Here is a 50,548-nt window from a genome sequence, read left to right as displayed (position 1 = left end):
CGGTCAAGGCGCTGTGGGACAGCTGGGAAGACGACGCCTTCATCCGCGACAAGCAGTCGGGTCGCTTCTACGACAAGGACAAGTTGCACGACATCGACCACAAGGGCGAGCATTTCAGCGTCAAGGGTCCGCTCAACGTGCCGCGCCCGGTGCAGGGACATCCGGTTGTCGTACAAGCCGGACAGTCCGAAGACGGACGCGGGCTGGCCGCGCACTCGGCCGAGGTCATCTTCACCGCCCATCAGAAGCTCGAGACGGCACAGGAATTCTACCGCGACATCAAGGCACGCGTGGCGCAAGTCGGTCGCGATCCCAATCAGGTGCTGATCATGCCGGGCGTCGCGCCCTTCGTCGGTCGCACCGAGGAAGAAGCCCGCGCCAAATACCGAGAGCTCAACGACCTCATCCTGCCCGAGGACGGTGTTGCGCTGCTCAACGGACTCGCCGGCCAGACGCTCGACATCAGGGGCTATCCGCTCGACGGCCCGCTGCCGGTAGCCAAGGAAACCGAAGGCATGAAGAGCCGCCAGGCATTGATCCGGCAGATTGCCGACGAGCACAACTTCACCATCCGCCAGCTCTACCAATGGGTGGCGACGGCGCGCGGCCACTACACCATTGTCGGCAGCGTCACGCAGGTCGCCGACCAGTTGGAAGAATGGTTCACCAGCGAGGCGGCCGACGGCTTCAACATCCTGCCGCCTTGGCTGCCCGGCGCGCTCGACGATTTCGTCGACCTGGTCATTCCCGAACTGCAACGGCGCGGCCTGTTCCGCACCGCCTATGAAGGCCGCACACTGCGCGAGAACCTCGGTCTCAGGCGCCCGGAAAACCCATGGACCGTCGCCCGCTCGACCGTCCTTGCCGCCGAATGATGCTCATAGCTGAAGGGATGACGCGATGACATTGCAGCACATCGATCGGCCGATCACCATCCGAGCCAGCCGCAGCGAAAGCGGGCTCGGCGACGACTTTCTGCGCCTCGGCGGCAAGGCAGCTGTCCGCTTCCTGTCGCGCTACGGCGTGCTCGTCGGTTTCCTGGCGCTCTGGCAGGTGGCGAGTAGCGCCGGATGGGTCAACGCGGCGGTGCTGCCGCCGCTCGATATGATCATCGCAGCACTCTGGAAAGGGCTTTTCGGCGGCAGCCTGCTTGGCGACATCGCCATAAGCCTGCAACGCGCCGGCATTGCCTTCGGCGCGGCGGTGGCTGTCGCCATCCCGCTCGGCCTGTTCATGGGCCAGGTGCGCCCGGTCGAAACCGCGCTCGATCCGATCCTGCAGGTGTTCCGGCAGACATCGGCGCTGGCGCTCTATCCAGTGTTCATCCTGTTGCTGGGGCTCGGCGAAACCTCGAAGATCTTCGTCATCTTCTGGGCCACCCTGTTTCCGCTGCTGCTCAACACCACCAGCGGCGTCAAGGAAGTCGATCCCAAGCTGCTCGAAATGGCCCGCGTCTACGGCGCGAGCCGGCTCACCGTGTTTCGCCAGGTCGTGCTGCCGGGCGCCGTGCCGTCGATCTTCGTCGGCCTGAGGCTGAGCGCCACCACCGCGCTGCTGCTCCTGATCGCGTCCGAGATGATCGGCGCGAACAAGGGCATCGGCTTCCAGGTGATGAACGCGCAGTACAATTTCCAGATCCCGCTGATGTTTGCTGCAATCGTCATCCTCGCCGGCCTCGGCCTGATCGCCAACCAGGCGCTGGTCGTCCTGCAGCGGCGGCTCTGCCGCTGGAGCAATCCTGTCAACTGAGCAGCCCACAACTCAACCCAGGCCTCCCTCAAACCCAGGAAAGACCGGATCCATGACAATCACCCGCCGTTCCCTGCTTGCCCGCGCACCGCTTGCCGTCGGTCTCATTGCTTCCGGCCTGCCCCGCTTCGCCTTCGCCGAAACAGCACCGGTGAAATTCCGCTATCTCGCCAGCCGGGGCAGCATCTCGCCGCATGAACTCGCCGCAGAGCTCGGCTACTACAAGGGGCTGGGCGTCGAGCTGGAGAATGTCGGCTATGCCTCGGGCGGACCGGAATCGCTTTTTGCGCTGTCCTCCGGCAGTGTCGACATCGGCTCGGCCGCCACCGCGGCGGTGATCAACTCGATCTCGGGCGGCAATGATTTTGTCGCCGCCTATCCGAGCAACGGCATCAACAAGGATGTGAAGAGCGTCTTCTACGTGCTGGAAGACAGCCCGATCAAATCGATCGCCGACATCGCCGGCAAGACCATCTCGGTGAACACGCTCGGCGCCCATCTCGACTATACGGTGCGCGAGGCCCTGCACAGCGTCGGCCTGCCGCCGGATGCCGCCAACCTCGTCGTCGTGCCTGGCCCGCAGCTGGAGCAGACCTTGCGCTCGCGCCAGGTCGACATAGCCGGCCTTGGCTACTGGCAGGCGACCTTCGCCGGTGCGCTGGTCGCCAATGGCGGTGTGCGCGGCGTGTTCGATGACACCCAGGTGCTGGGCGAACTTGCCGGCGGCTTCGTCGTGCTCAGGCGCGATTTCATTGCCGCCAATCCGGATGCGGCGCGCAATTTCGTCGAACAGTCGGCGCGCGCTTCGGACTGGTCGCGCCAGAACCCGGACGAAGCCCGCAAGGTGCTCGCCAACATCCTAAACAAGCGCGGCGAAAACGGCGATCTTGCCAAATACTGGACCGGCTTCGGCTTGCGCGAAGGTGCGCAGGCGACCGACCGCGATATCGACTTCTGGGTCGCGGTGCTGGAGCGCGACGGCCGTCTGGCCAAGGGCAAGCTGAAGGCCGCCGACATCCTGTACCGGCCCGGCGAAACCAAGACGAACTGAGCCCTAAAAATAGCTGAGAGATAAAATGACCGGTTCCAACCGTGGCGGAGAGGTCTCGATCCGCGACCTCTCCAAATCCTTCAGCCTCGGCGGGCGCCGGCTGGCCGTGCTGCGGACGCTCAACCTCGACATCCGTTCGGGGGAATGCCTTGTCATCGTCGGCGCCAGCGGCTCTGGCAAGACCACGCTGCTGCGCATTCTTGCCGGGCTGGAGGCTGCCGACAGCGGCGCTGTCGCCATCGACGGTCAGCCGGTGCATGGCGTCGGCGCCGAGCGCGCCGTGATCTTCCAGGAGCCACGCCTGCTGCCGTGGCTGAACGTGCTCGGCAATGTCGCCTTCGGCCTCGAAGTGCGCGGCGTTCCGAAGCAAGAAGCCGAGGAACGAGCCCGCTTCTACATCGCGCTGGTCGGCCTTGCCGAATTCGCCCATGCCTATCCGAGCCAGCTTTCAGGCGGCATGGCACAGCGCGTCGGCATCGCCCGAGCGCTTACTGTCCAGCCGGAGATCCTTCTGCTCGACGAGCCTCTTGGGGCGCTGGACGCCATGACCAAGATCGGCATGCAGGAGGAACTGGCGCGCATCTGGAGCGAGGAGAACGTCACCATGGTGATGGTCACCCACGATCTGGAAGAGGCGATCTATCTTGCCGACCGGGTGCTGATCCTGCCCAAGGAGAAAGGCGGCGCGGCGCGGTTGATCGACATCGACCTGCCACGCCCGCGCGAGCGCAGCAAAACCCGCTTCGTGCGCTATCGCGAAGAATTGCTGCGCGAATTCGGCCTGCATTGATCGAGGCCGGACCTCGGCCCAGCCATGGCCATTCTCGCGACTATTGCTTGGTGAACATGCCCGTATAGGTGCGGTCGGCAAGCCCATAGGTAACGGCCAGCGTTCCGTCCGCCTGCATGACCGCACTTACATCCCCGCCATTGGGAAGGCGTCGCAGTTTCAACGTGTTGCCGAAAATCTTGCCTTCGCCGTCGGCCACGCCCGGTTTGTTGTCGGCGATATCGCCCCAGGCGTAGGTGGCGGTGACATTGCCACCGCGCGAAATCGTCAGCACTGCGAGCTTGCCGTCATACATCCCGTCCAATTGCCCGCCCCATATGCCGGAAAATGCGACATATTTGGCCGGGATGCCCTCGCCGGGGGGCATGACCCTGACAGACGGATCGAGGACGGCTGCACCGTCCGGAGGAGAAACCATGGCCGGTGCAACGGGCTGAGGTTCAGGAGCCGGGGCTGGTTCAGGAGCCGACTGGCAGGCGACAAGCATGAATGCCACGAAACCGAGCGTCGGAAAGAGACTGTTTGGTGGAGCCAATCGGAATCGAACCGACGACCTCTTGAATGCCATTCAAGCGCTCTCCCAACTGAGCTATGGCCCCACTCCGGCAGTCAGCCGGCGCCGTTGCCGGCGTAGAGGTCCGGCGCGGTTTTCAACACCGCGCCGTTTAGTGCAGGCGGCTTCTAACCCCGCCTTCCCTGAATATCAAGCCTGCAAGAACCGCTTTTTCGTCACAGCTCAAGAAAGCCTGCGGGCACCGACGCCCGCGGCCGATCAGACCTCGTCGTCGTCGTCGCCGACGCCGATCATATCGGCGACGTCGTCGTCTTCTTCTTCTTCGTCGGCAAGGAACGTATCGTCCTCGTCGTCGCCGAGGTCGACATCGTCCTCGTCGTCGCCCAGATCGGGAAGATCGTCGCTTCCGCCCTTGGCATCGTCGTCGGCCTCTTCAAGCGAGACGACTTCAACGCCTTCTTCTTCCTCGGCGTCTACTTCCTTCTCGGCCACTTCCTCTTCCTCTTCGATGGCGGCAATCTTGCCTTCCTCGAAATAGGAACGCGGATAGGTCTTGCCCGTATAGGGCGAGACGATCGGGTCCTTGTTCAGGTCGTAAAATTTTCGACCCGTCTCAGGGTCGACACGCTTTGTGCCAAGTTCGTTTTTTGCCACGGCAAGCCTCGTCAATAAAAGAGTGGTCCCCATAACCAGAGTTTACCGCGCTGTCAAAGCGAAAAGCCGGCGTCACAAAACCAAGTCCTGAAAGGCCTCGCGCCAAGTGACGACCATGGGGATGACCATTTGTGCCCGCCGTGATACGAGACCGCCGCAACAAATGAAAAGCGCCGGTGCGCCGGCATTCCGTCCAGGGAAATTCCATGTCTCACGCCGCCGCTGCCAAGCCGGCCACCGCCTGCAAATCCCCAGCTCTTTCCGGCACCGCCCGCGTGCCCGGCGACAAGTCGATTTCACACCGCTCCATGATGTTCGGCGGCCTGGCCTCCGGCGAAACCCGTGTCACCGGCCTGCTGGAAGGCGAGGATGTAATGCGCACGGCCGCGGCCATGAAGGCGATGGGTGCGCATATCGAAAAGCGCGGCGCCGAATGGGTGATCCGCGGCACCGGCAACGGCGCACTGCTGCAACCGGAAGGCCCGCTCGACTTCGGCAATGCCGGCACCGGCTCGCGCCTCACCATGGGTCTTGTCGGCACTTACGACATGGAAACGACCTTCATCGGCGACGCTTCGCTGTCGGGACGGCCAATGGGCCGCGTGCTCGAACCCTTGCGCCAGATGGGCGTGCAGGTGCTGAAGGCAACGCCCGGTGACCGCATGCCGATCACGCTGCATGGGCCGAAGCACGCAGCACCCATCACCTACCGCGTGCCGATGGCCTCGGCGCAGGTCAAGTCGGCCGTGCTGCTCGCCGGCCTCAACACGCCGGGCATCACCACGGTGATCGAACCGGTGATGACGCGCGATCACACCGAAAAGATGCTGAAGGGTTTCGGCGCCAATCTGTCGGTCGAGACCGACGAGCGCGGCGTGCGCCACATCTTCATCGAGGGCCAGGGCAAGCTGACCGGACAGATCATCGCCGTGCCCGGCGACCCGTCCTCGGCCAGCTTCCCGCTGGTCGCGGCACTGATCGTGCCGGGCTCCGATATTGTCATAGAGAACGTGCTGATGAACCCGACCCGCACGGGCCTGCTTTTGACACTGCAGGAGATGGGCGGCCAGATCGACATCTTGAACCCGCGCAATGCTGGCGGCGAGGACGTCGCCGATCTGCGCGTGCGTTATTCCGACCTCAAGGGCGTCATCGTGCCGCCGGAGCGGGCGCCGTCGATGATCGACGAATATCCGGTGCTGGCTGTTGCCGCCAGCTTCGCCGAAGGCGAGACGCTGATGCAGGGGCTGGAAGAGCTGCGGGTCAAGGAATCCGACCGGCTGTCGGCGGTCGCCAACGGGCTGAAGATCAATGGCGTTGACTGCACCGAGGGTGAGGCAAGTTTGGCCGTACGCGGCAAGCCTGGCGGCAGGAGCCTAGGTGGCCATCCCAACGGCCAGGACACGACCGTGCAGACCCATCTCGACCACCGTATCGCCATGAGCTTTCTAGTGATGGGATTGGCGACGGAAAAGCCGGTGACAATCGACGACGCTGCGATGATTGCGACGAGCTTTCCGGAGTTCATGGGGCTGATGAAGGGACTGGGCGCGGAGATCGAATGATGTCAGGGGACTGGCTGGTCGTAGCGGCTTATCTAGGAGCTGCGCTGGTCCCGTATCTGATCGAACGCGTCGTCTTCAAAAAGCGGCTAGGTGTTTTTGCTTTTCTGTTCTGGATTTTCGCCCTTCAATTCACGATCATTTATTTGTCCGTCGGAACCTCCAGATTTCTAGAAAACAGCGGCTGGGTGTTTCTTGCAGGCCTTTTCAAAGCAATCGGGGCAATGGCCTTCATGACAATCGGCGTCATACCTTTCATCGTATTGCCGTTGTCGGTTTTGATCGCCGCGTCGGTACTGGCGTTCCAGTTCACTAGGAAAGTCAGATGAGTTCGACCTTCACCATCGCCATCGACGGTCCCGCCGGTGCCGGCAAAGGCACGCTCGCCCGCCGGCTGGCCGACCACTACCGCCTCAACCTGCTCGACACCGGCCTCACCTACCGCGCGGTGGCCCATGCGTTGATCCAGCACGCGCTGCCGCTCGACAACGTATCTGCCGCCGAAACCGCGGCGCGCCAGGTCGATCTGGCAAAGCTCGACCGGGCGGTTCTCTCGGCGCATGCGGTCGGCGAAGCGGCGTCGAAGATCGCGGTTTACCCGACCGTGCGGCGGATCCTGGTCGAAAAGCAGCGCGACTTCGCCAAAACGCCGCCAGGCGCCGTGCTTGACGGGCGCGACATCGGCACCGTCGTGTGCCCTGACGCCGACATCAAACTCTATGTGACGGCGAGTGCCGAGGTGCGCGCGCAGCGCCGGCTGGCGGAGATCGAAAGCATCGGCGGTACTGCCAATTTCATCGAAATCCTCGCCGATATCGTGCGCCGCGACGAGCGCGACATGGGCCGCGCCGACTCGCCGCTGAAGCCGGCGGTGGACGCGCACTTGCTTGATACCTCCGAAATGGCTATAGAGGCCGCGTTTCTGGCGGCCAAAACGATCATCGACGACGCCTTGGCCAAAAGAGATAAAGCCTGATTGAAGGTTTTCGTCGCGTTTTCCGTTGCCGGAAGCGAAGAAAATACCCATATCGGGCACGAACCAGCCTGCCAGCATTCTTCATGCGCCGGAATTGCCGCTTAGGCGGCCCAGGGCTTTTGTAGCCCGGAACGCCGGCAGGCCAACGCAACGCTAACCCACGGCGCCCGTCCTGCTTAAGATGCGGGGCACTCCAGGAGAAAATATGTCAGCTGCAAATCCCACTCGCGACGATTTCGCGAGCCTGCTCGAAGAATCATTTACCACCGGTCACTCCGGCGAAGGTCAGGTCGTCAAGGGCACGATCCTGGCGATCGAAAAAGACATGGCCATCATCGATGTCGGCCTCAAGGTCGAAGGCCGCGTGCCGCTGAAGGAATTCGGCGTCAAGGGCAAGGACTCGACGCTCAAGGTCGGCGACACCGTCGAGGTCATGGTCGAGCGCATCGAGAACGCATTGGGCGAAGCCGTCCTGTCGCGCGACAAGGCCCGCCGCGAAGAGAGCTGGGTCAAGCTCGAAGAGAAGTTCACCAAGGGTGAGCGCGTCGAAGGCGTCATCTTCAACCAGGTCAAGGGCGGCTTCACCGTCGACCTCGACGGCGCCGTGGCCTTCCTGCCGCGCAGCCAGGTCGATATCCGCCCGATCCGCGACGTCTCCCCGCTGATGCACAACCCGCAGCCCTTCGAGATCCTCAAGATGGATCGCCGCCGCGGCAACATCGTGGTGTCGCGTCGCACCGTGCTCGAGGAAAGCCGCGCCGAACAGCGTTCGGAAATCGTGCAGAACCTCGAAGAAGGCCAGGTTGTCGAAGGCGTCGTCAAGAACATCACCGACTACGGTGCGTTCGTCGACCTCGGCGGCATCGATGGCCTGCTGCATGTCACCGACATGGCATGGCGCCGCGTCAACCATCCGACCGAAATCCTCAACATCGGTCAGACGGTCAAGGTGCAGATCATCCGCATCAACCAGGAAACCCACCGCATCTCGCTCGGCATGAAGCAGCTCGAGTCGGATCCGTGGTCCGAGATCGGCACCAAGTTCCCGATCGGCAAGAAGATCAAGGGCACCGTCACCAACATCACCGACTACGGCGCGTTCGTCGAGCTGGAGCCGGGCATCGAAGGTCTCATCCACGTTTCGGAAATGTCGTGGACGAAGAAGAACGTGCATCCCGGCAAGATCCTGTCGACGACGCAGGAAGTCGATGTTGTGGTGCTCGAGGTCGATCCGGCCAAGCGCCGCATCTCGCTCGGCCTCAAGCAGACGCTCGAGAATCCGTGGCAGGCTTTCGCCTCGAGCCATCCGGTCGGCAGCCAGGTCGAGGGCGAGGTCAAGAACAAGACCGAGTTCGGCCTGTTCATCGGCCTCGAAGGCGACGTGGACGGCATGGTGCACCTGTCCGACCTCGACTGGACCCGCCCGGGCGAGCAGGTCATCGAAGAGTACAATCGCGGCGACATGGTCAAGGCGCAAGTGCTCGACGTCGACATCGACAAGGAGCGCATCTCGCTCGGCATCAAGCAGCTGGCCAAGGATACGGTCGGCGAAGCGGCGACTTCAGGCGAACTGCGCAAGAACGCGGTCGTCACCTGCGAAGTCATCGGCGTCAAGGATGGCGGTCTGGAAGTGCGGCTGGTCGACAGCGGCATCGAGACCTTCATCAAGCGTTCCGACCTCAGCCGTGACCGCGACGAGCAGCGCCCCGAGCGCTTCACCGTCGGCCAGAAGGTCGACGCTCGCGTCATCGCCTTCGACAAGAAGACCCGCAAGCTGCAGGTCTCGATCAAGGCGCTGGAAATCGCCGAAGAGAAGGAAGCAGTCGCTCAGTACGGCTCGACCGACTCCGGCGCTTCGCTGGGCGACATCCTGGGCGCCGCGCTGAAGAAGCAGGGCAGCTAAGTTTTGGCTGCCTGCCGCGCCTCGCGCGCGGCCTGAAACAAGAAACCCGCGGACCGCAAGGCTCGCGGGTTTTTCATTTCGCGGCACTGGCACAAGACAAGGACCGTGCAATCCCTTCAACTCCGCACTCCTGGCAATAGGGTCATGCGCATGAAGGTCGTCGAACTCCATCGTTATCCGGTCAAGAGCCTGCGCGGCCATGCCGTGCCGAGCGCTGACATCGAGACCATGGGCATGGAAGGCGACCGCCGCTGGATGGTCGTCGACAAGGACGGACAGTTCCTCACCATTCGCCAGATACCTGATATGACGACGATCGACGTCGAGCATCGCGGCGCGGGCATCCTGCTGAAACATGACAGGCATGGTTCGCACGCCATCGATGCTCCAGGCCCAGGTGCTGCACTCCGTCAGGTCAAGATCTGGAAGGATATTGTTGCCGCGCGGTCGTGTGATCCAGCCGCCGGCGCTTATCTCTCCACGATTCTTGGCCGGCCCGTCGATCTGGTCTATTTCGACGATCCGCAAAAACCGGCCGGTCGACCCTGAATTCGGCGAGCCTGGAGATTACGTCGGCTTTGCCGACGGTTTTCCGCTGCTGGTGGCCACGACGGGCTCGCTGGAGCATCTGAACAGCCATCTGGCCAGGCCCATCGAGATGGCGCGGTTTCGCCCCAACATCGTCATCGACGCGGAAGGCGCATGGCCCGAAGACAGCTGGAAGACGATCCGCATCGGCGCTGTCGAGCTGCGCATCGCAAAACCCTGCTCGCGCTGTGTCATCACCACCCGCGACCGGCACAGTGGCGAGCAGCCGGACCCGCGCGAGCCGTTGCAGACGCTTGGCAAACTCCACCGCTCCGCCAAGGGCGGCATCATCTTTGGTCAGAATGCGATACCGAACAACGCCGGTACAATCTCGATCGGCGACGCAGTCGAGGTCGTGGAGGCGGGAGTCTCGAACCTGACATAGTCGCAGGTATTCTGATGCTGTAGAGGCGTTGGCGGCGCCATGCTCGCCAGGTCGGCGAAGACCGCTGTTGGATGCCAGACGGTTCGGAGGCCCTATGACCCGCATCGGTTTTGTCGCAGTATTCCTGCTGGCCGGCACAGTGGCAGCGGTGGCGGCATTGCCGCCCTACTGGCAGCGCAAGGCCGAGATCGACGCCATCACCGACAGCGGTGATGTTGCCCGCAGGCTGGAAAGTCATGGCCCCATCGACGTGATCGAGCATATCGGAACCGACCACTACCGGGTGGGCGGCGGCGGTTGCACGCTCGATGTGTTTATCGTCGACGACGCGAGCGCGGAACAGATGCCGGGCCCGCGCAAGTTCAAGCTGCAGATAGGCAAGCTCGTCTGCAAATGAACCGCCCCGCGGCCGCCCCTCAGGCGCGGCCGTAAAGCGGCACCAGCGTGCCGCTCATCGCCAGATTGGCCGGCGATGCCAGATAGGCGATGGCTTCAGCGGCTGCTTCCAGGCTGACCCATTTGGTGACGTCGGCATCCGGCATGTCGGCACGGTTGGCGGGCGTATCGAGCGTCGAAGGAGCGACAGCATTGACCAGAATGCCCTTGTGCTTCAGCTCCTCCGCGATTGCCACCGTCATCGCCGCCACCGCCGCTTTGCTGGCGGCATAGGCGACCATGCCGGAACCGCGGCGCGGGTCGAGCCCGGCGCGCGCCGTGACATTGACGATGCGGCCGGCCGTAGCCGAGCCAAGCATCGAGCGCACCGCGGCGCGGCAGCACAGGAAGGTGGTGCGGGCGTTGGTGTCCATCATTTCGGCAAAGGATGCGGATTCGATCTTTTCCACAGGTGCCGCGGCAAAGCCGCCGGCCAGATGGATGGAGGCCCACAGATCCGGAACGCTGGCGTAGAAGGCATCGACCTTGGCGGGATCGGCAAGATCGACATTGTGCGCCAGCCGGACGCGATCGTCGGTCACAAAGGGAAAATGCGAGGGGGCCGACGCGTGAGCATTGGGCACATGGCAGATCGCGCCGTCGGCCAATAGTTTGCCGACGACCGCTGCGCCGAGTGCCCCGGTGCCGCCGGTCACCACGATATGCTTTCCCTGAAGTGTTTCCGTCATCCTCGACGCTCCTGTCGTTTTTTATGATTATGTCTGTCGTTATGCCGCGCCGACGCAGAGCGTCGCCTCTTTCGCGCGATCACTCAACCGCCATCTCGACATGGCAGTGTTGCGTCTTTGCATCGCTCGAAGCAGCCGACCGTCCCCTTTGACTCGCGCATGGACGTTCGGCGCGCGGTCAAGCCTCAGTCGATAGTGATTTCGATGACGTGAGGCAGGCCAGTTGCGCGGGCGCGTTTGAGCGCATCGGCGAGCTCAGCAGTACCGGCAAGCCGTTCGGCTGATATGCCGTAGGCCTCGGCCAGCTTGCAGAAATCCGGCGGCGCCGGCGACACGCCGACCGGTTCGACGCCGACATCGAGCATTGAGGTCTCGATCTCGCGATAGCCTCTGTTGTTCCAGACGACGAAGATGACCGGCGCCGGTGCATCGAGCGCAACCGCGATCTCCGGTAAGGTGAACTGGAAGCCACCGTCGCCGGTCAGGCAAACCACCGGCACGCCGGGCATGGCAAGCGCCGCGCCGATCGCCGCCGGCGGCCCGTAGCCGAGTGCGCCGAAGCCAGTGGCGGCGTTGAACCAGCCGCCCGCCCGGTCGTGGTCGTAATACAGATTGGCGGCGTAGATCGGCTGCGTGGAATCACCGACGATGATGGCGCCCGGCAAGGCGTCGCGGATCGCTTCCACCGCATGCACCTGCGCGGCATAGGCCGGGCTCAATTCCGCAAAAGCCGCCTTTCGCGCCGCGTCGGCACGCGTTTCGCCGCCCTTCGCCGTCGCATGATCGGGGCCGAGCGCGGCAAGCAGTGCATGCAGCGCCTCCGCACAATCGGCCTGGATGGCGACACTCACCGGGCGGCGGGCAAGCTGGTCGGCGCCGATATCGATGCGGATCAGGTTGGCCGGCAGCACGAAACCGCCATCACTGTAACCGTCATAGTCGGTCGGCCCGAACTCGGTACCGGCCGCGATGACCAGATCGGCGTCGGCCATCAGCGCACGCACCGCCTTCAGGCTGGGGCTTGCGGGTACGCAAAGCGGATGCGCGTGCAGCAGGCCGCGCGCATTGGCGGTCTGGACGACGGGCGCGCCGAGCCGCTCGGCCAGGCGCTGCAATGGCTCATCGGAGCGCTTGGCGCCGCCGCCAGCCAGGATCAGCGGCCGGCGCGCGGCGGCGATCAGCCTGGCGGCGTCGGCAACGGCCACGCCATCAGGCGCCGGCGGCGTCGCATTGGTGAGCATGGCAGCGATGCCGTCGGCCGGTTTGACCATGACATCGGTCGGGATTTCGATATGCACGGGCCCCGGCCGCGAGGACGAAAACAGCGCGAAGGCCTGCGCCAGCGCGCCTGGCAATTCGCTCGCCTCGGTAACGCGCTGCGAAAACAGTGCCACCTTCTCCATCATGCCGCGCTGGTCCGGCAGTTCGTGCAGGAAGCCCAGCCCCTTGCCCAGCGTCGGCATCGCATTGACGCCCGAAATCACCAGCATCGGCACGGAATCGGCGCGTGCCTGGCCCATGGCGGTGATGGTATTGGTCAGCCCCGGCCCGGTGATGACGAAGGCGACGCCCGGCCTGCCTGAGGCGCGGGCATAGCCGTCGGCCATGAAGCCGGCGCCCTGTTCGTGGCGCGGCGTGATGTGGCGAATCTTCGAGCGCGCCAGGCCGCGGTAAAGCTCGACCGTGTGGACGCCGGGAATGCCGAAGACGGTGTCGACGCCATGCGCTTCGAGGAGTGAGATCAGCGCTTCGCCGATGGTGGTCATAGGCTTTCTCCCTTTTGAACGGATCACTGTTCAACGGAAACAGTGATCCGCTCTATCTTTGTCTCTTACGCAAAGCGCTATGCGCTTTTCCCGGGAAAACCGATTCTCACTTTTCCTGGAATTGCTCTGGCGCGAGGCCGAGCTCGGCCTCTATGGCTTTGACGCCGATCGCCGCCAATTCGCCAGGCGAGAACATCTCTGCGGCCAGACAGCCTTCTATCCAGAGCCCGTCGAGGATGGCGTTGATCGCGATGGCATGGCGGCGCAGCTCACTTGCGTCCGGCTTGCGCCGTTCGGCGGCAAGCACTTCGGCCACGACCGCTTCCACCTCGTTGCGAAAGCCAAGGTAGCCTTCACGGTGGGCGCGAGCCAGGCTCGGATTCGCGCCGGCGCGGCCGATGAAAGTTGCCCAGAGCGAAAACACCCGCGCGTCGATGATCGGCGCGTTGAGGTTGGCGGTGACGAAGGCCGCAAGGCGCTGGCGCGGCGAGGCGTTTTCCATGAGCAATGCCGCCTTCGCCTGCTCCGTCATGCGGCCCATCAGCGCCGCGTAGGCCTCCTGCAGCAATTCTTCCTTGCCCGGGAAATAGTGCCGGATCAGCCCGGCGGTGACGCCGGCGCGCAAGGCGATGGTGCGCACGCTGGCGCCCTCCAGGCCATGTTCGGCCACGCTGTCCAGGGTCGCGTCGATCAAATCCTGCCGCCGCCGCTCCTCGCCCTCGCGGCGGAACTTGCGGCGCTCATTCATTGGCGCAGGATGGGCCGCGTCAGGCATGTCGGCCCGCCTTCGCAGGCGATGCAGAGCGCATCTGCCTCGAAGATTTCAACCGTGCAGCCGGCTGCTTCCATCGCGGCCCTGGTCTTGGGAAAGCCTGCAACGGCAATGACCTTGTGCGGACTGGTCGGCAGCACGTTCAGGCTGAGGCCGTTCGACGCGGCGAACTCTTGCGGGTCGCCTTCGACCAGCCGGATGCCGCGCGCCTTCAGCATCTGATAGAACGGGGCCGGCAAAAGCGGTGAATAGACCAGCGCAAGATCGTCGGCCAGCGGGCTGATCACAGACATCAGATGCAGGCACGCCTCCTCACCCTGCCACAGCGGCAGATCGAAGCCGTAGACGGAGATGCCCAGCGGCGTCAGCAGGTTGGAGACCTGCTGGATGCCTTCCTGATTGGAGCGCACACCGCGCCCGATCACCAGCGTGCGGGCATCCAGCCATACGCAATCACCGCCTTCGACCTGGCCGGGAGCCTCGACGCAGCCGAGGATCGGAATGCCGAGGCGTGTGTAGGTTTCCTCGTGCAGCGAAGGCTCGCTGGCGCGCAACGGCTTGCCCATGGACAGGATCAGCGCGCCGCGGTCGGTCATCAGCGACGGATCGTGGGTGAACACCGAATCCGAAAGGCCGTCGGCCCTGTCCTCGATCCATTCGATTTCGGCGCCGGAAGCCGCTACCAGCTCGGCAAGGACCGCGTGCTGCGAGGCGGCTTTCGCCGGGTCGAACCCGGGGCCATAGTGCCAGGAGGCTCTGTCGGCATCGCGCATGGCGTTGGCCGCCGACCGCATTAGCACACGCCGCAACGGCGCCGCCATGGACTGTGATCCGAAAGCGCTCATCAGTGCCCTTTTCAATGCCGTGTTCAAGGTGAAAAAAATGGAAAAAATTTCATCGAAGGCTATTTATACACTTGCACAATAAGGCCGCAAGTGCCGTAATGAGCGGGATTGACGGGCTCGCGCTGTTGGGTCCATGCTGAAGTCTGGAGTGGGCATTACAGCGTATGTTGATTAGCCGGATAGACGTTCGACGATCTACGGTCGGCCCTGTGGTAGAGGTCACCCGGTGAGCGCGGTGGGAGCCGCAGTAGTCCAATCCGGCAAGGCGCAGAATAGCGCCGCCGAAGCCATCCATGTCGAAAACCTGCACAAGAAATTCGGCCAGCTGCATGTGCTGAAGGGCGTTTCGCTGTCGGCGCGCGACGGCGAGGTGATCGCCATCATCGGCGGCTCGGGCTCCGGCAAATCGACGCTGCTGCGCTGCATCAACTGCCTGGAAAACCCGACCAGCGGCATCATCCGCGTCAATGGCGAAGAGATCAAACTCAAGGCCGACAGCCATGGCCACACCGTGCCCGCCGACCGCCGGCAGATCGAGCGCATCCGCTCCAAGCTCGGCATGGTGTTCCAGAACTTCAACCTGTGGAGCCACATGACGCTGATCGAGAACGTCATCGAGGTTCCGGTGCATGTGCTGGGCGTCAAGCGCGACGTCGCGATCAGGGAAGCCGAAAAGCTGCTGGCGCGCGTCGGTCTCGCCGAAAAGCGCGACGTCTATCCGGCCTATCTCTCCGGCGGCCAGCAGCAGCGCGCGGCGATCGCCCGTGCCTTGGCCATCAATCCGCGCGTCATGCTGTTCGACGAGCCGACCTCGGCGCTGGACCCGGAGCTGGTCGGCGAGGTGCTGAAGGTGATCGGCGACCTGGCGCGCGAGGGGCGCACCATGGTCCTGGTCACGCATGAAATGAAATTCGCCCGCGAGGTCGCGACCCATGTCGTCTACCTCTACAACGGGCTGGTCGAGGAAGAGGGGCCGCCGGAGCAGATCTTCGGCGCACCGAAATCCGAAAGGCTGAAGCAGTTCATCCGCAACATCGGCTAGGAAAGCCGGGACGGAAGAAAACCGGGAACCAACAACAAACTGGGAGTCGTGAAAATGAAGACTGTTCTGAAAACATTCGCCGCAGCGCTGCTGCTCGGCGTCGCCGCCATGGGCGTGGCCAAAGCCGATCCGGTCAAGATCGGCGTTGCCGCCGAGCCTTATCCGCCCTTCACCTCGCCGGACGCTTCCGGCAAATGGGTCGGCTGGGAAATCGAGTTCATCGACGCCGTATGCGCCGAGGAGAAGCTCGACTGCGTCATCACGCCTGTCGCCTGGGACGGCATCATCCCGGCGCTGACGACCAAGAAGATCGACCTCATCGTCTCTTCGATGTCGATCACCGCCGAACGCGAGAAGACGATCGACTTCTCGGACAAGTACTATAACACGCCGACCGCCATCATCGGCCCGAAGGACCAGAAATTCGGCGCCACGCCAGACGACCTCAAGGGCAAAGTCCTCGGTGTGCAGGTGTCGACCACCCATTCGGCCTATGCCAAGAAGCATTTCGGCTCCACGGCCGCCGAGATCAAGGAATACCAGACGCAGGACGAAGCCAACAACGATCTGGCCGCAGGCCGCCTCGACGCCGTGCAGGCGGATTCGATCGCGCTCGACGCGTTCCTGAAATCGGACCAGGGCAAAGCCTGCTGCGACCTGAAGGGCATGGTGGCTCCCGATGACGAGGTGCTCGGGCCGGGCGTGGGCGCGGGCGTGCGCAAGGAAGACACCGAACTGAAAGGCAAGATCAACGCCGGCATCAAGGCGATCCGCGCCAACGGCAAATATGACGAGATCTCGAAGAAGTACTTCGATTTCGACATTTATGGCGGCGGCGCGCAGTCGAACTGACGATCCTCGCATGAGCTAAGAGGCATGGCGCCAGCGCCATGCCTCCCTGCCCGATCTTTCCCAGACATGCTTGCCGCCGGCGCTGCCGTCGGCGGTTAGAGTCAGCAATCCGGGGGCGACGCTGATCGACGCACTTCTTTCGGCCTCCGCGGCCGGCATCATCGAACTTCTCTCGCCCAACCCGCCGGGCTGGGGCGGAACTCTTTTGCTGGGACTGCTCCATTCGATCGAGATCGCGCTGGGCGCCACGTGCCTCGGTCTCCTGATCGGCACCGGCGGCGCCTTTGGCAAGCTCTATGGCGGCCCGGTCGTGCGCGACCTGCTGGCGGTTTACACTACCATAGTGCGCGCTGTGCCCGAACTGGTGCTGATCCTGCTGCTCTATTATGCCGGGACGGACCTGATCAACCAGGCGCTGACCGCAATGGGCTATCCGCGCGTCGACATCAGCGGCCTTGCCGCAGGCATCGCCGTGCTTGGCTTTGTCCAGGGCGCCTATTCGACCGAGGTGATCCGCGGTGCGATCCTGGCCATTCCGCAGGGCCAGATCGAAGCTGCCCGTGCCTATGGCATGTCGCCCGGGCTGATGTTGCGGCGCATAACGCTGCCGGCAATGCTGCCCTTCGCCATACCGGGCCTCGCCAATCTGTGGCTCATCGCCACGAAGGACACCGCCCTTCTGGCGGTCGTCGGTTTCTACGAACTGGCGCTGGCGACGCGGCAGGCCGCGGGCGTCACCAAAGCCTATTTCACCTTCTTCGTCGCCGCAGGCGTGCTCTATCTCATCCTTTCGCTGGTTTCGAACCTGCTCATCGGCCGCCTTGAGGCCTGGTCGCGGCGCGGCATGCCTTCGCTCAAGGAAGCGCGGTGATGGCCGGAGAAGCGACCATCATCAACGCCGCCGCACGGACGTCGCTATGGCTGCAGCCACACCGTATCGTGCTGATCCTGATCGCCCTGGCGCTGGTGCTCGGGGCCATCTTCTTCATGCGCTGGGACTGGCTGCCGCAATATTATGAAATGGGCCTGCTCGGCATCTGGCGCTCGCTATGGATCCTGGCCGTCACCTGCTTTCTCGGCTTCCTGCTGGCGGTACCGCTCGGGCTGGCGCAGGCCGCGGGCTCTTTCTGGCTCTCCGCTCCCGCCAAGACATTCTGCACCGTCATCCGCGGCACGCCGCTGCTGATCCAGCTGTGGCTGCTCTATTACGGGCTGGGCTCGCTGTTTCCGCAATATCCTTGGATCCGCGAATCCTGGATGTGGCCGTATCTGCGCCAGGCCTGGCCTTACGGCGTGCTGGCGCTGACCTTGTCCTTCGCCGGTTACGAGGGAGAAGTGATGCGCGGCGCCTTTGCCGGTGTGCCCAAGGGGCAGCTCGAGGCTGCCCGCGCTTTCGGCATGAGCCGCTGGAAGATCTTCCGCCGCATCTGGTTGCCGCAGGCCATCTACCGGGCGCTGCCGACGCTGACCGGCGAAACCGTGCTGCAATTGAAGTCGACCCCGCTGGTGGCGACGATCAGCGTCATCGACATTTTTGCCGTTTCGTCCAAGGTGCGGCAGGACACTTATCTCACCTACGAACCCTTGCTGCTCCTGGCTCTGATCTACATGACGATCACCGGCATTCTGGTATTTGCCTTCAGCAAGATCGAGGCGAGGATTCCCAACAAGGTTGGATAGGGAATAGGCAGTAGTGAGTAGTAAGTAGTGAGAATCCGCAAACCCACTTGCTTTCCCTATTCCCTACTGACTACTCCCTGCTCACTCATCACCAATCCAAGGTCCCCACCATGCAACTCTCTCTCGACCAGGCAACAGGGCTGTGCCGGATGGCGGCACTCGGGGCCGGCGCCAATGAGGAGACGGCGCGGTCGCTCACCGCCTCGATCATCGCCGCCGAGGCGGAAGGGCTTTCGACCGTCGGGCTGGCGCACTTCATCGACTACCTCGAAGCGCTGGAAGCCGGCCGCATCGACGGCAATGCCGATCCGGTGATCACCAGGCCGGCGCTCGCCGTCTATCTCTCCGACGCGCGAGGCGGCTTGGCGCATACCGGCTTTGACCGCACCATCGACGACCTCGCCAAGGCGGCAAAGCTGTTCGGCGTCGCCATCTTCTCGCAGAGGAACGCCTATACGTGCGGCGCGCTCGGCTATTTCACCGGGCGTCTGGCGCAACTGGGACTGGTCTCCTTCGCCGCCACCAACGGGCCGGCCGTGCTTGCCGGCTCGGGCTCCGTCAAGCCGGTCTATTGCACCAATCCGATGTCTTTTGCGGCACCCGCCGCCGATGGCGCGCCGCTGGTCATCGACCAGTCGTCGAGCGCCACCGCCTTCGTCAACATCCGCAAGGCGGCCGAGGACGGCAAGAAGATCCCGGAGGGATGGGCGCTGGACGCGAGCGGCAACCCGACCACCGATCCAGCCGCCGCCATGAAAGGCGCCATGCTTGCCTTCGGCGGCCAGCGCGGCGCCAACATCGCGCTGATGGTCGAAGTGCTGGCGGCCGGCATTTCGGGGGCCAACTGGTCGCTCGACGCGCCATGGTTCACCGGCGGACCGGACAGCCCTGGGACCGGCCTGTTCGTGCTTGCCATCGAGCCCAAACTGCTTGATGCGGATTTCGAGCAGCGCATGAGGGACCAGCTCGACCGGCTGCGCCGGCGCTTTGGCGTGCACGTGCCGGGCCGCGCCCGCGCCGAGGCGGCCGAGAAGGCGCAAGCGCGGGGCATCAACGCTCCCAAGGCGGTGGTGCAGCGCATTTCAGAATTCGCTGAGCGCTATTCGGGCTGAGCAGTTCTGCCCGCAACAGATTTTTCCGCGCCTTGGCTGAACCTTTCTGCCGATCGCAACGACCAATAGCTGCCGGGTCGGGTTTGCCCGGCCGGTGTCTTCTGTCGGATGCGTTTAGGGTCGGGGCGGGGGTATGCCGTCTCAGGTCTGCCGCCTCGACCCCTGTCTCGACGGTTGCGTCACCCGGAAAACCCCGCTTCGGCGGGGTTTTCTGCGTTTCGTCGTGCCTGCATGCTAAACCTGATGATGAAAGTTAACTTTTGTTAACTTGACTTGATGGGAGCCATCGGGTGTTTGCGAGGGATCATCACACCAACAGGAGGTACCATGTCCGTAACCACCGACGCTTCCCGCGGCAGACTGATCATCCCAGTGTTTGGCCGTCTGTATTCGTCGTTGCATGACGGCGTGGAAACCCTGCTTCGCGTCGTCGCCGGTGGGTTTCTCACCATCCACGGCTCGCAGAAGATCACCAATCCCTTCGGCGCCGCCGAGATGGTCGAAGGCCTCGGTTTCTATCCCGGCGCGTTCTGGTCGCTGCTTTTGTCCTGCACCGAGTTCTTCGGCGGCATGCTCATTGCCATCGGCCTGCTGACCCGGCCGGCCGCCTTCGCCGGAATGGTCGTGATTCTGGTCACCGTCTGGTTCCACTGGATCACTGTCGGCCAGGGCTTTTCCGGCGCCGAAAAGTCGCTTTTGTGGGCGACGATCCTGTTGTTCTTCGTCATCCGCGGCGGCAACCGCCAGTCGGTCGACGCGCGCATCGGCAAGGCATTCTGACAAGGTCGAAATGGGGGTGGCAGCGACGACGCGTCACCCTTTGCCTTTGGGCCAAAACGGACTATGAAACGGCTTCAGCCAAGCTTTCGAGCGCCGGAGCCAGCCATGACCGAAATCCTGCAGATCCCCAAGCTCGTGGTCGTCTTCGGCGGCTCTGGCTTCGTCGGCCGCCACATCGTGCGGGCGCTGGCCAAACGCGGCTACCGCATCCGGGTTCCGGTGCGGAGGCCCGATCTTGCGGGACATCTGCAGCCACTCGGCAATGTCGGCCAGATCCAGCCGGTGCAGGCCAATGTGCGCGTGCGCTGGTCGGTCGACCGCGCCGTGCAGGGCGCCGACCATGTCATCAACCTGGTCGCCATCCTGCATGAGGGCGGCCGGCAGAAATTCAACACCGTGCACGAGTTCGGCGCCCGCGCCGTCGCCGAAGCCGCGCGCTCGGTCGGCGCCGGGCTCACCCACATTTCGGCGCTGGGCGCCGACCTCGACGCCGAATCCAACTATGCGCGCACCAAGGCGCTCGGCGAAAAGGCAGTCCTGGAAACCATCCCAGACGCCGTCATCTTCCGTCCCTCGATCAATTTCGGCCCCGAGGACAGCTTCTTCAACCGCTTCGCCGACATGGCGCGCTATTCGCCGGTGCTGCCGCTGATCGGCGGCGGCCAGACCAAGTTCCAGCCGGTCTATGTCGGCGATGTCGCCGAGGCGGTGGCGCGCTCGGTCGAAGGCAAGATCAAGGGCGGCCAGATCTACGAGCTCGGCGGCCCGCAAGTGCTTACCTTCAAGCAGTGCATGGAAGAGCTGCTGACCGTGATCGAGCGCAAGCGGCTGCTGGTGCCGGTGCCGTGGTGGGTGGCCAATCTGCAGGCCTCGATCCTCGGCTTGTTGCCCAATCCGCTGCTGACCAAGGACCAGGTGCTGCAGCTGCGCGAGCACAACATCGTCTCGGAGGCGGCGACCAAGGCCAACAGGACGCTTGCCGGCCTCGACATCCAGCCGCAGTCGATTGGCACCATCCTGCCGAGCTACCTCTGGCGCTTCCGCGCCGCCGGCCAGTTCCAGCGCAAGCCTGCAGGCATCGCTAACTAAGGCATCGCGCCGTCAAACGCGCCGAGTGACCTGCATAGGCAGGCCGCCCTGCGGCTGCGTCGTCAGTTTCTGCACCGGCCAGGGCTTTGTTTCCGCCGTCGCATCGAAGCGGAAGCGCGACAGCATGCTGGCCAGCGCAATGATCGCTTCCTGCATGGCGAAGCTGGCGCCGATGCAGATGCGCGGACCGGCGCCGAACGGCAGATACTGGAAGCGGTCGATCTTCTCGCGGTTTCCCGGGTGGAAGCGCTCGGGCATGAAGGCATCGGGCCTGTCCCACAGTTTTCTGTGCCGGTGCACGACCCAGGGCATAACCAGCACGGCGGCGCGCTTCGGGAGCACCAGATCGTTCCACGTCTCCGTCTCGATCGGCTCGCGGTTGATCGACGGCGCCGGCGGATAGAGCCGCAGCGCCTCCTCGAAGGCGGCGCGGGTGAACGGCATGGCGTCCAGCCACATCGTCGGGTCTGGCTCGCGCGCCAGCACGGCATCGATCTCGCGCTCGACCTTTTCGCGCTCCCATGGCGCTTCGGCGAGGCAGTAGAGCGTCCAGCCGAGCGCCCGCGCCGTCGTCTCGTGGCCGGCGCCGATGAAGGTGATGATGTTGTCCTCGACTTCGGCCCGCGTCAGCCCTTCGGGGCCTTCGGCCTTCAGCAGCAGCGTCAGGAAATCCTGCGGCGCTGTGTCGGGGTCGCGCTTCAACCGCTCCTCGCGCATCTTGACCGTATCGGTGACGATCTTGCGGAAGTAGGCCATGGTCTTGCGGCCGCGGATGCGGGTCAGCCGCGGCAGCCATTCGGGCGCGCGCAAAAGGTCGAGCGGATCGACACGGCCCATGGTCTCGAACAGGCGGTCGATCTCCTGCGCGAAACTGCCGGGCTCGCCCGAAATCTCGCCGGAAAACAGCGTTTCGGCGAGGATATCGTAGGTGAGCAGCGTCATGTCGTGGGCGATATCGGACATGCCGCCATTTTCGTAGCGGGTGACGAACTGCATCGTTCGACGCAGCATCGGCTCAGCGAAGCCGAAGATATGGCGCGGCGTGAACACCGGCGCCATCGCCTTGCGCGAGCGCTTCCACACTTCGCCTTCGGCGGTCAACAGGCCGTCGCGCAGGATCGGGCGCAGGATCATCTGGCGCACCGTCGCCATCTTGTAGTTCTTGGCGTTGTCGATCAGCACGTGGCGGATGAGGCCGGGATCGTTGGCGACGATCAGATGCCCGCCGACGCCATTCGCCGAAATCCAGGGTTCGTTGTAAGTGTGCTCGCCCCACAGTTCGAGCGGATTGCGGTAGACGATGCGCATCATCTCCAGCGTCGACGGCGGCGTCGTGCGCGGCTTGGGCGCCGGCGGCACGAAGGGGACGGGCTGCGTGTCCATGAGGTACTCCGCTGATATCCCAATGTAGTGGCTGGCAATCCGGGCGTCCATGTGACCGAAGGGCAGGCCGGAACGCCGTGGTGCGGACGTGCTTCGACAATGTGTTCATCGGATCGTGACCGTCTGTGAAACGGTTCCGCCTTGTCGAGCTGCACACTCTGCCGTAGGTGACAGTCACCAACAGATACTGCCAATCGCCCAGGAGAGCCCGCCTTGAAGCACAAGCTGAACATCATCATAGGCAGCACGCGGCCGGGTCGCGCCGGGCCGGTCTTCGCCCACTGGCTGGAGGGGTTTGCCCGTGAGCACGGCAAATTCGAGCCGGTGCTGACCGACATTGCCGCGTTCCAGCTGCCGGTTCTGGACGAGCCGCATCACCCGAGGCTCGGCAACTACCAGAACGACCACACAAAAGCCTGGTCGAAGGCCATCGATGCCGCCGACGCGTTTGTGTTCGTGGCGCCGGAGTACAATTATTTCGCAGCGCCGGCGATCGTCAACGCGATCGACTACCTCCTCCGCGAGTGGAAGTACAAGCCAGCCGCCATATTCAGCTATGGCGGCGTCTCCGGTGGCCTGCGCGCGGCGCAGGCGCTGAAGCCGCTGCTGACCGCGGTCGGCATCATGCCGATCCCTGAAGGTGTCGCGTTGCCACTGTATCAAAAGCTGCTGGAGAGCGACGACTCCTTCCAGGCCAGCGAACAGGTACAGGGTGGAACCAAGACCATGCTGGACGAGCTGCTGCGCTGGAGCGAGGCGCTGAAACCGATGCGCGCCTGAAAGGGCCGATTTTCGGCCAAAAAGCGCGGCTTGCTCATGCCATAAAGAGATGAAATGGTCGGCAGGTGACTGAGCCGGGGGCGGTTCGACTTGCGTTTTTTGTTTGCCTTGCTGCTGATGCTTGCGACCACCGCCACCGCGGTGGCGGAGCGGCGCGTGGCGCTGGTCATTGCCGATGACGACTACCGGCTGGTGCGGAAGCTCTCCAATCCGGTCAATGACGGCGAGGCGATGGAAGCGGCGCTGAAGAAGCTCGGCTTCGAGGTGGTTCTCGAAACCAATCGGGACCTGCGGCGCATGCGCCGAGCGCTTGACGATTTTCGTGAGGACGCCAAGGGCGCCGATGTGGCGCTGGTGTATTTTTCCGGCCACGGCGTCGAAATCTCCGGCGACAACCGGCTGCTGCCGGTCGACGCCGATGCCTCCTCGCTCGACCAGCTGGAGAAGACCAGCCTGCCACTGGAGGAGGTGCGCGATGCCGTGGCCGCCACGGCAAAGGTCGGGTTGATCGTGCTCGACGCCTGCCGCAGCGATCCGTTCACAGGCGGCAGCGGCAAAGGACGCGGCGCGACATCGCTGATCAAGGATATGGTGGACAAGATCAAGCCGGGCCTCGGACGCGTCGGCAAGGCCGAAAACATCCTGTTCGCCTTTTCGGCGGCGCCCGGAGAGACGGCTGCCGACGGCACCGGCGCGAATTCGCCCTTTACAGCGGCGCTGGCCAAATATCTCGGCACCGACGGGCTCGAAATCCGCTCGGTGCTGACGCTGGTGCAGCAGGAGGTCTACGACCTTTCGCGCGGAAAACAGCTGCCTTATGTCGAGAGCGGGCTGCCGAAGCTGTTCTTCGCCTCGGCGGCCAAGGAGCAGCTGCCAGAGCGCGAACGGCTGCTGCTCGCCATGGCCGACGTCACGCCGGAAATGCGCGGCGCGGTCGAACGGGTCGCCAGCGACGCCGACATGCCGCTGGCGCCGCTCTATGGCGCGCTGATCAGTTCCGACACCAGCCACCTCTCCGGCGAAAGCCTGGACGCCAGGCTGCGCGAGGCCGCCGACGCCTTCGTCAAGGTGCGTGGCGAGATGAAGACGCTGGCCGCCGACGACCCGAAGGTGACCGAACTGCGCCGCCAGGCCGAGGACCAGTTGTCACTCGGCGCCTTCGACGGCGCACGCGTGATCCTCGCCAAGGCTGCCGACGTCGACAACGTCTCGCGCCAGGCATTGAAGGCCAATTTTGTCAGCCGCACACTGTCCGAAGCCGCGACGCGATTTCTGTCAGGCGGCGCGGCGCGCGCCAGCCTCGACTACGCCACCGCCATCAAGGACTATGAAACGGTGCTGTCGCTCTACGGCGAGGCAGGGCAGACCTCGCTCAGCCTGGAGCAGGCCGACCGGCAGAGCCGCACAATGGAAGAACTTGGCATCCTCTACACGACGGTCGGCAATGTCGAAGCAGCTGGCCGCGCCTTTACGGCACTGCTGGCCAATCTCGAGCAGCGGTCGCGTCAGGAAACCGACCCCAGCGTCAAGCGCGATCTCGCCATCAGCCATATCAAGCTCGCCAACATAAAGATGGCGCAAGGCGACCTGCCGGCCTCCCTGCAAAACTATGAGGCGGCCAGGGACATGCTGCAGAATCTGACCGCAGGGGTTTCGGACAAAAACCCCTGGCTCGGCGATCTGGCCATGGCGAACGACAAGATCGGCAACGTACTGGCGACGCAAGGCGATGTGGGTGCGGCAGCCCAAGCCTATCAGCAAAGCCTGGCCATCAAGCAGCAATTGGCCGATGCGGAGCCGAACAGCGTCCATCTGCTGCGCGACCTGACCATTACCTATGACGAAATCGGCGATCTTGCCCGCACCGCCGGCCAGCTGGACGGCGCCCAGACGGCGTTCGAAGAGAGCCTGAGAATTCGGCTGGCGCTGGCGCAAAACAACCCCGATGACCTCAGGCACCAGCACGCTGTCTCCGTGAGCTACACCAGGATCGGGGACGTTCTGCGCGAGCGTGGCGACGCTGCCGGTGCGCTCGACGCCTACAACAAGAGCCAAGGGATCGCCGAAGCGCTTGTGCGACGCGACTCAAACGACACCGATCTGAAGCGCGACCTGTCGGTCGGTTACGCCAAGATCGGCAAAGCTTACAGCGACCAGAAGGATTGGCCGCCCGCGCTGGAGTCCTTCCAGCAGGCGCTGGCCACGGCGCGCGACCTTGCCGCCATCGATCCCGGCAACACGGACTGGCAGCGCGACCTGTCGGTCTGTCTCGAACAGGTCGCCGAGGTGCTTAGAGAGCAGGGCGATGCCGGCGGTGCTCTGCAAAACTATCAGGACAGTCTTGCCATAGCCGACCGGCTGGCCAAGCTCGATCCCGCCAATTCGATCTGGCAACGCGATATGTCGATCACACTGCAGAAGATTGGTTATCTGGAAACCGACCGACGTCACTTTGAGGGTTCCAAGACGGCCTTCGAAGCCAGCCTTGCCATTGCCCAGAAACTGGCCCAGTCCGATCCGGACAATGCGATCTGGCAAATCGATCTGGCACGCGCCTACGTCGCCTATGCCTATGTGGCGAGGGATCCGAAGGCGGCGCTGACCAAGGCGCTCAAGCTGACGCTGGAGCTTGACCGCACGGGAAGGCTGGCGCCCGGAGACAAATTCATGATCAAATATTTGCGCAACCTTCTGGCCCATTCCAGCGCTCGAAAAAAATAGCCGGCTGCGGGCCTGAGATTCGGCCCTGAAATCCCTGCAAACCTTGGAAAACAGGCCATTTGCGCCTATATCTAGGCCATCAAAGCGGCGTGATTCGAAGCCATTATTTCGCGCTGGACATGCGGCATTAATCAGACAGGTTTTCATGAGCGATCAAAGCGACAACGCCAACGGCGCTGAGGCCGAATACGGCGCCGATTCCATCAAGGTTTTGAAGGGGTTGGACGCTGTCCGCAAACGGCCCGGCATGTATATCGGCGACACCGACGACGGCTCGGGCCTGCATCATATGGTCTATGAGGTGGTCGACAACGCCATCGACGAGGCGCTGGCCGGCCATGCCGACCTGGTGACGGTGACGCTCAATCCAGACGGTTCGGTCACCGTTATCGACAATGGCCGCGGCATTCCGACCGATATCCACACCGGAGAAGGCATTTCGGCGGCCGAAGTGATCATGACGCAGCTGCACGCCGGCGGCAAATTCGACCAGAACTCCTACAAGGTATCAGGCGGCCTGCACGGCGTCGGCGTCTCGGTCGTCAACGCGCTGTCGGCCTGGCTGAAGCTGAAGATCCGCCGCAACGGCCAGATTTTCGAAATGAGCTTCACGCACGGCAATTCCGATGCACCGCTGAAGGCGACCGGCAGCTACGAGCAGGACAAGCAGCCCGGCACCTATGAAGGGCGCAGCGGCTCCGAGATCAGCTTCTTTCCGTCGGCCGAGACCTTCACCATGGTCGAGTTCGATTTCGGCACGCTGGAACACCGATTGCGCGAGCTTGCCTTCCTGAATTCGGGTGTGCGCATCGTCTTGACCGATGCCCGCCATGCTGACGTCGTGCGCCACGAGTTGCACTATGATGGCGGCCTGGAAGAGTTCGTCAAATATCTCGACCGGGTCAAGAAACCGCTGATCGACAAGCCGATTGCCATCAAGGCCGAGCGCGACGGCATCACCGTCGAAGTGGCGATGTGGTGGAACGACAGCTACCACGAGAACGTGCTGGCCTTCACCAACAACATACCGCAGCGCGACGGCGGCACCCATCTGGCCGGCTTCCGTGGCGCGCTGACGCGCCAGATCACCGGCTATGGCGAATCGTCGGGCCTGACCAAGAAGGAAAAGGTGGCGCTGATCGGCGACGATTGCCGCGAAGGCTTGACGGCGGTGCTGTCGGTCAAGGTTCCCGACCCGAAGTTCTCCTCGCAGACCAAGGACAAGCTGGTCTCGTCGGAAGTCCGTCCGGTGGTCGAAGGCCTGGTCAACGAGGCGCTCGGCACGTGGCTGGAGGAACACCCGACCGAAGGCAAGGTGGTCATCGACAAGGTGATCCAGGCGGCCGCGGCGCGCGAGGCCGCACGCAAGGCGCGCGATATCACCCGCAAAAGCTCGCTCGGCGTCACCTCGCTGCCCGGCAAGCTCGCCGACTGCCAGGAACGCGACCCGGCAAAATCCGAAATCTTCATCGTTGAGGGTGACTCGGCTGGCGGTTCGGCCAAGGGCGGCCGCTCGCGCCAGAACCAGGCGATCCTGCCACTGCGCGGCAAGATCCTCAATGTCGAGCGCGCGCGCTTCGACCGCATGCTCGGCTCCGAGATGATCGGCACGCTGATCACCGCGCTCGGCACGTCGATCGGCAAGGACGAGTTCAACGCCGACAAATTGCGCTACCACAAGATCATCCTGATGACCGACGCCGACGTCGACGGCGCCCATATCAGGACCTTGCTGCTGACCTTCTTCTTCCGGCAGATGCCGGAGCTGATCGAGCGCGGCCATCTCTACATCGCCCAGCCGCCGCTCTACAAAGTGACGCGCGGCAAGAGCTCGCAATACATCAAGGACGAAAGCGCCTTCGAGGAGTTCCTGATCGGCTCGGGGCTGGAAGAGGCGTCGCTGACGCTTGCCTCCGGCGAAGCGCGAGCCGGACAGGATCTGCGCGGCTCCATCGACGATGCGCTGGCGGTGCGCCAGCTGATCAATGGGCTGCATACGCGCTACAACAGGGGCGTGGTCGAACAGGCGGCGATTGCCGGTGCGCTCAATGCCGACATTTTGAATGACCTCGGTCGCGCCAACGCCATGGCCGAACGCGTCGCCCAGCGCCTCGACATCATTGCCGAGGACACCGAACGCGGCTGGACCGGCCGCCTGTCGACCTCCAATGAAGGCGTCGGCGGCTATGTGTTCGAGCGCACGGTGCGCAGTGTCAAGGAATTCGCGCAGCTCGACGCCGGGCTGATCAATTCGGCCGACGCGCGCCAGCTTGACCGCTATGCGCCGCGCCTCACAGAGGTCTATGGCGAGCCGCCGGTGCTGCGCCGCAAGGATGTCTCCGAAACCATTTCGGGGCCGCTGGCGCTGCTCAATGCGGTGTTTGCGACCGGCCGCAAAGGCCTGACCATGCAGCGCTACAAGGGTCTCGGCGAAATGAACGCCGAACAGCTCTGGGAAACCACGCTCGACCCGAATGTGCGCTCGCTGCTGCAGGTCAAGGTCAACGACGCAACCGATGCCGATTCGCTGTTTTCGCGGTTGATGGGCGACGAGGTCGAGCCGCGGCGCGAATTCATCCAGGACAACGCGCTGTCGGTCGCCAATCTGGATATTTGAGGGCAGGCGCCTTTCCGTCGCTTCGTCATCCTCAGAGCGACTCCGCCTCAGCTCGGCTCCAGCTTCCGGCCGAGGTCGACAGCGTCGCGCAGCACCTGCAGATGCGAGCGCGGCGCCGTGCCCGCAGCAACCTCGTCGCCGGTTGCCGTCAATGACCAATAGAGCGTGTGGGTGAAGACGCGGCCGAGCGAACCCTTGAGCTCGACCTGGATGTTCTCCACGCCGGGGCCGAAATTTTCCGTCATCGGTCCCGAAATAGGATCGCCTGTCGCCCAGCCATTGCCCCGGTCGAAGATGTTGGTCCAGCGTGTCGCCGCAAACACCGCGCCATGATGCACGGCGCGCTGCGCCTTGCCTGCGGCGCTGTGACCTTCCTGATATAACACGGTGCCGCCGGCCTGGCCGCCATCGGCAATCGGCGGGCAGGCCGAAAACAGCCGCTCGGCAAGGCCGCGCCTGAATTCGGCTAGATTGTATGTCACCAGGAATTCGCTGTGGGAGAGCGGACTGCCAAGCGTGACGAAATCGCTGATCTTCCATGGCAGCGGATGGTCGTCATCCTTGGTGCGGAGTTGCTGGTAGAGCGCCCACTGGGCCCGCTGAAAGCCGGCGAGATCTCCAAGGCTCGAAGGCCACGCCGAGCCGTCGGAACCGAGCGTCGCCTTATCCCGGCCTCGACCGCTTCCAGCTTCGCCCTGTCGCGAACAGCTTCCAGTTTTCGTGGCCGGAACTCGGCCCACAAGATCTGCAGCAGGTCATAGGCGATGATCGACCCCAGGCTGTGCGAGACCAGCACGATGCGGTCATAACTCTTGTCCATCATCAGTCGCCTGAGCAGGGTCAGACCACGGTTGCGGATCAGCGCCCGCTTCTCGACCGTTGCCGCCTCGGCGCGCACATAGGCGGCGACATCGCCGAAATAGGGCAGGCCGAACTGGTCCACCGCCCAGATGACAAAAGAGGCGAGAGCGGTGACCACAAGGCCGGTAGTCACGGACACAGTCTGCTGCCAGACCGACGTTGCCAGCACAAGTGCTGCGCCGAGAATGAGGATGACGATCAAAAGCGTCGCAAAATAAAGCTTGCGGGCGTCGGGCGGAATGTCGGCGGGCTTGCGCCACAAAAGGTTGGTCACCCAGGCAGCGAGCCGGCCACGTGTAGTACCTTGGGTGATGTCGGCCCAATAGAGCTCATAGAAATCGGTGCGACGGTGGCCGATATCGTAAGGCGTGGTAATGCGGCGCAGTTCGTGCGAATTGGTCCGCCGGTCGGGTGTGATCCAGCTCTGGTTGATCCTGGCGCCAGGTTCGGCCGGATCGGCTATCTGGGCGTGGGGCTCGGCACGGCTGAGATCAGCGCTCCAGACGGCCCTGACAAAACCCCGCAGCGTACCCATCGGCCGCTGCTCACCCATGCCATGCACGATCACCACCGCCTGGCAGAGCTTGTGCGGCGCTTTCTTGGAAACCGGCGATGCGGCAGCTTTGGGCACCAACGTCTCCGTTGACGGCAAGCCCGTCGATACGGCTGGATTTCGCCATGCTAGCCCCGAACCCGCCTCTGGCCAACAGGCGCTGGCCATGTCGGACCGGCAGGGGTCAATCCACAGTTTTGGCACCTTGGCTCGCGCCGAAGCGCCAAATAGTTCCATTCCCGGCAAACAAAATCATTTCATTGTCCGCCGGAACGGAAGTCGCTGAGAGACATTGTGAAACCATCGATCACGATTTTCTCAGGGAGGTTTTCATGGGACGCGGTATTCTGCTTTGGTTGCTCGGTATTCCGATCCCGATCATCATTCTCATCATGCTGTTCGTACGGTAGGAGGCGTCGATGCAGCCCACCGTATCGGCTATCGACCTATCCGCTTCAGAAGAGTCCTCCGCTACAGCCGTTAGCTGGGGGCCTATCATCGCCGGCGCTTTCGCGGCCTCGACGCTGACCTTCATCCTCATGCTGCTCGGCTCAGGGCTGGGGTTGACCATGGTATCGCCATGGTCTGGATCGGGCGCCTCGCTCACCACCTTCGCCGTGTCCGGTGCCATCTGGCTGGTCGTCGTGCAATGGCTGTCCTCCGGCGTCGGCGGCTATCTTGCCGGACGCCTGCGGACCAAATGGGTAGGCATCCACACGGACGAGGTCTACTTCCGCGATACCGCGCACGGCTTCCTCGCCTGGGCGCTGGCGACATTGCTGGTCGTAGGCGTGCTCGGCTCGGCGCTGTCTGCTGTGGTCGGGTCAGGTGTGCAGGCGGCTTCGACTGTGGCGTCGGGCGCCGCCATGGGCGCATCGGCTGGAGCGTCCGCAAATGCCGGCAGCGCATCGGCCGAGACGTCCTATCTCGTGGATTCGCTGTTCCGGCCCGCCGATGCCACCAAGCTCGCGGCGGCCAATCCGGACAGCGACGCCGTAGCGGCCGGACAGGCCTCGCGCATCCTGATCGCCAGTGCCGCGGCAGGCGAGATCTCGGCTGACGACAAGACCTATCTGTCGCAGCTGGTCTTCGCCCGCACCGGTCTCTCCGAGGCCGACGCCAAGGCGCGTGTCGATGCGCTGGTCGCCAAGGTCGAGGACGCCAAGGTCAAGGCGAAGCAGGCCGCCGACATCGCCAGGAAAGGCAGCGCCACCTTTGCCCTTCTCGGCGCCTTGTCGCTTGTCATCGGCGCCTTCATCGCCAGTGCCGCCGCGGCTCTCGGCGGAAGGCAGCGCGACGACGAGGAAGCGGTTTTCCTGACCAACCGCTGAACCGCCTGTTCACATAAAAAAGCCCGGTGCGAAGCCGGGCTTTTCTGCAATCTGCGGCTGGCCGGATCAGTGATCCATCGCCTTGACGATTTCCTCGGTCATCTTCTTGGCGTCGCCGAGCAGCATCATGGTGCCATCCTTGTAGAACAGCGTGTTGTCGATGCCGGCATAGCCCGAGCCGAGCGAGCGCTTGACGAACAGACAGGTGCGCGCCTTGTCGACGTCGAGGATCGGCATGCCGTAGATCGGCGATGACTTGTCGTCGCGAGCGGACGGGTTGGTGACGTCGTTGGCGCCGATGACATAGGCGACATCGGCCTGCGCGAATTCGGAGTTGATGTCCTCAAGCTCGAACACCTCGTCATAGGGCACGTTGGCTTCGGCCAGCAGCACGTTCATGTGGCCGGGCATGCGGCCGGCGACCGGGTGGATGGCGTATTTGACGTCGACGCCATTGGCCTTGAGCTTGTCGGCCATTTCGCGCAGCGCGTGCTGCGCCTGGGCGACCGCCATGCCGTAGCCTGGCACGATGATCACCTTCTGCGCGTTCATCATCAGGTAGGCGGCGTCGTCGGCCGAGCCCTGCTTGACCGTGCGCTCGACGCCGTCATCGGCGGCTGCGGCGGTCTCGCCGCCGAAGCCACCCAGGATGACCGAGATGAAGCTTCGGTTCATGCCCTTGCACATGATGTATGACAGGATCGCGCCCGACGAGCCGACCAGCGCGCCGGTGATGATCAGCGCCAGATTGCCGAGCGTGAAGCCAAGTGCTGCCGCCGCCCAGCCGGAGTAGGAATTCAGCATCGACACGACGACCGGCATGTCGGCGCCGCCGATCGGGATGATCAGCAGCACGCCGAGCACCAGCGACGCGGCTACGATCAACCAGAACACCAGCTTGGCTTCGGTGGTGACCAGAAGCACGATCAGCACGATCAGCGCGATGCCGAGCAGGGCGTTGATGATGTGGCGGCCGCCGATCATGATCGGCTTGCCCGACATGCGGCCGTCGAGTTTGAGGAAGGCGATGACCGACCCCGTGAAGGTGATGGCGCCGATGGCGACGCCGAGGCTCATCTCGATCAGCGCCTGGGCGTGGATGTCGCCATTGGTGCCGATGCCAAAGCTTTCCGGCGCGTAGATGGCAGCAGCCGCCACCATGACGGCGGCGAGGCCGACCAGAGAGTGGAAAGCGGCGACCAGCTGCGGCATCGAGGTCATCGCGATGCGGCGCGCGGTGACCGCACCGACGCCGCCGCCAATGGCCAAACCGAGCACGATCAGGCCGAATCCACCGGCCGAAGGGACGGCGAGCGCCAGCGTGGTGGCAATGGCTATGCCCATGCCGATCATGCCGTAGAGATTGCCCTGGCGGCTGGTGGTCGGATGCGACAGGCCGCGCAGCGCCAGGATGAACAGGATGCCGGAGACCAGATAGAGGAAGGAAGCGAAGTTGGCGTTCATGGCGCTCTACTTGTCCTTCTTCTTGTACATGGCCAGCATGCGCTGGGTGACCAAGAAGCCGCCGAAAATGTTGACCGAGACCAGCATCAGCGCGACGAAGCCGAAGCCTGTGGCAATGCCGGAGGCCGAAATGCCGACAGCCAAAAGCGCGCCGACGACGATGACCGAGGAGATGGCGTTGGTGACCGCCATCAGGGGCGTGTGCAGGGCGGGTGTCACCGACCAGACGACGTAATAACCGACAAAGATCGCCAGAATGAAAATGGCGAAGCGGAAAACGAAAGGATCGATGGCGCCACCGGACAGTGCATGCGCGGCGTCACCCGCCGCATCGGCACCACCGGGCGCATTGGCGAGGTTCTGCACCGCGAGCCGAACAGCGGCACTTGCCTGGTCGAGCTGGTCGAGGGCTTTCTGCAAGGCCTGATCCATCACGCGATCCCCTTCGGCTTGACAGTGGATTTTTTCGGCGCGGCCTTCTTCGGCGCGGCGTCGGCGACCATGGTCTTGGCCGGGATCGCCGCCGGTTCGACATGAGGCTGTTCCGCTGCCTTGGCGAAGGCCGGATGCACAATCTTACCGCCGTCGGTCAGCATCGTTGCCTTGACCAATTCGTCGTCGCGCTTGATGGCAAGCGTCTTGGTGGCCTTGTCGACCAGCGTCTCGAGGAAAGCGAACAGGTTCCTGGCGTAGAGCAGCGAGGCCGATGCGGCGACGCGGCCGGGCACGTTGAGATGGCCGACGATTTTTACGCCATTGACCGTGGTCACCACCTGACCTGGAATCGCGCCCTCGACATTGCCGCCGCGCTCGACGGCAAGGTCGACGATCACCGAGCCCGGCTTCATCGAAGCGACCATCGCCGCCGACACCAGCTTCGGTGCAGGGCGACCGGGGATCAACGCGGTGGTGATGACGATGTCCTGCTTGGCGATGTGCTCGGCGGTGAGTGCCGCCTGCTTGGCCTGGTATTCCTTCGACATTTCCTTGGCGTAGCCGCCGGCGGTCTCGGCCGCCTTGAACTCCTCATCCTCGACGGCGAGGAACTTTGCGCCGAGCGAGGCGACCTGTTCCTTGGCGGCGGGACGCACGTCGGTGGCGGTGACGACGGCGCCGAGGCGGCGCGCGGTGGCGATCGCCTGCAGACCGGCAACGCCGACACCCATGATGAAGATCTTCGCCGCCGGCACCGTGCCTGCCGCCGTCATCATCATCGGCAGCGCCCGGTCATATTCCGATGCGCCGTCGATCACCGCCTGATAGCCGGCGAGGTTTGCCTGGCTGGACAGCACGTCCATCGATTGCGCTCGGGTGATGCGTGGCATGAATTCCATCGAGAAGGCGGTGACGCCGGCCTTGGCCAAGGCCGCGATCGCGGCATCGTTGCCATAGGGGTCCATGATGGCGATGACCGCCGCACCCGATTTGTAGCCTTTCAACTCGGCGTCGGTGGGACGGCGCACCTTCAGCACCACATCCGCCCGGCCCGCATCCGAAGCCTTGCCGATCACAGCACCGGTCTTGGCAAATTCCTCGTCGGGAATGCGCGACCTGATGCCGGCCCCGGTCTCGACAATCACGTCGAAGCCCAGCGCCGCCAGCCGCTTCACCGTATCCGGCGAGGCGGCAACGCGCGGCTCGCTGGCGTCGAGCTCACGAGGGATGAAAACCGTCTGTCCCACCGCATGATCCTTTCGGCTGGAACCTGTTTGCGCAACATGGCGGCCGGAGTCCGGCGGCCTTCCGGCACAGGGTCTGAAAGTCTATCGGAGAATGAAGGCGCCGGCAGCCAGGATCAGCACGAACAGGATGGTCGCCGAGAAGAAGCCGCCCGCAAAGAAGCCGAAAGCCATGGCCAGCAGCAGGGCGCCGCAAAACAGCGAGCCGTATTTGGCCAGCGCCAGGAACCCGTGATAGGTGCGGTCGTGCTCCGCATAATCCATCTTCGCGCCCAGTTCGACAGGACCGGTCGGCGTGTGCTCAGCCATAGGAATACCCCTTCGAAGACATCTTTGAGGCACATAGCGAAAAGCCGGGCCGAGAGCAATGGCGCTATTACCCCTGCGGCTGCGACAAGAGCGTCACGAAAAGCGCGGTATCGCGCCAAAGGGTATAAAAACGGTCGGCTACCATACCAGCGCGACGATGTAAGCAGCATAACCGGCCAGCAGCACAACGCCTTCGGTTCGATCGACCCTTCGGCGCGTCCACGCGAAGACAAAGATCAGCACCGTGGCCACGAACAGCACCGGAAAATCGAATTTGACCACGCTGGCAGGTACGTCGATTGGCGACACCAGCGCGGTCACGCCGCCAATCCCCAGAATGTTGTAAAGGCCCGAGCCAAGCACATTGCCAAGGGCAAGGTCGGACTGGCCACGAAGCGAGGCAACAAGGGAGGTCGCCAGCTCCGGCATCGACGTCCCGATCGCCACCACGGTCAGACCGACCACGGTTTCCGATATGCCGAGCGCGTGGGCCAGCCGGACGGCGCCGCTCACCAGGAACTCGCCGCCGAAGATGATCAGCACAAGCCCGGCAAGCGCAAGGACCAGCGGCAGCCAGATCGGCTTGCCGCTTCTACCGGGCACGAACCCGGGATCGGCCTCTTGTGCCGCAAGGGCCCGTTCGACCGCAGCCCCTTGATCCGCTGTGGCGGGCGAGCGCTCCTGGCGATAGGCGACATACATGTATGCGCCGAGCAGCATAAGGAAGGCCAATCCGACCAGCCGGCCGAGCGGCATGGTGGCGCCAATGGCGATAAACAGTGCGGTGACCGCGATCAGCACCACGCCGTCACGCTTGAGCAGCGAGGATTTTACGGCAACCGGCGTGACGACGGCGGTGATGCCGAGGATGAGCAAGGAATTGGCGATGTTGGACCCGACAATGTTGCCGACGGCAATTCCGGCCGAGCCGGCAAGTGCCGCCTGTACCGACGTCACCAGTTCAGGCGCGGAGGTGCCGAAGCCGACCAGGGTCAGCCCGATGAGCAATGGCGAGACGCCAAACGAGGAAGCCACGCCGACGGACCCGCGCACAAGCAATTCGCCGCCCAGAATGAGCAACACAAGCCCGGCAATGATCGAAAGCCACATCCACGTCCCCCAAAAGCTCCGATCCGACCGAAGCTCGAATGGCGCCACCTAAGGTGGCCTTTCTGAAGTTAGGCATACCCCAGTCGGGCCGCAACCATTTCAGGACCGATCCGCCAGCTTTCGGCGGCCCTTGGACGGCAATGATACTTTGGAGGGGCTCTTCGCCGCTGACGGCTTCCCTCAGCCGGCCAGATGCGGGAACAGGCCGAGCAATCCAACGACGATCAGATAAAGCGCGACAATGTAGTTGAGGAGCCGCGGCATCACCAGGATCAGCACACCGGCGATCAGGGAGATGAGCGGGGTAAGCGCGAGCGAGTGGATGGTCATGTCGGCATACTTTCACGTGAACAATTCGGAGGAACCGCCTTTCAGGCAGGGTACGGCAGCACCACGGACGCGGCGCCGCCGCCACAAGCAATAACGACGAAGCCACCGGAAAGGTCCATGGCGCGAGAATGAACATCCGTTCAGGCGGCGTTCCGGTAGTATTTCGCTGTTGGCACAATGGACAAAGGTGTCAGCCGGTTGATCGCCGGATTGCCAAACATCAGCCTCTGCTCCGTCGCTGTCGATCTGAAGAACGGTAACCGGTCGAGTATCCGTTGAACATTCTCTTCATTGCCGGGAATTTCGAACAATGCGAGCGGAGGGAGAACGCCCGGAAACACCTTGCCCCCGGTCCTCTGCGTGGCGCTGAAGAAGCGAGCATAAAAAGCTGAATGCTCCAACTTAATCGGGATAAACATCGCGGTCTGGCGAAAATAACAGTAGGCCGCCATGCAAATCCGGAGCGTCAGGAAAGGCAGCACTCCGGGCGCCGGCGCGCTGTCCGGATCTGTCGCGAAGCGGGTTCCGTCGATGAAGGTCTCCCCGCGGGCAAGCCGGGGAAGCAATATTTCGGGATAAGCGTCGGTCGAAGGCGAGTATGGCTGGTCACTGGAAATATAGTGGAGGCGCACTGTACTGACCAATTCGCCGTAGCAGTAGACACCGAACCGATAGGAATTGGGCAGATCGTCCCAGCGATCCTCGAACATGCCGCTGGCGATCGGGCCGCACATACCTGAGCGCAGATAGGACTTATAGCGGAGTCGGTAGATCGCCTCCAGATCTTCGCCCCCGGTAATGAGACGATATTCGACATGATCCAGTAATTGCATCATGGATCGGTTGAGCGCCGAGTCGATCCTCGCGCCGGCCTCAGCCGACGCAATCTTCCTTGCAGTATCCATTGCCAGTCCTCGAATTCCGCCTGGAAGTAGGCTATTCGAGTTGAAATGAGACACAAGCTGAAAATTCAACATTGCTTATTTACCGCTTGTTAACCTTAACGGCTGCGGTCGTTCACCGATTTTGGACACGAAAAAGCAAATGGCGCAGCCGGTGGTTGCCTGATCCGGCCGGCCTGGCGGCGGTCATCGAAACGATTCTGAAGTCAGATCTTGAAAGCGCCGGACTAGCGGGTTTGGACGACGCATGAGCGGTCGTCATTTCATCAAGTGAACAATTGCTCGCTGTTTTTAAATGCATTTCCAGGTGGAGAACCGCTCACACTTTCTGGGATTGCTTTTGCGCAGACGCGATTCCGGACGGAAAACCGCTTCGTTTAGCTGGCTGTCCGTTTGCCGGCGAGATGCAGGTCAGCGGCAAACGGCCATGTGACGCTCGACATCGTCTCGATGCCCGATGCGCTGAGCGCGGCGCCGAACAGGAAGCCCTGCACGAAGTCCGGCTTGACCAAATGGACCAGCGTCTTCAGCTGCTCGAAGGTCTCGACCCCTTCGATGGTGACCGAAAGGCCCAATGTCCGGGACAGGCCGACGATGCCCTTCAGAAGGTCGAGCGACTGCCGGTTCTGGTTCACGTCGACCAGGAAAGAGCGGTCGATCTTGATCTTGTCGAGCGGCAGCTTGTGGAGATAGCTCAGGCTGGAGTAGCCGGTCCCGAAATCGTCGAGCGCGATGCGAACCCCAAGCTGCTTCATTTCCTCGATATACTGGCGTGTCAGCGACTTGTCGTCGAGCAGGGCGGTTTCGGTGACTTCGATCTCGAGGCGCCTGGCGGCGAGCCCCGAACTGGCAAGCGCGTCACGAACCTTCTGGACAACGTCGCGATTGCGGAAATCCTTGGCCGAAAGGTTGACCGACACGCTGGTCTGGGCCGGCCATTTGGCGCATTCGGCACACGCGGCCTCCAGCACGAAAGTGCTTATGTCGGAAACGATACCCATCTCCTCGGCCAGGGGGATGAAGACACTGGGTGAGACAGGGCCGAGATCGGGGTGGTCCCAACGACAGAGCGCCTCGCAGCTGGCGATGCGCATGGTGTTTACAGCCACGATCGGCTGATAGACGACGCGTAATTCCCTGGCCAGCACGGCGTTGCGCAGATCGGCCTTCATCAGCTGGCGATTGCGGAAGGCGGCGTCCATGGCCGCCTCGAACAGCCTCCAGCTATTCTTGCCGAGCTCCTTGGCCTTGTAGAGGGCAAGGTCGGCCTTGACGATCATGGCATCAACATCGGTGTCCTTGACCTTGGACAGCACCGCGCCACCGCTGGCCTGGATGCGCAAGCCGTGGCCGGCGACGTCCACCTCACCCTGCAGGTCCGCGAATATATGGTCGAGGAGGGTGCTGAGATGGCTCTCGTCCTCGACGCGGTCGAAGAAGATCATGAACTCGTCACCGCCGAAGCGGCTGACCGTGATGCCCGGTCCGGCAACCGCCGCGAGACGCTCGGCCACTGCGTAGATCAACCCGTCGCCGACAGGATGGCCGAGGGTGTCGTTGACGCTCTTGAAGTCATCGAGATCGAGCACCGCCAGACCGCAGAGCCGCTCCTGCTCGCCGGAGGCCATGGCCTCATGGACAAGTTCGTGGAAATAGGCGCGGTTCGGCAGGCCGGTGAGGCTGTCAAAGCGCGCCATGAAGCGGATCTTTTCTTCAGCCTCGACGCGGGCGGTGACGTCCTCGAAGGTGATGACGCCGAGGTCCTGATTGCCTTCGCGCGCCGAGAACTCGTAGTACTGGCCGTTGGCGAGCGAGACCAGTACCTTGCGGTCGCGGCCTTCGCGCAGGGCGCGCGTCAGTTGCGCCTCGATGTAGCGGCAGTCCTTCGGGGCCAGCATGCCGCCGGCAACGCCGCGCATCAAGAGGCCGTGGATCGACCGCCCCAGCAGCGTGCCCGGCGATTTCAATGACATCAAAAGTGCTGCCTCGGCGTTGGCGACGACCACCTTCCCGTTCGAGTCGAGCATGACAAGGCCATGCGACATCGTATTTAGCGCCCGATCGAACCTTTGCGCCAACTCCTTCGCCTGCCTGTGCCCGATGACCGCCGAGAACAGAACGTTCCGGACATGGTCGGCGCTGCTGATGGTGACGATTGTCGTCGGAATGATCATCAGCCCGAGGACGAAGTCGGGGACGTCCATGCGCAGGAAGAGCGCAAGTGCCGCTGGCCCAATGAGGGTCACGGAAAAAATCTGCACCATGCGCCTGGACCCGTAGCTTCGGCCGACAACGGTGAGCAGGGTGGTCAATGCCAACGACACAGACGCCAGTTCGGCGAAGTTATCGGGCCGCAGGTAGATCGACACGAAACAGAATGACCCCAACGCGAGGCCCTGCGCACTGCCTTTGAGAATGTAACCGCGTTCCCACTCCTCTGCCTTTTCGACAGTGAGTATAGGGCTGCCGCTCCTGTGGAAGCTGCGGATGCTGAAGTAACGCCAAAGGCTGATCGACAACAGAAGGAAGGCGAAGCCAAGATACAGCGGATCGTGCGTCCGCAGGTAGATCGTCAATCCGAGGATCCAGTAGCATACGCCGCCGACCACCAGCATGTAGGCGTTGTCGGACAACGCCCGCACAAACTGGATGTAAACATCCGACGGGATGTCTTCGGTCTTTGCTCTGTCCATACCGTTGGCCCAACGCTAAGCCTTGTCATGCCACACCCGCCTTAAGAAAGGCTTAGAACAGCGGCTTTGGCCCGTTTGCCGTGGGCGGGCAAATGCAGTACAGATTGGGAAATCAAGCTTCAGGTAAACAAGGCGTGTCGATCACTCTGCGGCCTGAAGTTCGGGCCGCGCAGGTGTGTTGGCCAGCCGCTCGACAAGCCTTTTGCGCTCGCCATCGGCCTTTTCGGCGCTGGCCTGTCTGATATGGCCATAGCCGCGAATGAGCGCCGGCACCGAGGCCAGCGCCACGGCGGCCTCGATCCTGCCCGGTGCAAGTGCCGCCGCGATAAGTTCCAGATCAGCCTCATAGCGGGCCAGAAGCTGCCGCTCCATGCGCCGCTCGGCGCTGTAGCCGAACAGGTCGAAAGCCGAGCCGCGCAGGCCTTTCAGCGCCGCCAGCAGGCGAAAACCTGTTATCATCCACGGGCCGAAGTTCGATTTCCTCGGCTTGCCGTCATTGCCGCGGCTGCCCATGATCGGTGGCGCCAGATGAAATTCGAGTTTTTCGTAGCTTTGGAACTGCTTTGACAGTTCCGTGGTGAAGGAACCGTCGGTGTAGAGCCGCGCCACCTCATATTCGTCCTTGATCGCCATCAGCTTGAACAGGTTTTTGGCCGCCGCTTCGGTCACCGCCGTCGAACCAGACACGGCCTTTGCCTCGGCGGCACGCAAAACGGCCAGTTTTTCGGCATAGCGCTTGCTATAGGCGGCGTTCTGATAGGCGGTGAGGAAAGCGACGCGGCGGGCGATCATATCGTCCAGCGTCTCGGCGATCGGTGCGGCTTTGCCCGGCTGGGCGATGAGGCCGCGCACGAAATCCGGCTGATGCGCGGCGCGCCGGCCCCAGCGGAATGCGGCGATGTTCATCGCCACCGCCTCGCCGTTCAATTCGATTGCCTTTTCAACGGCTTGCGCCGACAGCGGCAGGCCGCCATGCTGGAAGGCAAAGCCGAGCATGAACATGTTGGCGCCGAGCGAATTGCCGAACAATTGGGTGGCGGTGCGCGTGGCGTCGAAGAAATGCGCCTTGTCGTCGCCGGCAGCAGCGCGGATCGCCTTCTTCAGCCGTTCGATCGGAAGCGAGAAATCGGCCGCGCGGGCGAATTCGCCGGGCATGATCTCGGCGGTGTTGGCAAGGAAGATGGTATGGCCTTCGCGCACCGCGCCAAGCACCTTCTTGGCGCCGGACACGACGAGGTCGCAGCCCAGCACCAGGTCGGCTTTGCCGGCCGAAACGCGGATGGCGTGGATATCGTCCGGGGTGCGGGCGATGCGGACATGGGTGAACACCGAACCGCCCTTCTGGGCGAGGCCGGCCATGTCGATCATGCCGCAGCCCTTGTCCTCGAGATGGGCGGCCATGCCGAGCACCGCGCCGATGGTGACGACGCCTGTGCCGCCGACGCCGTCGATGATCGCCGCCCAACCCTCGCTGCCGAGCGGGAATTCGGCCGGGACCGGTACGCCGTCGAGCGGATCGGTCCGCCCGGCAATGCCTTCGGCCTTACGGATCTTGGCGCCGTGGACGGTGACGAAGGACGGGCAGAAGCCGTTGACGCAGGAGAAATCCTTGTTGCAGCTCGACTGGTCTATTCTGCGCTTGCGGCCGAACTCGGTTTCGACCGGCTGGATCGAGACGCAGTTCGACTGCACGCCGCAATCGCCGCAGCCCTCGCAGACCAGTTCGTTGATGAACACCCGCTTGTCCGGATCCGGAAAGGTGCCGCGCTTGCGGCGGCGGCGTTTTTCGGCCGCGCAGGTCTGGTCGTAAAGCAGCACCGAAACGCCTTTGACGTCGCGCAGCTGGCGCTGGACGAGATCGAGGTCGTCGCGATGATGGATGGTGGCATTGGCCGGGAATTCGGCTTTGCCTGCATATTTGTCCGGCTCGTCGGTGACGATGGCGATGCGGTCGACCCCTTCCGCACGCACTTGCCTGGCGATCATGTCGACCGTCAGGCCGCCCTCATGCGGCTGGCCGCCGGTCATGGCGACGGCGTCGTTGTAGAGGATCTTGTAGGTGATGTTGGCGTCGGTCGACAGCGCGAAGCGGATCGCCAGCGTGCCGGAGTGATTGTAGGTGCCGTCGCCGAGATTCTGGAAAATGTGGTCGCGCTTGGAGAACGGCGCCTGGCCGACCCATTGCGCACCTTCGCCGCCCATGGCGGTGAAGCCGACCGTGTTGCGGTCCATCCACAGGGCCATGAAGTGGCAGCCGATGCCGGCGGCAGCGATCGAGCCGTCTGGCACCTTGGTCGAGGAATTGTGCGGGCAGCCGGAACAGAAGAACGGCGTGCGTGAGCCGATGTCGCTGGTGTCGGCGAGCATGGCCTGGAACTGGCGCAGCTTCGCCACCTTCGCGGCGATCTCTTCCGATGGGCCGATGGTGCGCAGGATCCGCTCGCCCAGCGCAATGGCGATCTCGTTGGGGTCGAGCGCGCCCTTGGCCGGGAACAGCCAGTCGCCGCGCTCGTCCTTCTTGCCGACGATGGCCGGCTGGGTGGCCGTGCCGTAGAGATTTTCGCGCAGCTGCACCTCGATCAGCGACCGCTTCTCCTCGACGACGACGATGGTGTCGAGGCCACGGGCGAATTCGGAGATATGCTGCAGGTCGAGCGGCCACGGGCAGCCGACCTTGAACAGGCGGATGCCGATGCGATTGGCGGCCGCCTCGTCGACGCCGATGTCTCCCAGTGCCTGTCGGACGTCGAGATAGCTCTTGCCCAGCGTGATGATACCGAGCTTCGGGCTGCGGCCGCCGGAATAGACGATGCGGTTCAGTCCGTTGGCGTGGATGAAGGCGGACGCAGCAGCGCGCTTGTGCTCATGCAGCCGCTCCTCCTGGCCGAGCATGTCGATCTCATGGCGGATGTTGAGGCCGCCGGGCGGCATGTCGAACTCCGGCACGACGATGTCCAGCCGTTCGAGCGCGGCATCGACGGAGGCCGTCGATTCGATGTTGTCCTTGACGCATTTGATCGCCGCCCAGGTGCCGGCAAAACGCGACATGGCAAAGCCGTAGAGCCCGTAGTCGATGATCTCCTGGACACCGGCCGGGTTGAGGATCGGCACCATGGTGTCGACGAACAGGAATTCGGTGGCATGCGCGTTGGTCGAGGATTCGGCCATATGGTCGTCGCCCATCAAAGCAAGCACACCGCCATGTCTAGACGAACCGGCGAGGTTGGCGTGGCGGAAGACGTCGCCCGAACGGTCAACGCCCGGCCCCTTGCCGTACCAGACCGAAAACACGCCGTCATGCGTGCCTTCGCCCAGCAATTCCGCCTGCTGCGAGCCCCAGCAGGCGGTGGCGGCAAGCTCCTCGTTGAGGCCGGGCTGGAAGACGATATCGGCCTGCGCCAGCTGCTTTTTCGCCCGCCACAGCTGCATGTCCAGGCCACCGAGCGGCGAGCCGCGGTAGCCGGAAACGAAGCCAGCCGTGTTGAGGCCGGCGCGGCGGTCGCGCTCGCGCTGCATCAACAACATGCGGATGACCGCCTGCGCGCCGGACAGGAAGATGCGCTCCTTACCAAGATCGAACTTGTCGTCGAGCGCGACGTCGTGCAGCGTCATCAGGCATTTCCTCTGCGGAGGCTGCGCGGGGGCAGGTAGCCAACGTAGGAGTGAGATGGCGCAGTCTTTCTCCGCTTGCAAGGCAGGTCAAACGAAATCGAAAGTGCCAGGCAAAGCGCAACGAACGGTCTCCCGTCATCACGGCTCCCGCACGAAACCGATCCGCGGCGGCTGTCCGGCGACCGAAAATTTCTACTGAGTCGCGTCGGGCAAAACGCATCAGCCTTTCGAGCAATCCGGCTTGGGCTCACCGGGCAGCTTGCCGTCGGGGTGGCCGGCGAGGTCGGGATTGGCAGTATAGAGCTGGTCGACCACCAGCGGACGGTCGGGCAGGATCGACTGATCCTCTGTGGAGATCAGCGTGGTGTCGATCTTCTGCAGGAACGTACCGTCAGGACCCCTGATGCTGATGGAGATCGCATAGGGCTTGTCCTTGACAATGCAGCTCAGCGCCGGGCTTTCCAGGCTGACCTTGTCGAGCTTCGGCCAGACCTTCTGCTCGACCACCAGGGGAGGACCGCCGGCCGGATTCTGGAAGCTGGCGACCGCAACCTGGCCTTCGCCCATCGGCTGCAGGGGCCGCAGCGTCACGACATAGGTCGCCCGGGCGAGACGGTAGTTGAAGACGACGACCTTGCCGGAAACCTCGAACAGCTTGCCATCGCCGCCGGTGTCGCGGCAGGCGCCGAGTACAACAGCGGCAATGAGCGCTGCACCGACAAGGATCGAGCGAAAAACAACCCTAGGCATTGTTGACCTCATGGGCCGCCGTGCGGCGGCGGCGATAGTGGCGGCTTGCTTTCTGGCGGTTGCCGCACACCGCCATGTCGCACCAGAGGCGGCTGGAATTGCGGCTCCTGTCGACGAACAGCCAGCTGCAATTGGGACAGATCCTGAGCCTGGAAACCGTATCGTCGCGAAGCAGCGACAAGGCTGAAACCGCCAGCGCCGCCTCAAAGGCGATCGGCGTCGCTGGATCGCCGAACGGCTTGCCCGAGGCGCCGATCTCGGCCGGGCTCTGATCGAGGCCCTTGGCGCAGGCTTTTAGAAAAGGAGCGAGGTCGCCGGCGGCAAGCGCACCTTTCGACACGGCGCCGCGAAACAACCGGTCGGTCGTCTCGCGGATCGACAGCACCACTGTCGCGATCCTGTCCGGCGCGGCAGCCTCCAGCCGCCTGCCGCCAAGCTCGGCGCCGCGAAAGCCGCTGGCGGCCTCGGCAAAGCGCGCAATCTCGGCCGGATCGGCAAAGCGGTCGAAGGTTTTTTCGGGATCGTTGCGCAACACCACGGTGTTGGCCGTGTCGAGCGCGAGCATGCCGCCGGTGAAGCGATGCGGGGTCCAGGATACCGTCATATCGGAAATCTAACCGATAAATCGCGTTTGACAAGTTAGATTCTACGATGCAAACCTTGGCGCGGGCTCCGCGGAATTTTGTTGGAGCACGTCGTTGTCCCAAAACCGCTTCGCACTTTTGGGCGACACGCTCTGAAGGCTATCGATGCTCTATTTCTTCCAGCAGGTGCTGAACGGGCTGCATTCGGGCGCGCTCTATGCGCTGCTCGCCTTCGGCTACGTGCTGACCAACGGCATCCTGCACCGGACCAACCTCGCCTATGGCGCGCTGTTCGCATTCTGCGGCCAGACGATGATCCTGACCGTGGCCTTCGGCTATCAGGCATTGTGGCTGACATTGCTGGCGGCGGTCGTGCTCGGCGTCGTCACGGCCTTCCTCTATGCCGCGCTGATCAGCCACGTGCTGTCGCGCAACGTCTTCGAACCGCTGGCCGACCGAACGCCCAATGCCATCGTGGTGACGACGCTCGGCATCCTGCTGGTGCTGTCGGAAGCAAGCCGCATTGCCGCCGACACGCATGACTGGTGGCTGCCGCCGATGCTGGCGCAACCCATCGTTTTCGCTCAGGATGCCAGCTTCAAGGCGACGCTGACCCTGATCCAGCTCATCGACTGCGCGATTGTTCTGGCGGCAATCGTCGTCGCCGCATGGGCGTTTGCCCGCTCTGGCTTCGGTCGCCGCTGGCGCGCCGTCTCCGACGATCCCCACGCGGCAGCCTTGTGCGGTGTCGATGTGCGCAGGGTGTTCCGGCATGCGGTGCTGTTTGGCGGTTTCTGCGCCGCGCTGGCCGGTGTCATGGCTGCCCTCTACTACGGCAATGTCAGCTTCGGCTCCGGCCTCGTCTACGGACTGAAGATCCTGTTCGTGACGGCAGTGGGGGGCTATCTCTCGCCGCCGCGGGCGGCGCTGGGTGCGGCCGCCTTCGGCATGGCGGAATCGTTATGGGCCGGCTATTTCCCGATCGAATGGCGCGATGGCTGGATGTATCTGTTCCTCGTCGCAGCGCTTGTGCTGATCGGACCCGGCCGCGACCAGCAGAAGATCGCCTGATCGCCGCATTGGGTGTCAGACTTTGGTTGCATGACGTAGCAGCCGGTCGGCACTTTATCCCCTGCCTCCCGTCGCAACGGCGTTGATCGCGCCTATGCCATGTTGACCAGCCGAACCACGCGCGGCATACCGTTGGGCCACAGCGGCGCGACGGAAAACAAGGGGAGCCGGCGCGCCTTCGACACCAGGGAGGAATGCATGGCAGGGCTGCTGGCTCTATCCAGAACGATTGACCGTGTGAACGAGTTCATCGGCAGGTGGATATCCTGGCTCATTCTGGTGTCGATCATGGTCAGCGCCGCGAATGCCGTCATTCGCAAGGTGTTCGACACATCGTCGAATGCCTGGCTGGAGCTGCAGTGGTATCTGTTCGGCGCCGCCTTCATGCTGGCCGCCGCCTACACGCTGAAGCAGAACGACCATATCCGCATCGACATCGTCTACGGCATGTTCTCACGCCGTGTACAGCACTGGATCGACCTTCTCGGTCATATCTTCTTCCTGATGCCGTTCGTGACGCTGATGGTGATCTATTTCGTGCCTTACGTGTCGCTGTCGTTCCGCAACGGCGAAATGTCGAACAATTCCGGTGGGCTGATCATCTGGCCGGCCAAGGCGATCTTGCTTGTCGGCTTCTTCCTGCTGGCGTTGCAAGGCATCTCCGAGATTATCAAGAAGATCGCCATCATGCGTGGCGACATGGACGATCCCAACCCGTTCATATCGGTGCATGAGCAGGCGGAGCTCGAGGCGAAAGCCCTCGCCGAAGAAGCCAAGGCGCTCGCCCAGGAGGCGCGTCCATGATCGAGTTCATCGCCCAGAATATGGCGCCGATCATGTTCGCTTCTTTGGTCATCTTCCTGTTGATCGGCTATCCCGTGGCGTTTTCGCTGGCCGCCAACGGCCTGATGTTCTTCGGCATCGGCGTGCTTCTGTCGCCCTATTCGGGCGGCTCGATCAATCTGGCCTGGCCGCTGCTGCACGCGCTGCCCGACAATTTCTACGGCAGCCGGGTGATGTCCAACGACACGCTGCTGGCGATCCCGTTCTTCACCTTCATGGGCATTGTGCTCGAGCGATCCGGGATGGCCGAGGACCTGCTCGACACGATCGGCCAGTTGTTCGGGCCGATCCGTGGCGGCCTTGCCTATGCGGTGATCTTCGTCGGCGCGCTGCTGGCGGCCACCACCGGCGTCGTGGCGGCGTCTGTCATCGCCATGGGTCTGATCTCGCTGCCGATCATGCTGCGCTACGGCTATGACCGGCGCGTGGCTTCGGGTGTGATTGCCGCCTCGGGCACGCTCGCCCAGATCATCCCCCCCTCGCTGGTGCTGATCGTGCTCGCCGACCAGCTTGGACGGTCGGTCGGCGACATGTATGCCGGCGCGCTGATCCCGGGCCTGGTCCTGACGGGGCTCTACACGCTCTACATCCTGATCGTGTCGATCGTCCGGCCGCACTCGATGCCGGCGCTGCCGCTGGCGGCCCGCACGCTCGGCCACGGCGTGCTGTCGCTGCTGGCGGCGCTGCTGGTGACGGTGGCTGTCTCCTACGCCGCCTACCGCTATCTCGCGCCGGCGCATGGCGACAATGCCGATATCCTCGGCGCCAGCGTCGGCGTGATCCTGATCTACGTTGTGGCGATCGCCGACAAGGGCCTGAACATCAACATGATGTCCAGATTGGCGCAGCAGGTGATCATCGTATTGATCCCGCCGCTGGCGCTGATCTTCCTGGTGCTGGGCACCATTTTCCTCGGCATCGCCACCCCGACCGAAGGCGGCGCCATGGGCGCGGTTGGCGCCCTTGCCATGGCCGCGATGAAGGGGCGGCTGTCGCTGGATGTCATCAAGCAGGCACTGGCCTCGACAACGAGGCTGTCGTCCTTCGTGCTGTTCATCCTGATCGGCGCGCGGGTGTTCTCGCTCACCTTCTACGGCGTCAACGGCCACGTCTGGGTCGAGCATTTGTTGACATCGCTGCCAGGTGGCGAGGTCGGCTTCCTGATTGGGGTCAACATCCTGGTCTTCGTGCTCGCCTTCTTCCTCGATTTCTTCGAGCTCGCCTTCATCATCGTGCCGCTTTTGGCGCCCGCCGCCGACAAGCTCGGCATCGACCTGATCTGGTTCGGGGTACTGCTCGGGGTCAACATGCAGACCTCCTTCATGCACCCGCCTTTCGGCTTCGCGCTGTTCTACCTGCGCTCGGTCGCCGCCCGCGTGCCCTATCTCGACCGCCTCACTGGCAAGCAGATCGCGCCGGTCACCACCGGCCAGATCTATTGGGGTGCGGTGCCCTTTGTCTGCATCCAGGTGATCATGATCGGGCTGACCATCACCTTCCCGCAAATGGTCATGCGCTACAAGGGTGCCGCCGTCGACCCAGGCACGATCGAGATCAAATTGCCGGACATGCCAGGCCTTGCGCCTCTCGGCACGCCACCGCCGGCCGATGGCGGCGCATCACCCGCGGCGCCACCTTCGAACGATCTGTCGCAGCCACCGAACTTCGGCGAGACGCCGCCGGTCAACCCGGCGCCGCCGGCGACGGATCTGTCCAAGCCGCCGAGTTTCAACTGATGCCGAACCGGATAAAGCGATGAGAGCCGTGCGTCTGGAAGCCGTGGGCAGCATTGCGCTACGGGAAGTGGAAAAGCCCGTTGCGGGACCGCAGGATATTCTGGTGCGCATCGAAGCCTGCGGTGTTTGCGGCACCGACCGTCACCTCCTCCACGGCGAATTCCCTTCGAGCCCGCCGGTGACACTTGGTCACGAATTCTGCGGCATCGTCGAGGCCGTCGGAGAAGCGGTCTCCGGCATCGCCGTCGGCGACCGCGTCACCGGCGACCCCAATATCTCCTGCGGGCGCTGCAGCCATTGCCGGGCCGGCCGCGTCAATTTGTGCGGCAATCTCAGGGCCATCGGCATACATCGCGATGGCGGCTTCGCCGACTATGTCGTGATGCCGCAGAGCCAGGCTTTCCTTCTACCTGCGAACCTCAAGCCAACGCATGGCGCCTTCTGCGAGCCGCTGGCGTGCTGCCTGCACGCCGTCGATCTCGCCGGCATCAGGCCCGGCGCTTCGGTGGTGGTGCTCGGTGGCGGTGTCATCGGCCTGCTCACCGTGCAATTGGCCAAGCTCGCAGGAGCGTCGACAATCATCCTGTCGACGCGGCAGGCCTCCCGCCGGGCGCTCGCCGAAGAACTCGGCGCAACGGCGACGGTCGATCCGAGTACCGTTGATCCGGTCAAGGCCATTGCCGGGCCAGCCGGCCTTGTGCCCGGTGGGGTCGAGGTGGTGCTCGAATGTGCCGGTGTCCCAGAAACCGTCGAGCAATCGACGCGGCTGGCGAAGTCGGGCGGCACGGTCGTGATTGTCGGCGTGATGCCGCAAGGCGAGAAGGTGCCCTTCGAACCGTTCGATCTCCTGTTTCGCGAACTGAAGATTCTTGGCTCGTTTATCAACCCGTTCACCCACAGGCGGGCAGCGGATCTTGTCGCGTCCGGTGCCATCGAGATCGACAAGCTCATTTCCAGACAGGTGGGCCTCGAGGAAGCCCCCTCGGTGATCTCCAATCCGGCAGCGCCCGGCGAGGTCAAGGTGCTGGTGGTGCCGGGCAAGGGCTGAAGCACTCTGCGTCAGACCACGCCAGGCAAAGAAAAACCCCGGGCGGAGCCGTCCGGGGTTTCCTTGAACGTGGCGAGTGCGCCTACAGCTTGCCGTTGCGCTGCTGGACCATCATGAAGGTGTCGTAATTGTACTCGGCAACCTGCGCCCACAGATAGTGCTCCTTGCGGAAGCCCTTGATCGAGTCCCAGATCTTCTTGAACGGCGCGTTGGAGGCCTCCATCTCGGTATAGACCTCATTGGCCTTCTCGAAACAGGCAGCCATGATCTCCGGGGTAAACGGGCGCAATTTCGCGCCGCCGGCCACCAGCCGCTTCACCGCCGCAGGATTGAGGAAGTCGTATTTCTGCAGCATGTTGGCATCCGCCGCCTGGGCGGCGGTGTGCACCAGCGACTTGTAGGCCGGCGAAAGCTCTTCGTATTTCGCCTTGTTGAACAACAGATGGACGGTCGGGCCGCCTTCCCACCAGCCGGGATAGTAGTAGTAGGGCGCGACCTTGTAGAAGCCGAGCTTCTCGTCGTCATAGGGCCCGACCCATTCGGCGGCGTCGATCGTGCCCTTTTCCAGCGCCGGATAGATGTCGCCACCGGCGATCTGCTGCGGCACGACGCCGAGCTTCGAGACAACTTTGCCGGCAAAGCCACCGATGCGCATCTTGAGGCCGGAAAGGTCGGCGACGGTGTTGATCTCCTTGCGGAACCAGCCGCCCATCTGCACGCCGGTGTTGCCGCCCGGCAGGCCGAACAGCCCTTGCGTGGCGAGAAACTCGTTGAACAGGTCGATACCGCCGCCATGGTAGTGCCAGGCATTCATGCCGCGCGCATTGAGCGAGAACGGCACCGCCGCACCCAGCGCCCATGTCGGGTCCTTGCCCCAATAATAGTATGACACCGTATGACAGGCCTCGACGGTGCCGGCGGTGGTCGCGTCGGCTGC

The 50,548-nt window shown here is 63.4% G+C and carries 48 protein-coding genes and 1 tRNA gene (1 of these 49 cut by a window edge); 27 read left to right on the top strand and 22 right to left on the bottom strand.

The genetic code is table 11. The annotated features are described in order from the left end of the window. From ACWGTO_RS17260 to ACWGTO_RS17245, 4 genes are all read left to right on the top strand, one after another. Window positions 1-875 (top strand): NtaA/DmoA family FMN-dependent monooxygenase (locus ACWGTO_RS17260; protein ID WP_454576019.1); only part of this gene is annotated, 875 nt, incomplete at its 5' end. A gap of 25 nt (window positions 876-900) precedes the next feature. Continuing rightward, window positions 901-1,749, top strand: a complete 849-nt coding sequence (locus ACWGTO_RS17255) for an ABC transporter permease (RefSeq protein ID WP_454576018.1) — start codon at window positions 901-903, stop codon at window positions 1,747-1,749. 52 nt (window positions 1,750-1,801) lie between these two features. Further along, the gene (locus ACWGTO_RS17250; RefSeq protein ID WP_454576017.1) at window positions 1,802-2,800 is read left to right on the top strand and encodes an ABC transporter substrate-binding protein; all 999 of its coding nucleotides are present in this window, start codon (window positions 1,802-1,804) and stop codon (window positions 2,798-2,800) included. Between the two features lie 25 nt (window positions 2,801-2,825). Next, the gene (locus tag ACWGTO_RS17245; RefSeq protein WP_454576016.1) at window positions 2,826-3,590 is read left to right on the top strand and encodes an ABC transporter ATP-binding protein; all 765 of its coding nucleotides are present in this window, start codon (window positions 2,826-2,828) and stop codon (window positions 3,588-3,590) included. Window positions 3,591-3,630: 40 nt separating this feature from the next. Here ACWGTO_RS17245 and ACWGTO_RS17240 read toward each other — a convergent pair whose 3' ends face one another. The 3 genes from ACWGTO_RS17240 to ACWGTO_RS17230 form a co-directional block, all read right to left on the bottom strand. Next, the gene (locus tag ACWGTO_RS17240) at window positions 3,631-4,008 is read right to left on the bottom strand and encodes a hypothetical protein (RefSeq protein ID WP_454576015.1); all 378 of its coding nucleotides are present in this window, start codon (window positions 4,006-4,008) and stop codon (window positions 3,631-3,633) included. A 105-nt stretch (window positions 4,009-4,113) separates the two neighbouring features. Beyond that, a tRNA-Ala gene (locus tag ACWGTO_RS17235) sits at window positions 4,114-4,189 on the bottom strand. Between the two features lie 173 nt (window positions 4,190-4,362). After that, a complete protein-coding gene (locus tag ACWGTO_RS17230; RefSeq protein ID WP_142867911.1) occupies window positions 4,363-4,758 on the bottom strand; it encodes a TIGR02300 family protein in 396 nt (131 codons plus the stop codon). 206 nt (window positions 4,759-4,964) lie between these two features. Here ACWGTO_RS17230 and aroA point away from each other — a divergent pair, with 206 nt between their 5' ends. The 7 genes from aroA to ACWGTO_RS17195 all read left to right on the top strand — a co-directional run bounded on the left by aroA (window position 4,965) and on the right by ACWGTO_RS17195 (window position 10,569). Continuing rightward, on the top strand, window positions 4,965-6,323 hold the full coding sequence (aroA, locus tag ACWGTO_RS17225) for a 3-phosphoshikimate 1-carboxyvinyltransferase (protein WP_454576014.1): 1,359 nt from the start codon (window positions 4,965-4,967) through the stop codon (window positions 6,321-6,323). After that, window positions 6,320-6,649, top strand: coding sequence for a hypothetical protein (locus tag ACWGTO_RS17220; RefSeq protein ID WP_454576013.1), 330 nt, complete (start codon window positions 6,320-6,322; stop codon window positions 6,647-6,649). The genes aroA and ACWGTO_RS17220 overlap by 4 nt, the downstream gene beginning before the upstream one ends. Continuing rightward, complete coding sequence (gene cmk / locus ACWGTO_RS17215) at window positions 6,646-7,296, top strand: (d)CMP kinase (protein WP_454576012.1); 651 nt, start codon at window positions 6,646-6,648, stop codon at window positions 7,294-7,296. The genes ACWGTO_RS17220 and cmk overlap by 4 nt, the downstream gene beginning before the upstream one ends. A gap of 205 nt (window positions 7,297-7,501) precedes the next feature. Further along, entirely contained in the window at window positions 7,502-9,199 is a 1,698-nt protein-coding gene (gene rpsA, locus ACWGTO_RS17210) for a 30S ribosomal protein S1 (RefSeq protein ID WP_112563700.1), read from the top strand. A 144-nt stretch (window positions 9,200-9,343) separates the two neighbouring features. Next, window positions 9,344-9,748 carry an MOSC N-terminal beta barrel domain-containing protein gene (locus ACWGTO_RS17205; RefSeq protein WP_454576011.1) on the top strand — a complete coding sequence of 135 codons (405 nt, stop codon included), beginning with the start codon at window positions 9,344-9,346 and terminating at the stop codon, window positions 9,746-9,748. Beyond that, window positions 9,687-10,172: an MOSC domain-containing protein gene (locus tag ACWGTO_RS17200; protein ID WP_454576010.1), complete on the top strand. Its 486-nt coding sequence runs from the start codon at window positions 9,687-9,689 to the stop codon at window positions 10,170-10,172. The genes ACWGTO_RS17205 and ACWGTO_RS17200 overlap by 62 nt, the downstream gene beginning before the upstream one ends. A gap of 94 nt (window positions 10,173-10,266) precedes the next feature. Further along, window positions 10,267-10,569, top strand: a complete 303-nt coding sequence (locus tag ACWGTO_RS17195; protein WP_454576009.1) for a hypothetical protein — start codon at window positions 10,267-10,269, stop codon at window positions 10,567-10,569. 19 nt (window positions 10,570-10,588) lie between these two features. Here the strand turns inward: ACWGTO_RS17195 and ACWGTO_RS17190 are convergent, their stop codons facing one another. The 4 genes from ACWGTO_RS17190 to ACWGTO_RS17175 all read right to left on the bottom strand — a co-directional run bounded on the left by ACWGTO_RS17190 (window position 10,589) and on the right by ACWGTO_RS17175 (window position 14,679). Continuing rightward, on the bottom strand, window positions 10,589-11,296 hold the full coding sequence (locus ACWGTO_RS17190) for an SDR family NAD(P)-dependent oxidoreductase (RefSeq protein WP_454576008.1): 708 nt from the start codon (window positions 11,294-11,296) through the stop codon (window positions 10,589-10,591). A 185-nt stretch (window positions 11,297-11,481) separates the two neighbouring features. Next, window positions 11,482-13,062, bottom strand: coding sequence for a 5-guanidino-2-oxopentanoate decarboxylase (locus tag ACWGTO_RS17185; RefSeq protein ID WP_454576007.1), 1,581 nt, complete (start codon window positions 13,060-13,062; stop codon window positions 11,482-11,484). 106 nt (window positions 13,063-13,168) lie between these two features. After that, window positions 13,169-13,837, bottom strand: coding sequence for a TetR family transcriptional regulator C-terminal domain-containing protein (locus ACWGTO_RS17180; RefSeq protein WP_454576006.1), 669 nt, complete (start codon window positions 13,835-13,837; stop codon window positions 13,169-13,171). Further along, on the bottom strand, window positions 13,807-14,679 hold the full coding sequence (locus ACWGTO_RS17175) for a dimethylarginine dimethylaminohydrolase family protein (RefSeq protein ID WP_454576005.1): 873 nt from the start codon (window positions 14,677-14,679) through the stop codon (window positions 13,807-13,809). Before ACWGTO_RS17175 ends, ACWGTO_RS17180 begins: the two co-directional genes overlap by 31 nt. Here ACWGTO_RS17175 and ACWGTO_RS17170 point away from each other — a divergent pair. The 8 genes from ACWGTO_RS17170 to ACWGTO_RS17135 all read left to right on the top strand — a co-directional run bounded on the left by ACWGTO_RS17170 (window position 14,606) and on the right by ACWGTO_RS17135 (window position 21,234). Next, complete coding sequence (locus ACWGTO_RS17170; RefSeq protein ID WP_454576027.1) at window positions 14,606-14,761, top strand: hypothetical protein; 156 nt, start codon at window positions 14,606-14,608, stop codon at window positions 14,759-14,761. The two genes, ACWGTO_RS17175 and ACWGTO_RS17170, sit on opposite strands and share 74 nt — an antisense overlap. Window positions 14,762-14,905: 144 nt before the next feature. Next, the gene (locus ACWGTO_RS17165) at window positions 14,906-15,721 is read left to right on the top strand and encodes an ABC transporter ATP-binding protein (protein WP_454576004.1); all 816 of its coding nucleotides are present in this window, start codon (window positions 14,906-14,908) and stop codon (window positions 15,719-15,721) included. A 54-nt stretch (window positions 15,722-15,775) separates the two neighbouring features. Next, window positions 15,776-16,573 carry a transporter substrate-binding domain-containing protein gene (locus ACWGTO_RS17160; protein ID WP_454576003.1) on the top strand — a complete coding sequence of 266 codons (798 nt, stop codon included), beginning with the start codon at window positions 15,776-15,778 and terminating at the stop codon, window positions 16,571-16,573. Between the two features lie 157 nt (window positions 16,574-16,730). Further along, window positions 16,731-17,444 carry an ABC transporter permease gene (locus ACWGTO_RS17155; RefSeq protein ID WP_454576026.1) on the top strand — a complete coding sequence of 238 codons (714 nt, stop codon included), beginning with the start codon at window positions 16,731-16,733 and terminating at the stop codon, window positions 17,442-17,444. After that, window positions 17,444-18,253 carry an ABC transporter permease gene (locus tag ACWGTO_RS17150; protein WP_454576002.1) on the top strand — a complete coding sequence of 270 codons (810 nt, stop codon included), beginning with the start codon at window positions 17,444-17,446 and terminating at the stop codon, window positions 18,251-18,253. Before ACWGTO_RS17155 ends, ACWGTO_RS17150 begins: the two co-directional genes overlap by 1 nt. A gap of 110 nt (window positions 18,254-18,363) precedes the next feature. After that, entirely contained in the window at window positions 18,364-19,365 is a 1,002-nt protein-coding gene (locus ACWGTO_RS17145; RefSeq protein ID WP_454576001.1) for an Ldh family oxidoreductase, read from the top strand. A 327-nt stretch (window positions 19,366-19,692) separates the two neighbouring features. After that, complete coding sequence (locus ACWGTO_RS17140) at window positions 19,693-20,145, top strand: DoxX family protein (protein ID WP_454576000.1); 453 nt, start codon at window positions 19,693-19,695, stop codon at window positions 20,143-20,145. 105 nt (window positions 20,146-20,250) lie between these two features. Then, window positions 20,251-21,234: a complex I NDUFA9 subunit family protein gene (locus ACWGTO_RS17135; RefSeq protein ID WP_454575999.1), complete on the top strand. Its 984-nt coding sequence runs from the start codon at window positions 20,251-20,253 to the stop codon at window positions 21,232-21,234. Window positions 21,235-21,246: 12 nt separating this feature from the next. On the opposite strand, the gene ACWGTO_RS17130 is transcribed toward ACWGTO_RS17135, so the two are convergent. Beyond that, the gene (locus tag ACWGTO_RS17130) at window positions 21,247-22,617 is read right to left on the bottom strand and encodes a cytochrome P450 (RefSeq protein ID WP_454575998.1); all 1,371 of its coding nucleotides are present in this window, start codon (window positions 22,615-22,617) and stop codon (window positions 21,247-21,249) included. Between the two features lie 213 nt (window positions 22,618-22,830). Between ACWGTO_RS17130 and ACWGTO_RS17125 the strand changes: the two genes are divergently transcribed. From ACWGTO_RS17125 to gyrB, 3 genes are all read left to right on the top strand, one after another. Then, window positions 22,831-23,397, top strand: a complete 567-nt coding sequence (locus ACWGTO_RS17125) for an NADPH-dependent FMN reductase (RefSeq protein WP_454575997.1) — start codon at window positions 22,831-22,833, stop codon at window positions 23,395-23,397. A gap of 90 nt (window positions 23,398-23,487) precedes the next feature. Then, window positions 23,488-26,118 (top strand): caspase family protein, encoded by a 2,631-nt coding sequence (locus ACWGTO_RS17120; RefSeq protein ID WP_454575996.1) that lies wholly within the window; start codon window positions 23,488-23,490, stop codon window positions 26,116-26,118. Window positions 26,119-26,263: 145 nt separating this feature from the next. Next, the gene (gene gyrB, locus ACWGTO_RS17115) at window positions 26,264-28,735 is read left to right on the top strand and encodes a DNA topoisomerase (ATP-hydrolyzing) subunit B (RefSeq protein WP_454575995.1); all 2,472 of its coding nucleotides are present in this window, start codon (window positions 26,264-26,266) and stop codon (window positions 28,733-28,735) included. A gap of 47 nt (window positions 28,736-28,782) precedes the next feature. Here gyrB and ACWGTO_RS17110 read toward each other — a convergent pair whose 3' ends face one another. Both ACWGTO_RS17110 and ACWGTO_RS17105 read right to left on the bottom strand, forming a co-directional pair. Continuing rightward, window positions 28,783-29,217: a hypothetical protein gene (locus tag ACWGTO_RS17110; protein WP_454575994.1), complete on the bottom strand. Its 435-nt coding sequence runs from the start codon at window positions 29,215-29,217 to the stop codon at window positions 28,783-28,785. After that, window positions 29,214-30,227 carry a hypothetical protein gene (locus ACWGTO_RS17105; RefSeq protein ID WP_454575993.1) on the bottom strand — a complete coding sequence of 338 codons (1,014 nt, stop codon included), beginning with the start codon at window positions 30,225-30,227 and terminating at the stop codon, window positions 29,214-29,216. The genes ACWGTO_RS17110 and ACWGTO_RS17105 overlap by 4 nt, the downstream gene beginning before the upstream one ends. Before the next feature lie 341 nt (window positions 30,228-30,568). Here ACWGTO_RS17105 and ACWGTO_RS17100 point away from each other — a divergent pair, with 341 nt between their 5' ends. After that, window positions 30,569-31,480 carry a hypothetical protein gene (locus ACWGTO_RS17100; protein ID WP_454575992.1) on the top strand — a complete coding sequence of 304 codons (912 nt, stop codon included), beginning with the start codon at window positions 30,569-30,571 and terminating at the stop codon, window positions 31,478-31,480. Window positions 31,481-31,546: 66 nt separating this feature from the next. On the opposite strand, the gene ACWGTO_RS17095 is transcribed toward ACWGTO_RS17100, so the two are convergent. The 11 genes from ACWGTO_RS17095 to ACWGTO_RS17045 all read right to left on the bottom strand — a co-directional run bounded on the left by ACWGTO_RS17095 (window position 31,547) and on the right by ACWGTO_RS17045 (window position 44,933). Beyond that, window positions 31,547-32,944 (bottom strand): NAD(P)(+) transhydrogenase (Re/Si-specific) subunit beta, encoded by a 1,398-nt coding sequence (locus ACWGTO_RS17095; RefSeq protein WP_454575991.1) that lies wholly within the window; start codon window positions 32,942-32,944, stop codon window positions 31,547-31,549. A 6-nt stretch (window positions 32,945-32,950) separates the two neighbouring features. After that, on the bottom strand, window positions 32,951-33,376 hold the full coding sequence (locus ACWGTO_RS17090) for a proton-translocating transhydrogenase family protein (protein ID WP_454575990.1): 426 nt from the start codon (window positions 33,374-33,376) through the stop codon (window positions 32,951-32,953). After that, a complete protein-coding gene (locus ACWGTO_RS17085) occupies window positions 33,376-34,626 on the bottom strand; it encodes a Re/Si-specific NAD(P)(+) transhydrogenase subunit alpha (RefSeq protein WP_454575989.1) in 1,251 nt (416 codons plus the stop codon). Before ACWGTO_RS17085 ends, ACWGTO_RS17090 begins: the two co-directional genes overlap by 1 nt. Window positions 34,627-34,707: 81 nt before the next feature. Continuing rightward, complete coding sequence (locus ACWGTO_RS17080) at window positions 34,708-34,932, bottom strand: aa3-type cytochrome c oxidase subunit IV (protein WP_454575988.1); 225 nt, start codon at window positions 34,930-34,932, stop codon at window positions 34,708-34,710. A 138-nt stretch (window positions 34,933-35,070) separates the two neighbouring features. Next, window positions 35,071-36,042 carry a calcium/sodium antiporter gene (locus ACWGTO_RS17075; protein ID WP_454575987.1) on the bottom strand — a complete coding sequence of 324 codons (972 nt, stop codon included), beginning with the start codon at window positions 36,040-36,042 and terminating at the stop codon, window positions 35,071-35,073. A 180-nt stretch (window positions 36,043-36,222) separates the two neighbouring features. Beyond that, complete coding sequence (locus tag ACWGTO_RS17070; RefSeq protein ID WP_023729728.1) at window positions 36,223-36,372, bottom strand: DUF3096 domain-containing protein; 150 nt, start codon at window positions 36,370-36,372, stop codon at window positions 36,223-36,225. Between the two features lie 140 nt (window positions 36,373-36,512). Further along, window positions 36,513-37,277, bottom strand: a complete 765-nt coding sequence (locus ACWGTO_RS17065; RefSeq protein ID WP_454575986.1) for an N-acyl amino acid synthase FeeM domain-containing protein — start codon at window positions 37,275-37,277, stop codon at window positions 36,513-36,515. A 374-nt stretch (window positions 37,278-37,651) separates the two neighbouring features. Continuing rightward, window positions 37,652-39,967 (bottom strand): putative bifunctional diguanylate cyclase/phosphodiesterase, encoded by a 2,316-nt coding sequence (locus ACWGTO_RS17060; protein WP_454575985.1) that lies wholly within the window; start codon window positions 39,965-39,967, stop codon window positions 37,652-37,654. A gap of 141 nt (window positions 39,968-40,108) precedes the next feature. Beyond that, window positions 40,109-43,579, bottom strand: coding sequence for an indolepyruvate ferredoxin oxidoreductase family protein (locus ACWGTO_RS17055; protein WP_454575984.1), 3,471 nt, complete (start codon window positions 43,577-43,579; stop codon window positions 40,109-40,111). A gap of 219 nt (window positions 43,580-43,798) precedes the next feature. Next, the gene (locus ACWGTO_RS17050; RefSeq protein WP_454575983.1) at window positions 43,799-44,329 is read right to left on the bottom strand and encodes a hypothetical protein; all 531 of its coding nucleotides are present in this window, start codon (window positions 44,327-44,329) and stop codon (window positions 43,799-43,801) included. After that, complete coding sequence (locus tag ACWGTO_RS17045) at window positions 44,322-44,933, bottom strand: CGNR zinc finger domain-containing protein (protein ID WP_454575982.1); 612 nt, start codon at window positions 44,931-44,933, stop codon at window positions 44,322-44,324. Before ACWGTO_RS17045 ends, ACWGTO_RS17050 begins: the two co-directional genes overlap by 8 nt. Window positions 44,934-45,078: 145 nt before the next feature. Between ACWGTO_RS17045 and ACWGTO_RS17040 the strand changes: the two genes are divergently transcribed. The 4 genes from ACWGTO_RS17040 (at window position 45,079) to ACWGTO_RS17025 (ending at window position 49,611) form a co-directional block, all read left to right on the top strand. Continuing rightward, complete coding sequence (locus ACWGTO_RS17040) at window positions 45,079-45,984, top strand: branched-chain amino acid ABC transporter permease (protein ID WP_454575981.1); 906 nt, start codon at window positions 45,079-45,081, stop codon at window positions 45,982-45,984. Between the two features lie 198 nt (window positions 45,985-46,182). Further along, complete coding sequence (locus tag ACWGTO_RS17035) at window positions 46,183-46,788, top strand: TRAP transporter small permease subunit (protein WP_454575980.1); 606 nt, start codon at window positions 46,183-46,185, stop codon at window positions 46,786-46,788. After that, window positions 46,785-48,563 (top strand): TRAP transporter large permease subunit, encoded by a 1,779-nt coding sequence (locus ACWGTO_RS17030; RefSeq protein WP_454575979.1) that lies wholly within the window; start codon window positions 46,785-46,787, stop codon window positions 48,561-48,563. Before ACWGTO_RS17035 ends, ACWGTO_RS17030 begins: the two co-directional genes overlap by 4 nt. A gap of 19 nt (window positions 48,564-48,582) precedes the next feature. Then, window positions 48,583-49,611 (top strand): zinc-dependent alcohol dehydrogenase family protein, encoded by a 1,029-nt coding sequence (locus ACWGTO_RS17025; RefSeq protein ID WP_454575978.1) that lies wholly within the window; start codon window positions 48,583-48,585, stop codon window positions 49,609-49,611. A gap of 82 nt (window positions 49,612-49,693) precedes the next feature. Here the strand turns inward: ACWGTO_RS17025 and ACWGTO_RS17020 are convergent, their stop codons facing one another. Next, on the bottom strand, window positions 49,694-50,548 hold the 3' portion of the coding sequence (locus ACWGTO_RS17020; protein ID WP_454575977.1) for a TRAP transporter substrate-binding protein. Its footprint extends 255 nt past the window's final position; the window shows 855 of its 1,110 coding nt (coding positions 256-1,110); the start codon falls outside the window, past its right edge — the gene reads right to left on this strand; it ends in the stop codon at window positions 49,694-49,696.

This window comes from Mesorhizobium sp. PL10 (assembly GCF_053714315.1).
Note: the sequence above shows the minus strand (reverse complement) of the source record. Positions and strands in the feature narration are given on the sequence as shown.

Bases quoted from the DNA above. Each gene is read 5' to 3' on its own strand.
- ACWGTO_RS17255 (WP_454576018.1), top strand. From the start codon at position 901: ATGACATTGCAGCACATCGATCGGCCGATCACCATCCGAGCCAGCCGC.
- ACWGTO_RS17250 (WP_454576017.1), top strand. From the start codon at position 1,802: ATGACAATCACCCGCCGTTCCCTGCTTGCCCGCGCACCGCTTGCCGTC.
- ACWGTO_RS17245 (WP_454576016.1), top strand. From the start codon at position 2,826: ATGACCGGTTCCAACCGTGGCGGAGAGGTCTCGATCCGCGACCTCTCC.
- ACWGTO_RS17240 (WP_454576015.1), bottom strand. From the start codon at position 4,008: ATGGTTTCTCCTCCGGACGGTGCAGCCGTCCTCGATCCGTCTGTCAGG.
- aroA (WP_454576014.1), top strand. From the start codon at position 4,965: ATGTCTCACGCCGCCGCTGCCAAGCCGGCCACCGCCTGCAAATCCCCA.
- ACWGTO_RS17220 (WP_454576013.1), top strand. From the start codon at position 6,320: ATGATGTCAGGGGACTGGCTGGTCGTAGCGGCTTATCTAGGAGCTGCG.
- cmk (WP_454576012.1), top strand. From the start codon at position 6,646: ATGAGTTCGACCTTCACCATCGCCATCGACGGTCCCGCCGGTGCCGGC.
- rpsA (WP_112563700.1), top strand. From the start codon at position 7,502: ATGTCAGCTGCAAATCCCACTCGCGACGATTTCGCGAGCCTGCTCGAA.
- ACWGTO_RS17205 (WP_454576011.1), top strand. From the start codon at position 9,344: ATGCGCATGAAGGTCGTCGAACTCCATCGTTATCCGGTCAAGAGCCTG.
- ACWGTO_RS17195 (WP_454576009.1), top strand. From the start codon at position 10,267: ATGACCCGCATCGGTTTTGTCGCAGTATTCCTGCTGGCCGGCACAGTG.
- ACWGTO_RS17190 (WP_454576008.1), bottom strand. From the start codon at position 11,296: ATGACGGAAACACTTCAGGGAAAGCATATCGTGGTGACCGGCGGCACC.
- ACWGTO_RS17185 (WP_454576007.1), bottom strand. From the start codon at position 13,062: ATGACCACCATCGGCGAAGCGCTGATCTCACTCCTCGAAGCGCATGGC.
- ACWGTO_RS17180 (WP_454576006.1), bottom strand. From the start codon at position 13,837: ATGCCTGACGCGGCCCATCCTGCGCCAATGAATGAGCGCCGCAAGTTC.
- ACWGTO_RS17170 (WP_454576027.1), top strand. From the start codon at position 14,606: ATGGCGTTGGCCGCCGACCGCATTAGCACACGCCGCAACGGCGCCGCC.
- ACWGTO_RS17175 (WP_454576005.1), bottom strand. From the start codon at position 14,679: ATGAGCGCTTTCGGATCACAGTCCATGGCGGCGCCGTTGCGGCGTGTG.
- ACWGTO_RS17160 (WP_454576003.1), top strand. From the start codon at position 15,776: ATGAAGACTGTTCTGAAAACATTCGCCGCAGCGCTGCTGCTCGGCGTC.
- ACWGTO_RS17150 (WP_454576002.1), top strand. From the start codon at position 17,444: ATGGCCGGAGAAGCGACCATCATCAACGCCGCCGCACGGACGTCGCTA.
- ACWGTO_RS17145 (WP_454576001.1), top strand. From the start codon at position 18,364: ATGCAACTCTCTCTCGACCAGGCAACAGGGCTGTGCCGGATGGCGGCA.
- ACWGTO_RS17140 (WP_454576000.1), top strand. From the start codon at position 19,693: ATGTCCGTAACCACCGACGCTTCCCGCGGCAGACTGATCATCCCAGTG.
- ACWGTO_RS17135 (WP_454575999.1), top strand. From the start codon at position 20,251: ATGACCGAAATCCTGCAGATCCCCAAGCTCGTGGTCGTCTTCGGCGGC.
- ACWGTO_RS17130 (WP_454575998.1), bottom strand. From the start codon at position 22,617: ATGGACACGCAGCCCGTCCCCTTCGTGCCGCCGGCGCCCAAGCCGCGC.
- gyrB (WP_454575995.1), top strand. From the start codon at position 26,264: ATGAGCGATCAAAGCGACAACGCCAACGGCGCTGAGGCCGAATACGGC.
- ACWGTO_RS17100 (WP_454575992.1), top strand. From the start codon at position 30,569: ATGCAGCCCACCGTATCGGCTATCGACCTATCCGCTTCAGAAGAGTCC.
- ACWGTO_RS17095 (WP_454575991.1), bottom strand. From the start codon at position 32,944: ATGAACGCCAACTTCGCTTCCTTCCTCTATCTGGTCTCCGGCATCCTG.
- ACWGTO_RS17090 (WP_454575990.1), bottom strand. From the start codon at position 33,376: ATGGATCAGGCCTTGCAGAAAGCCCTCGACCAGCTCGACCAGGCAAGT.
- ACWGTO_RS17080 (WP_454575988.1), bottom strand. From the start codon at position 34,932: ATGGCTGAGCACACGCCGACCGGTCCTGTCGAACTGGGCGCGAAGATG.
- ACWGTO_RS17075 (WP_454575987.1), bottom strand. From the start codon at position 36,042: ATGTGGCTTTCGATCATTGCCGGGCTTGTGTTGCTCATTCTGGGCGGC.
- ACWGTO_RS17070 (WP_023729728.1), bottom strand. From the start codon at position 36,372: ATGACCATCCACTCGCTCGCGCTTACCCCGCTCATCTCCCTGATCGCC.
- ACWGTO_RS17065 (WP_454575986.1), bottom strand. From the start codon at position 37,277: ATGGATACTGCAAGGAAGATTGCGTCGGCTGAGGCCGGCGCGAGGATC.
- ACWGTO_RS17060 (WP_454575985.1), bottom strand. From the start codon at position 39,967: ATGGACAGAGCAAAGACCGAAGACATCCCGTCGGATGTTTACATCCAG.
- ACWGTO_RS17055 (WP_454575984.1), bottom strand. From the start codon at position 43,579: ATGACGCTGCACGACGTCGCGCTCGACGACAAGTTCGATCTTGGTAAG.
- ACWGTO_RS17050 (WP_454575983.1), bottom strand. From the start codon at position 44,329: ATGCCTAGGGTTGTTTTTCGCTCGATCCTTGTCGGTGCAGCGCTCATT.
- ACWGTO_RS17045 (WP_454575982.1), bottom strand. From the start codon at position 44,933: ATGACGGTATCCTGGACCCCGCATCGCTTCACCGGCGGCATGCTCGCG.
- ACWGTO_RS17040 (WP_454575981.1), top strand. From the start codon at position 45,079: ATGCTCTATTTCTTCCAGCAGGTGCTGAACGGGCTGCATTCGGGCGCG.
- ACWGTO_RS17035 (WP_454575980.1), top strand. From the start codon at position 46,183: ATGGCAGGGCTGCTGGCTCTATCCAGAACGATTGACCGTGTGAACGAG.
- ACWGTO_RS17030 (WP_454575979.1), top strand. From the start codon at position 46,785: ATGATCGAGTTCATCGCCCAGAATATGGCGCCGATCATGTTCGCTTCT.
- ACWGTO_RS17025 (WP_454575978.1), top strand. From the start codon at position 48,583: ATGAGAGCCGTGCGTCTGGAAGCCGTGGGCAGCATTGCGCTACGGGAA.